The organism is Spirosoma lacussanchae (assembly GCF_005870035.1).
In the GTDB taxonomy this organism is placed as follows: domain Bacteria; phylum Bacteroidota; class Bacteroidia; order Cytophagales; family Spirosomataceae; genus Spirosoma; species Spirosoma lacussanchae.
Window position 1 is genome coordinate 130604 of the sequence record NZ_SWJG01000004.1, and the last position, 57671, is coordinate 188274.

General features: G+C 55.4%; 48 protein-coding genes (1 of these 48 cut by a window edge). 27 read left to right on the plus strand and 21 right to left on the minus strand.

The window, feature by feature from the left end; all coding sequences use genetic code 11:
- Both FBR45_RS26645 and FBR45_RS16410 read left to right on the plus strand, forming a co-directional pair.
- A partial coding sequence (locus FBR45_RS26645; RefSeq protein ID WP_246082272.1) for an FAD-dependent oxidoreductase occupies positions 1-1991 on the plus strand: 1991 nt, incomplete at its 5' end.
- Between the two features lie 109 nt (positions 1992-2100).
- On the plus strand, positions 2101-3561 hold the full coding sequence (locus tag FBR45_RS16410; protein WP_138504248.1) for a rubredoxin: 1461 nt from the start codon (positions 2101-2103) through the stop codon (positions 3559-3561).
- An 11-nt stretch (positions 3562-3572) separates the two neighbouring features.
- Here the strand turns inward: FBR45_RS16410 and FBR45_RS16415 are convergent, their stop codons facing one another.
- The 9 genes from FBR45_RS16415 to miaE form a co-directional block, all read right to left on the minus strand.
- Positions 3573-4100, minus strand: coding sequence for a CopD family protein (locus FBR45_RS16415; protein ID WP_138504250.1), 528 nt, complete (start codon positions 4098-4100; stop codon positions 3573-3575).
- A gap of 127 nt (positions 4101-4227) precedes the next feature.
- The gene (locus FBR45_RS16420) at positions 4228-4461 is read right to left on the minus strand and encodes a hypothetical protein (RefSeq protein WP_138504252.1); all 234 of its coding nucleotides are present in this window, start codon (positions 4459-4461) and stop codon (positions 4228-4230) included.
- A 56-nt stretch (positions 4462-4517) separates the two neighbouring features.
- Positions 4518-5894: a sensor histidine kinase gene (locus FBR45_RS16425; RefSeq protein ID WP_138504254.1), complete on the minus strand. Its 1377-nt coding sequence runs from the start codon at positions 5892-5894 to the stop codon at positions 4518-4520.
- On the minus strand, positions 5891-6568 hold the full coding sequence (locus tag FBR45_RS16430) for a response regulator (protein ID WP_138504256.1): 678 nt from the start codon (positions 6566-6568) through the stop codon (positions 5891-5893). The genes FBR45_RS16425 and FBR45_RS16430 overlap by 4 nt, the downstream gene beginning before the upstream one ends.
- A gap of 282 nt (positions 6569-6850) precedes the next feature.
- Complete coding sequence (locus FBR45_RS16435; protein ID WP_246082273.1) at positions 6851-10225, minus strand: FG-GAP-like repeat-containing protein; 3375 nt, start codon at positions 10223-10225, stop codon at positions 6851-6853.
- Between the two features lie 97 nt (positions 10226-10322).
- The gene (locus tag FBR45_RS16440; protein WP_138504260.1) at positions 10323-11858 is read right to left on the minus strand and encodes a RagB/SusD family nutrient uptake outer membrane protein; all 1536 of its coding nucleotides are present in this window, start codon (positions 11856-11858) and stop codon (positions 10323-10325) included.
- A 38-nt stretch (positions 11859-11896) separates the two neighbouring features.
- Positions 11897-15028, minus strand: a complete 3132-nt coding sequence (locus tag FBR45_RS16445) for a SusC/RagA family TonB-linked outer membrane protein (protein WP_138504262.1) — start codon at positions 15026-15028, stop codon at positions 11897-11899.
- Positions 15029-15611: 583 nt separating this feature from the next.
- Positions 15612-18611: a PD-(D/E)XK nuclease family protein gene (locus FBR45_RS16450; protein ID WP_138504264.1), complete on the minus strand. Its 3000-nt coding sequence runs from the start codon at positions 18609-18611 to the stop codon at positions 15612-15614.
- Positions 18612-18767: 156 nt separating this feature from the next.
- Positions 18768-19364 (minus strand): tRNA-(ms[2]io[6]A)-hydroxylase, encoded by a 597-nt coding sequence (miaE, locus tag FBR45_RS16455; protein WP_138504266.1) that lies wholly within the window; start codon positions 19362-19364, stop codon positions 18768-18770.
- A 155-nt stretch (positions 19365-19519) separates the two neighbouring features.
- Between miaE and msrA the strand changes: the two genes are divergently transcribed.
- The 5 genes from msrA (at position 19520) to FBR45_RS16480 (ending at position 24071) form a co-directional block, all read left to right on the plus strand.
- Positions 19520-20203, plus strand: coding sequence for a peptide-methionine (S)-S-oxide reductase MsrA (gene msrA / locus FBR45_RS16460; RefSeq protein WP_138504268.1), 684 nt, complete (start codon positions 19520-19522; stop codon positions 20201-20203).
- 222 nt (positions 20204-20425) lie between these two features.
- Entirely contained in the window at positions 20426-21139 is a 714-nt protein-coding gene (locus tag FBR45_RS16465; protein WP_138504270.1) for a hypothetical protein, read from the plus strand.
- Positions 21140-21245: 106 nt separating this feature from the next.
- Positions 21246-22277, plus strand: coding sequence for a hypothetical protein (locus tag FBR45_RS16470; protein WP_138504273.1), 1032 nt, complete (start codon positions 21246-21248; stop codon positions 22275-22277).
- Between the two features lie 119 nt (positions 22278-22396).
- Positions 22397-23452, plus strand: a complete 1056-nt coding sequence (locus FBR45_RS16475; RefSeq protein ID WP_138504276.1) for an acetate and sugar kinases/Hsc70/actin family protein — start codon at positions 22397-22399, stop codon at positions 23450-23452.
- A 115-nt stretch (positions 23453-23567) separates the two neighbouring features.
- Positions 23568-24071: a hypothetical protein gene (locus FBR45_RS16480; RefSeq protein ID WP_138504278.1), complete on the plus strand. Its 504-nt coding sequence runs from the start codon at positions 23568-23570 to the stop codon at positions 24069-24071.
- 2 nt (positions 24072-24073) lie between these two features.
- Here FBR45_RS16480 and FBR45_RS16485 read toward each other — a convergent pair whose 3' ends face one another.
- Positions 24074-24445, minus strand: a complete 372-nt coding sequence (locus FBR45_RS16485; RefSeq protein ID WP_138504280.1) for a glyoxalase — start codon at positions 24443-24445, stop codon at positions 24074-24076.
- Between the two features lie 108 nt (positions 24446-24553).
- On the opposite strand from FBR45_RS16485, the gene FBR45_RS16490 reads away from it, so the two are divergent.
- From FBR45_RS16490 to FBR45_RS16505, 4 genes are all read left to right on the plus strand, one after another.
- Entirely contained in the window at positions 24554-25258 is a 705-nt protein-coding gene (locus FBR45_RS16490) for a hypothetical protein (protein WP_138504282.1), read from the plus strand.
- Positions 25245-26888: a S8 family serine peptidase gene (locus FBR45_RS16495; protein WP_246082274.1), complete on the plus strand. Its 1644-nt coding sequence runs from the start codon at positions 25245-25247 to the stop codon at positions 26886-26888. Before FBR45_RS16490 ends, FBR45_RS16495 begins: the two co-directional genes overlap by 14 nt.
- Positions 26889-26891: 3 nt before the next feature.
- Positions 26892-27407, plus strand: a complete 516-nt coding sequence (locus FBR45_RS16500) for an O-acetyl-ADP-ribose deacetylase (protein ID WP_138504286.1) — start codon at positions 26892-26894, stop codon at positions 27405-27407.
- Between the two features lie 69 nt (positions 27408-27476).
- Positions 27477-28196, plus strand: a complete 720-nt coding sequence (locus FBR45_RS16505; RefSeq protein WP_138504288.1) for a head GIN domain-containing protein — start codon at positions 27477-27479, stop codon at positions 28194-28196.
- Here the strand turns inward: FBR45_RS16505 and FBR45_RS16510 are convergent, their stop codons facing one another.
- Together FBR45_RS16510 and FBR45_RS16515 are read right to left on the minus strand one after the other, a co-directional pair.
- On the minus strand, positions 28197-28961 hold the full coding sequence (locus FBR45_RS16510; RefSeq protein ID WP_138504290.1) for a methyltransferase domain-containing protein: 765 nt from the start codon (positions 28959-28961) through the stop codon (positions 28197-28199).
- 73 nt (positions 28962-29034) lie between these two features.
- The gene (locus FBR45_RS16515) at positions 29035-29502 is read right to left on the minus strand and encodes a redoxin domain-containing protein (protein ID WP_138504292.1); all 468 of its coding nucleotides are present in this window, start codon (positions 29500-29502) and stop codon (positions 29035-29037) included.
- A gap of 190 nt (positions 29503-29692) precedes the next feature.
- Between FBR45_RS16515 and FBR45_RS16520 the strand changes: the two genes are divergently transcribed.
- Complete coding sequence (locus tag FBR45_RS16520; protein ID WP_138504294.1) at positions 29693-30628, plus strand: ROK family protein; 936 nt, start codon at positions 29693-29695, stop codon at positions 30626-30628.
- A 78-nt stretch (positions 30629-30706) separates the two neighbouring features.
- Here the strand turns inward: FBR45_RS16520 and FBR45_RS16525 are convergent, their stop codons facing one another.
- Positions 30707-33367, minus strand: a complete 2661-nt coding sequence (locus FBR45_RS16525) for a TonB-dependent receptor domain-containing protein (protein WP_394344388.1) — start codon at positions 33365-33367, stop codon at positions 30707-30709.
- 163 nt (positions 33368-33530) lie between these two features.
- Positions 33531-34271 carry an SOS response-associated peptidase gene (locus FBR45_RS16530; protein ID WP_138504296.1) on the minus strand — a complete coding sequence of 247 codons (741 nt, stop codon included), beginning with the start codon at positions 34269-34271 and terminating at the stop codon, positions 33531-33533.
- A gap of 152 nt (positions 34272-34423) precedes the next feature.
- On the opposite strand from FBR45_RS16530, the gene FBR45_RS16535 reads away from it, so the two are divergent.
- Positions 34424-35035: a pyridoxamine 5'-phosphate oxidase family protein gene (locus tag FBR45_RS16535; protein WP_138504298.1), complete on the plus strand. Its 612-nt coding sequence runs from the start codon at positions 34424-34426 to the stop codon at positions 35033-35035.
- On the opposite strand, the gene FBR45_RS16540 is transcribed toward FBR45_RS16535, so the two are convergent.
- Positions 35032-35748 (minus strand): hypothetical protein, encoded by a 717-nt coding sequence (locus FBR45_RS16540; protein WP_138504300.1) that lies wholly within the window; start codon positions 35746-35748, stop codon positions 35032-35034. The genes FBR45_RS16535 and FBR45_RS16540 overlap by 4 nt on opposite strands.
- 92 nt (positions 35749-35840) lie before the next feature.
- Here FBR45_RS16540 and FBR45_RS16545 point away from each other — a divergent pair, with 92 nt between their 5' ends.
- From FBR45_RS16545 to FBR45_RS16565, 5 genes are all read left to right on the plus strand, one after another.
- On the plus strand, positions 35841-36353 hold the full coding sequence (locus FBR45_RS16545) for a DUF4385 domain-containing protein (protein WP_138504769.1): 513 nt from the start codon (positions 35841-35843) through the stop codon (positions 36351-36353).
- Between the two features lie 94 nt (positions 36354-36447).
- Positions 36448-37335 (plus strand): bifunctional 5,10-methylenetetrahydrofolate dehydrogenase/5,10-methenyltetrahydrofolate cyclohydrolase, encoded by an 888-nt coding sequence (locus tag FBR45_RS16550; RefSeq protein WP_138504302.1) that lies wholly within the window; start codon positions 36448-36450, stop codon positions 37333-37335.
- Positions 37336-37364: 29 nt separating this feature from the next.
- A complete protein-coding gene (locus FBR45_RS16555) occupies positions 37365-37817 on the plus strand; it encodes a RusA family crossover junction endodeoxyribonuclease (RefSeq protein WP_171044911.1) in 453 nt (150 codons plus the stop codon).
- Positions 37807-38448 (plus strand): pPIWI-associating nuclease domain-containing protein, encoded by a 642-nt coding sequence (locus tag FBR45_RS16560; protein ID WP_138504306.1) that lies wholly within the window; start codon positions 37807-37809, stop codon positions 38446-38448. The genes FBR45_RS16555 and FBR45_RS16560 overlap by 11 nt, the downstream gene beginning before the upstream one ends.
- A 107-nt stretch (positions 38449-38555) precedes the next feature.
- The gene (locus tag FBR45_RS16565; RefSeq protein ID WP_138504308.1) at positions 38556-41510 is read left to right on the plus strand and encodes a glycosyltransferase family 117 protein; all 2955 of its coding nucleotides are present in this window, start codon (positions 38556-38558) and stop codon (positions 41508-41510) included.
- Positions 41511-41686: 176 nt separating this feature from the next.
- On the opposite strand, the gene FBR45_RS16570 is transcribed toward FBR45_RS16565, so the two are convergent.
- The 4 genes from FBR45_RS16570 to FBR45_RS16585 form a co-directional block, all read right to left on the minus strand.
- Positions 41687-42214, minus strand: a complete 528-nt coding sequence (locus FBR45_RS16570; protein WP_138504310.1) for a hypothetical protein — start codon at positions 42212-42214, stop codon at positions 41687-41689.
- A gap of 109 nt (positions 42215-42323) precedes the next feature.
- Positions 42324-43922, minus strand: coding sequence for a Na+/H+ antiporter (locus FBR45_RS16575; protein ID WP_138504312.1), 1599 nt, complete (start codon positions 43920-43922; stop codon positions 42324-42326).
- A 145-nt stretch (positions 43923-44067) separates the two neighbouring features.
- On the minus strand, positions 44068-45234 hold the full coding sequence (gene dnaJ / locus FBR45_RS16580) for a molecular chaperone DnaJ (RefSeq protein WP_138504314.1): 1167 nt from the start codon (positions 45232-45234) through the stop codon (positions 44068-44070).
- Between the two features lie 85 nt (positions 45235-45319).
- Positions 45320-45949: a nucleotide exchange factor GrpE gene (locus FBR45_RS16585; RefSeq protein ID WP_138504316.1), complete on the minus strand. Its 630-nt coding sequence runs from the start codon at positions 45947-45949 to the stop codon at positions 45320-45322.
- Between the two features lie 187 nt (positions 45950-46136).
- Between FBR45_RS16585 and queG the strand changes: the two genes are divergently transcribed.
- On the plus strand, positions 46137-47078 hold the full coding sequence (queG, locus tag FBR45_RS16590) for a tRNA epoxyqueuosine(34) reductase QueG (RefSeq protein WP_138504318.1): 942 nt from the start codon (positions 46137-46139) through the stop codon (positions 47076-47078).
- Positions 47079-47208: 130 nt separating this feature from the next.
- On the plus strand, positions 47209-47847 hold the full coding sequence (locus FBR45_RS16595) for a TetR/AcrR family transcriptional regulator (protein WP_138504320.1): 639 nt from the start codon (positions 47209-47211) through the stop codon (positions 47845-47847).
- Here FBR45_RS16595 and kynU read toward each other — a convergent pair.
- A complete protein-coding gene (gene kynU, locus FBR45_RS16600; protein WP_138504322.1) occupies positions 47800-49131 on the minus strand; it encodes a kynureninase in 1332 nt (443 codons plus the stop codon). The genes FBR45_RS16595 and kynU overlap by 48 nt on opposite strands.
- A gap of 429 nt (positions 49132-49560) precedes the next feature.
- Positions 49561-50436, minus strand: coding sequence for an AraC family transcriptional regulator (locus tag FBR45_RS16605; RefSeq protein ID WP_138504325.1), 876 nt, complete (start codon positions 50434-50436; stop codon positions 49561-49563).
- Between the two features lie 190 nt (positions 50437-50626).
- Here FBR45_RS16605 and FBR45_RS16610 point away from each other — a divergent pair, with 190 nt between their 5' ends.
- The 7 genes from FBR45_RS16610 to FBR45_RS16640 form a co-directional block, all read left to right on the plus strand.
- Positions 50627-51346 carry a (Fe-S)-binding protein gene (locus FBR45_RS16610; RefSeq protein WP_138504327.1) on the plus strand — a complete coding sequence of 240 codons (720 nt, stop codon included), beginning with the start codon at positions 50627-50629 and terminating at the stop codon, positions 51344-51346.
- Between the two features lie 29 nt (positions 51347-51375).
- Positions 51376-52764 carry a lactate utilization protein B gene (locus FBR45_RS16615; protein WP_138504329.1) on the plus strand — a complete coding sequence of 463 codons (1389 nt, stop codon included), beginning with the start codon at positions 51376-51378 and terminating at the stop codon, positions 52762-52764.
- Positions 52761-53357, plus strand: coding sequence for a LutC/YkgG family protein (locus tag FBR45_RS16620; RefSeq protein ID WP_138504331.1), 597 nt, complete (start codon positions 52761-52763; stop codon positions 53355-53357). Before FBR45_RS16615 ends, FBR45_RS16620 begins: the two co-directional genes overlap by 4 nt.
- Positions 53354-55006: a UxaA family hydrolase gene (locus FBR45_RS16625; protein ID WP_138504333.1), complete on the plus strand. Its 1653-nt coding sequence runs from the start codon at positions 53354-53356 to the stop codon at positions 55004-55006. The genes FBR45_RS16620 and FBR45_RS16625 overlap by 4 nt, the downstream gene beginning before the upstream one ends.
- A gap of 17 nt (positions 55007-55023) precedes the next feature.
- Positions 55024-56367, plus strand: coding sequence for an alpha-L-fucosidase (locus tag FBR45_RS16630; RefSeq protein ID WP_138504335.1), 1344 nt, complete (start codon positions 55024-55026; stop codon positions 56365-56367).
- A 109-nt stretch (positions 56368-56476) separates the two neighbouring features.
- Complete coding sequence (locus FBR45_RS16635) at positions 56477-57346, plus strand: fumarylacetoacetate hydrolase family protein (protein ID WP_138504771.1); 870 nt, start codon at positions 56477-56479, stop codon at positions 57344-57346.
- A 79-nt stretch (positions 57347-57425) separates the two neighbouring features.
- Positions 57426-57671, plus strand: partial view of an L-fucose dehydrogenase gene (locus FBR45_RS16640; protein ID WP_138504337.1) — the beginning only. It continues 534 nt past the right edge of the window; only the first 246 of its 780 coding nucleotides appear in the window; the start codon lies at positions 57426-57428; its stop codon lies beyond the right edge, outside the window.

Sequence of the window (57671 nt, forward strand, 5' to 3'; positions counted from 1 at the left end):
CCCGGGGCCCTCCCCCCCCGGCGCGGGGGGGGCCCCCGGCGGGGGCCCGCCCCCCCCCCCCCCCCCCACGGCTCTTCACCGACCACCGGTTCTATACGCCCAACCAGCGAGCCCGGCTCCACGCGGTTCCCGACGAGAACACCTCAGAGCCGACCGATGATACGTTCCCCCTCGTGCTGACGACTGGTCGCGTCCGGGATCAGTGGCATACGATGACCAAAACCGGCCGGGTAGCCAAGTTGAATCAGCACAGTCCGCAACCGTTCGTGCAGATTCACCCCGCCGATGCCCAGGCCCGCTCCATCCAGGACGGGCAGCTGGTCGACATACGGAGCCGGCGCGGGGTGGTGCGGGTGAAGGCACAGCTAACCGAAGACGTACGGCCAGGCCTTTGTTTCCTGCCCATGCACTGGGGCCGACTAGCGCAGGCCCAATCGGAGAAGGCAACCCTGAACCGGGCCAATAACCTAACCAGCTCGCTCGTTGATCCGCGTTCCAAAGAACCCGACTTCAAGTTTTCGGCAGTAGAAGTAGTGCCCTATCGAAAGCCAGCCGAAAAAATCATACTGATTGGTGCCGGATCGGCCGGTCTGGGATTCATCAACACCTACCGGTCGCTAGCCGCCACCGCCCAGGACGAAATCCACGTGTTCTCCAAAGAGATTCATCCGTTCTACAACCGGGTTCTCCTCCCCGACTACATCAGCGGGGCGCAGTCGTGGGCGCAACTCGTCAAACTCCGCGAAGATCAGTTTAGGGAGGCCAGCATCGTCGTTCACAAAGGCGTCGGCATTGCCCACATTGACCGAAAGGCGCGGGTCGTCGTAGATACGAAAGGCGTTGAACACGACTACGATAAAATCCTGCTCGGCACGGGTAGTCGCGCCTTTATGCCTAAGGGGGTACCGCGCATACCCGGCATCTTTAACATGCGGTCGCGCCTGGATGCCGACTCGCTCATGCCCTTTCTGAAGCCGGCCGTCGCCAGTCCTTCCGGGCCACATGAACCTCGTACAGTCATTGTAGGGGGTGGGTTACTGGGGCTCGAACTGGCCGCATCGCTGCGTCAGATTGGGGTTAGAGTCACGGTTATTCAGCGGGCCGGTCGCTTCATGGAACGCCAGCTCGACCCACTGGCGAGCGAACTCCTCTATCTGGAGCTACTGGACCGGGGCATCGAGGTATACTTCAACGAAGAGGTTCAGACGTTCATGGGCACTGAACGGGTTGAGGGTATTCAGCTCAATTCGGGTCGGCAGATACGTTGTCAGGCCGTTGTGATTGCAATCGGTACCGTACCCAACACTGAACTGGCCCAGGCTGCGGGGCTAACCTGCAACCGGGGCGTGGTGGTGAACGATTACATGCAAACGTCAGACCCCCACATATTCGCGGCTGGTGAAGTGGCGCAGTGGCGGGGGCAGATGTGGGGCATAACCCTGGCCGCCGAGCAACAGGCCGACTGTGCCGCCCGGTTCATAGCTGGCGACGTATCGACCCCGTATCCTGGCAGTTTATCGGTTAGTATTCTGAAGATGGAAGGCCTTCATCTGTGCAGCATGGGGATCACGGAGATACCGGCCCCGCCCGGCTCGCCGGAGTACGGGAGCTACGAAGAAATCGTATTCATCGACAAGTCGAAACGGTACTATAAAAAATGCATCGTCCACGGCGACAAGCTGGTCGGTGCTATTCTGGTCGGCGACAAAAACGAATTTCAGGAGTTTCGCGATCTGATTGCCAACGGCACCGAACTGTCCGAGAAACGACTACAGCTCCTGCGGACCAGCAAAAAAGTTGACCCCGTTGCGGGTAAACTGGTGTGTTCGTGCAATACCGTTGGTCGGGGCAACCTGGAAACAGCCATTCGGGCGGGCTGCACCGATTTTCAGCAGCTTTGCCAAGCCACGGGTGCCGGTACCGGCTGCGGTTCCTGCCGCCCCGAAATTCGGAGTATTCTCGTTTCCATGAGCGAGTTGGTAAATGGGTGATTGAGTGATTTGTCAAGCCCTCTACCCACCTCGCCCGCCACGGTGGCGACGGGGACCACGGCGACGCGTACTCATTCATCGCTCATCGTTAAAAAATAAAAATTCTCTTATGCGTGATTATTATACGCTTACGGTCAATATGCCCGGTGGTATTGTATCGGTGGGAACGCTGCAGACCGTATTGTCGCTGGCGTACGAAGCGCGGGTTCGTCAGGTGCGCTTCGGAGCGCGGCAGCAGCTGCTGATGACGGTTCACTACGAGGACATGCGCTGGCTGGAAAAAGACTTAAAACAACATGGAATTCGCTACGAAACGACCAGTCGGTTTCCAAATATCATCAGTTCCTACTGTGGCGAGGATGTTTTCAAAACAGGAGCCTGGCTGCGGGAGAGCGAGTACCATACCGTGCTCGACCAGTTCGACTACCAGCCCCGCCTGAAGGTAAACCTGTCGGATGCTAATCAGAGCTTTACGCCTTTTTTCACCGGTAACCTGAATTTTATAACCTCGCCGGAACCGCATTTCTGGTATATATACGTTCGACCCAAACAAACGAATAGACTGTTCCGCTGGCCCGATCTGATCTATACCAATGACATTGGGCGACTGGCCAAAGCCATTGAGGAAGCCATGCTGGATCAGGAGCATCAGGGCGAGGAGGCCCTCTACAGCGCCGTTACCGATGGCCGGTCGTTCATTACCCAGCCCGCTACGCAGGCTGTTGACTTACCCGAGTTTTCGCTGCCGTATTACGAAGGATTTAACCGATACGGACACCGGTCCTGGCTCGGCCTGTACCGGCGCGACGAACAGTTTTCGGTGGCCTTTCTGCTCGATATCTGTACGCTTTGCCTGACTACCCGCATCGGTGAACTCTGCATAACGCCTTGGAAATCCGTCATCATAAAGGGTATTGAAGAGAAGGACCGGGCCAAATGGTCGCGGGTGCTGGGCAAACACAACATCAACGTTCGCCACGCAGCCAATGAACTGGCCTGGCAAACGGAAGACCATACGGACGACGGTACCCGGCTCAAACATTTCCTGATCCGCTATTTTGAGAAGTACGACACCCGTACGTTCGGGTTGTGTTTCGGGGTGCAGACCCGACCCAAATCCGAAGTGTTCGGCTCAATTCTGGTGCGCAAACGTCCGCTGCTTCAACTCGGGCAACTGGCGTTGCTGAGCGTCTACGACCTATATTATACGGAAAATTTCAACCCCAACAGCCGAACCTATCACCGCTTCGAAAAAGGCCTGCTCAAGATTCACCTGCCCGCTCAGATTGACCGGCTGTGCCGCACCTACAGCTCCCGCCGGCTGCGCGAAACCAGCGAAGTTCAATCCGTCAGATCCGATGAATCATCGGTCCAGATACCATCGGTTTCGCTAAGCCATCAGTGCCCCCACTGCTTCACCCTGTATGACGAGCTGTATGGCGATGTGCTCAGCGGTATACCGGCCGGTGTTTCTTTCGGTAACCTGCCCGATGGCTACACCTGTCCGACCTGTGACGCCCCCAAAACCGATTTTGTAGCAATAGCCTTACCGGACCCGGCGGTGCTGTGATGGCGGCTGGATCATGCTTTTCGAATCCGCCGGTATAGTCGGATCGCCAGCAGCAGCACGGTCAGCAGCACAAACAGACCCAGCATGCCCCAGAGCATGTTCAGCGCATCTTTCAGAATGACGAGAAATACAATGGCGAATAAGAACAGAGTGGCAACTTCATTCCAGATCCGAAGCTGGTTGGACGTATAGCGCAACTCTCCGCGCTGCTGCTGCCGGAATAAGACGTGGCATGAGCCGTGGTAGAGGTATAAGCCCAGCACCATACCCAGCTTGTATATCAGCCAGTCGGGAGTAGCGCCGTATTGATACCAGGTGTTGAGGCCCAGCGCCAGAGTAACCACCGCCGATGGCCAGGTGATGCCATACCACAGCCGACGCTGCATCAGTCGCAGCTGGTCCTGCAAAACGCGCCGGCCCGGTTCGGCCAGCGACTCGGCCTCGGTGACGTAGATGAACAGACGCGGTATATAAAATAGGCCCGCAAACCAGGTCACGACGAAAATTATGTGGAGGGATTTGCTGTACAGAAATGCCATAAATCAGCTCGGTCGAGCACGGGTGCAGGACGAATATACGGCAACTCAACGAACCGATATAAAAGATCCTGCCGGTTGTTCTAGCACCGACAGGATTCATATCACCTAAAACAACTATGAAAAGTAACTAGTCCAGCAACGCCGGTATGTCAACGAGCCACACGATCAGCAAAGCCAGCAAAAACAAACCAATCATCAGTATTAACAGCCAGTCGGGCCGTCGGCTTTTCAGCGGGGCCGGCGCGGGCGGGTTAACGGGCGGTTGTTGCCGCGGCTGATGATCATCGAAGCGAATCGGATCAGCGTCTGCCTTTCCGGTTGGCCTGTTTGATGGGCGGGCTTTTTCGGTGAGTCGTAACATACCCCAAAATTCACCCCTACTTCTTAAAATGGGCTAAGTTGTACCTTAGAATTTCATTAGAGATCCGGCTGGCGGGGCAGCTCGATCCGAAACACAGTGGGTTCACCATCGGCTGACCGCACAAACAGCCGCCCCAGATGAAGGCGAACGATCTGTTCAACCAGAGGCAGACCGATCCCGTAACCACGCACATCGGCGGTGGGGTTAGCCCGGTAAAAAGGCTGAAATATATACGGCAGGTCATTGGCCGGGATGGGCTGCCCCTGGTTGCTCACGCTTACGCAGACCCAGTCTCCTTCGAACTCGACCCGGAGCGCAGCCTGGCCATCGGAGGCAAACTTACAGGCGTTTTCGGTGAGATTAATCAGCGCCGTTCGGATCAGGGTCGTACTGCCAGCCACGGTCAGCCGATCAAAATCATCGGGTAGTTCGCCCAGATCGACCGTCACCCTGTACGCCGGATTCAGGCTGTTGACGTGATCCCGCACGTCCCAGACTACTTCGTCGAGCCGCATCGTATCGGTCAGCAGGCGGGCCGGATCGGCGTCGTTCACCTGCGACAGTTTCAGCAGTTCCAGGGTCAGCGCCGACAGGTGCCCAACGTCTTCAAGCACTGAGCGGATGGTGCGCTGATAGGCCTCGGGTTCGCGCCGGTTCAGCAGGCTGACTTCCAGCTGCGAACTGATCTGGGTAAGCGGGTTCTTCAGCTCGTGCGACACGTTGGCCACAAACATGCGCTGCAGACGAAACGATTCCTCGATCCGGTCGAGCAGCCGGTTGATGGTGGCCGAAAGCCGACTGATTTCGTCGTCTTCCCGGCTGATCCGGAGCCGCTCGTGCATGGTTCTCGGAAAGATATCGCTCAGTTGTTCCTCGATCTGCTGCATCGGCTCGAGCGCATCACCCGCATACAACCGGCCAGCAAAGGCAACAATGCCCACTATCGCCAGAAAAAGCCCGCCAAAGGTCCAGAGCATCGTGCGCAGAAACCGGTCGCCGTACACGTTTCGGGCCGAAGCCAGCACCACAAAATCGCCGTCCGGTACCTGATACCGGATACCCGACACATAATATCGCTGCCAGCGAAAATCCCGTTTACCCTGTTTGCGGATAGCCTGTAATTCGCGCGCCGGCATACCCAGCCGCAGGTCGTCGTTGGTCATAAAGACCGGCACATCCCGCAGGTTGTAGACGGTAATTTTCTGGTCGGGCAGCTGATCTTTGCGCAACTGGCTCACCCGCCGGAGCAACCGGGGCTCCATCTTCTGCCGCAGGAGCAACTCGCCGTACGTACTCGCCTTTCGATCGAGCCGGTGGTAGAAATCGGACGAGATATAATACCAGCAAAACCCGTAAATACTCGCAAACGTTAGCGCCAGGATGGCCGAAACCAATCCCGTAAAGCGTAGCGTCAGGCGTGTACGAATGGTCATTCTTCTTTCAGGACGTAACCCATTCCGAACTGGGTATGAATGAGTTTGGTGGGAAAGTCGCGGTCAATTTTTTTACGCAGGTAGTTGATATACACCTCAACCACGTTCGTACCCGTATCGAAATTGATGTCCCACACCCGTTCGGCAATATCGGGTTTGGACAGAACCCGGCCCTGGTTCCGCATCAGGTATTCCAGAAGGGCAAATTCGCGGGCGGTCAGGTCGATCAGCCGCCCGTCGCGGCTAACGGTCTTGGCGTCGAGATTCATTTCGATACCGGCGTAGCGGAGTGTCTGGGCCGTCATGGTTACCAGGGTGCTGCGTTTGGTCAGCGACCGCACCCGGGCCAGCAGCTCGGCAAACTGAAAGGGTTTGGTCAAGTACTGGTCGGCCCCAGCGTCAAATCCTTTTATCTTGTCTTCTGTCTCTCCCAAGGCCGTCAGGAGTAAAACTGGTGTGGTTACTCCCTGCCGGCGCAGTTCGTTAACCAATTCGAAGCCATTCAGACCGGGCAGAATTACGTCGGTAATAATCAGAGCATAGGCTGTTTTCATTGCCAGCCGTTTGGCAATAAGCCCGTCATACGCGACATCTACCTCAAACTGACTTTCTTCCAGGCCCTGCTGGATTGCCTGCAGAGTTTTGGGTTCGTCTTCGACCACCAGAATTTTCATACCGTTGCTGTTTAGTAGTACCAACCGGAACCTGCAATTTGTTGTTCAGGGAGCACGAAAACTATATCTATCCGAATTGTTGTATTTAATCTTACTATTTGCCAATTTTGGTTCATCGGATGTTCAGACAGACTCCCATACTCATTGCTTTTTTCAATTCAGGTTGTATTCAAACCAAAAAGGCTGGCCGCGCTACGACCAGCTTTTTTTATGTAACCAGTAGACGACAAAGGCATTATGCTCAATAACCGGTAGATATCGAGTTGGTAAGACAGCCGGAATTCAGCGGGGCCGACGCCAGGTGTGCATAACGAGCGGGCCGTTACTCAGCGTCGTCACCAGCCGGTCTGGCTTACGGAGCCAGTATGTCCGGCGCGCATCGCCCGTTACGCTGAAGCCAGTTTCGCCAGCCTCCATCGCCCCAAACTGTCCCTGGCCATTCCCGTTCAACAATACCCCCCGCGACGCATCCTGCCGTCCCATGTTAGCTTCGTTCGTATAGCAGTTACCGGTAGCCAACGCATCCAGATGGCCGTCCCGGTTGAAATCGGCAATTACAAAGCCAAAGATAGGTGACTGCTGCGCCAGACTGGGTAGCGGGTGCAGCGTAAATCGCCCGCCCCCTTTGTTTTCGGCATAGCAGCTTCGTAGCTCGGTGGCCTGCCCCTGAAAAGCATCCTGCAGTTCCTGGTTTGAAAAAAGGTCACTGAACTGAGCGTCGGCATAGTCGGCATAGCGCAGAAACTTGCGCCGAAACTGGATGACCTGCTGGTTCAGGGCGTCGCGAGGCAGGGCCGGATATCGGATTCCGTTAATGAAATACCCCATGATAGGATCGAAGAGACCATCCTGGTTGAAGTCTTTACCATAGATCAGGATCGGTTCGTTTTTCGACGCCCGGTACAGGGTGTTCAGCCCTTCGTTGCCCAGCATCAGATCCAGATCTCCATCCTTGTCAAAATCGCCACTGGCCAGGCAGTTCCACCAACCGGCAGGACTATCTGGGGTTTCCGACGGTGTCGTGGTTTTTCTGGAGAATCGGCCCTTCCGATTCTCCAGCACCGTCAGGGGCATCCACTCGCCGACCAGTACTAGATCCTCGTCACGGTCGTTGTCGACATCCATCGGCAGCGCATCACAGACCATTCCCAGGTTGGTTAGATCGGGGGCTAGCTGAGGGGTTACGTCAGTGAACCGCAGCGGCCCACCCGCTTGCCGGTCGTTGCGAAGCAGGTAGCCAGAAGCTGGCAAGGGGTATTTGCCGGGCACTTGCCGCCCCGCAATCAGCACATCCTGGTCGCCGTCCTGATCAAAGTCAACGGCCCGTACGGTCTGGCTGCTGACAGCCAACGACGGTAGCGCAGCTACTGCTTCGAAGCGACCGGCCCCATCATTTCGATACAGTATGGGTTTGAACGCTTCCGCTACCGACAGCGGGCGTTCGTTGCCCCCCCCGACAACCAGTAAGTCATTATCGCGATCGTTATCGGCGTCGAACAGAAGCACAGCCCCCACTTCCATGGGCGTATTGGGCATCCAGTCGACTCGCCTGAACCGACCATCCGCCTGCCCGAAAAGTAGGCATCCCGCACTGCCCCGGTACGACGCCCCAACGGCTATGTCATCGTACGTGTCGCCATTGAGATCGCCCACCGCTATTGCCGCACCCGTCCGCGAGAGCATTTTGTGCAGGGCCGGGTAGGTTTTGAAATCAACGAAGTCTGACTCCTGATGAACAAAGTCGGTGCCAGCAGGTAGCCGTTCGAACAGCGGAGCAACCGATGGCTGTACTCGTTCGGGCCGTACTTGGGCATCGGCTGCCCGAAACACCAGTTGCTGGTTAGCCCGTACCTGGTACCGCATCTCGGTCAGCCCACCCGGCCATACGACCCGTATCGAATCTGCCTGGGATGCCGTACCCAACCCGATCACCAGCCCCCTACCGACCGACGATAGATACCCACGCACCGGAAACTGCTCTAGCACCTGCTGCACCGGCTTTTTGCCCCCTGCCCAGACCGTTACGGTTGCGCCGATACCGGCCCGATTGGCAGGAGTGCCCTCGAATGAGAGCGACAAATACCCGTTTTTCAGCCGCTGACGGCTATTGTTGCGAAAAAGTGACGCTTCCTGGTCAATGTTATTCACGATCAGGTCAAGGTCGCCGTCGCTATCGAGGTCAGCATAGGCGGCTCCGTTCGCGTACGACAGTTCATCAAGCCCCCAGCCGACCGATACGTCTTCGAACGACAGGTTGCTTCGATTGCGATACGCGTAATTGCGCAGCCGGATTTCGGGGATTTTCTGAAGCAGCTTATTCCGTTGTTCCTGGCGGGCCTGGTCGGTTCCGAAACTGCCAAACTCTTCCGTAAAGCTGATAAAGTCGCGGTCGGTAACGTTTTTCCGATAGCCGTTCGTCACAAATACATCCTTGTAGCCGTCCAGGTCGAGGTCGGCCAGCAGGGTTGTCCAGCTCCAGTCAGTCTGGGCCAGACCGGCCAGCAAACCCAGTTCGCCGAAGGTGGGGACGCCATTGGCCTGTCCCCGGTTTACCTGGAGAGTATTGCGCATGTACTGAAGCTGGTAACCATACTGGGGTGACAGACTCAGCTCTTTCTTGTCATAATCGGGCGCGCCCAGCATCATCTTCTGCCGTACATTGTCGCGGGGCAGCATATCCAGCTGCATCAGATCGATGCGCCCGTCGTTGTTGATATCGGCCGCGTCGATGCCCATTCCGTACAGGCTGGTATGTGCCATTGAGGCCCGGATGCTGTTTTGAAACGTTTCCTGACTGTCAGGTCTGGCCCCCTTGTTGAGGTACAGAATATCACTGCTGATGAAGTCGTTGGAGCAATACAGATCGGGGTAACCGTCCTGATTCAGGTCCGATACCACCACGCCCAGGCCAAGCCCTTCGTACCGGATGCCAGCAGCCGTCGACACGTCGCGGAAGACCGGGTGCCCGGCTGGTCCGACGCCTTCGTTACGGTACAGCCGACCCGTAGACGGATAAGTGCCGTTGTTGATGGCCGGGCGCAGGTAGTTCGGGTTCTGCAGATCAGGGGCCGTGTTGAGCAGAAACCCATCGAGGTCACCATCGAGATCATAATCGAAAAAAGCAGCCTGGGTCGTGTACCCTGCAAAGTCGAGGCCGTAGGCAGCCGCTTCTTCGCGGAAAGTGGGTGAAGCTGTTTTCTGGTTGACAAACAGCAGGTTGCGGGTCTCGCGCAGAACCGGATGCGCAGCTACGCTCAAGTACAGATCGTCCCAGCCATCCTGGTTAATATCGACGACCGACACGCCCGTACACCAGCGCCGGGTCCTGAGCCCGGCCGCATCGGTAGCGTCGGCGAAGCGAAAATCAGACGACCCGGCCAGTGTCTGGTTGATGTACAACCGGCAGGATTCCTGATTACCGGTAAAAAACAGATCGGGCTTGCCGTCGTGGTTGAAGTCACCCACCCCTACTCCTCCTCCGTTGTAAAAATTGGTAAACGTGAAGGCATTCAGCGAATCGGTCGGCGTCAGGGTGTTGGCAAAGTCGATGCCCGACTCGCTGGCTTCGATTTTATCGAACAGGGGCTCCGGTTTGGGCTGGCACCCGACGAAACCGCCAGCCATCAGGATACTAAAAAGAACGAGCGTTTTCGGCATGAATAAACTATCCAGCAAGGTTACTAACATAAACTCCCTTCCCAAATCAGATCGGGAAGGGAGTCTACTCGGGTTAAGGGCCAACGATCAGACGGGCTTAGTAGCCGGGGTTCTGGTCTTTCTGATCGAGAGCCGGGCTGTTATCGAGTTCAACCTGTGGAATCGGCAGCAACTCGTGCTTGTTGGCAATGAAATACGACAGCGGCTCCGACTTCTGCTTTTTGTTCTTCCGCCAGCGAATAATATCGAAGTTGCGAACCTGTTCGGCCGCCAGCTCAACCATCCGCTCGTGAACAACAGCATCAAACACCTGGCTCTGGTTGGCACAGGGGTAGTTTTTGGTCGGGTACGGGGGCATGCTGACCGACTTCCGGGCCCGAACCTGGTTCATCAGACTGATGGCAGCCGCCTGGTTACCGGTTTCATTTTCGCATTCGGCCAGCATCAGCAGCACGTCGGCATAGCGCATGATCCGCATGTTGATACCGCTCTGGGCATAGCCGTTATCGATCTTGTACAGGACTGAATATTTACGCCAGCTGACCTTTAGCGTTTTGCCGTCAACAACCGATGCATTTCCCTGCACCCGGTCAGGGGTCAGTACACTGGCGCCGTTGTTGAACTTATCGCCTTCAACCCAGTAGGAGAAGGTATAGCGCGGATCATTTTTGGCATCGCCAGCTGACACCCGTTCGTAGGCGTTCAGGATTTTGTTGGACGGGATAAGGTTACGCCAGCCAATGGCCGAGTATTCCTGCGTCCGTACAGTTTCTTCCTGTACGGCCGATCCGTCGCTGTCGCCACCCCAGTTGTAGGCTCCGCCCGAAGGCGCGTAGACAACTTCGAAGATCGACTCTGCGTTGAACTCTCCCTCTTCGTTGGTCAGATCCGTGTATTCATCGACCAGCTTATACAGGCCCGAGTTGACCACTTTCTGCAGTTCAGCCTTGGCGTTGGTGTAATCACCCAGCTGCAGGTAGGTACGGGCCAGCAGCGTCTGGGCTGCGGCTTTGGTGGCCCGGCCCAGGTTCTTTGCATCGTAGGTAGTCGGCAAACCAGCCTCTGCGGCCTTCAGGTCGGCAATGACAAAATCATACACCTCTTTTTGCGACGAACGGCCCAGGGCACCAGCGACCGACTTGGCAAATTCTTTGTACAGCGGCACTCCGCCGTACAGGGTAGCCAGTTCATAATACGCCCAGGCCCGCAGGAACCGGGCCTCACCCAGGAGCCGGTCGCGTACGGCGGGAGTAACGCTCGTCAGCGATCCGCCTTTTTCTATGACAACATTAGCCCGGTGAATGGTCCGGTACCAGCCCCGCCACACACTACCCGACACCGAGTTACCTGTGTCGTGTACGCCAATGAGCAGCTGGTTACGGGGTGTTTCGAGCTGACCGCCCCCTGATGCCATTTCGTCGCCCCGCAGATCGTGGGTAAAAAACCACTCCCGCGAAACCAGACTGTTAGATTGAACCAGCGCGTAGATCGAGTTGACACCGGCCGTCAGCTCGTCCGCATTGTTAAAATACGTATCAAAGGTTACGCCGTTCGGGTTCACCTTGTTCAGTTCGTCGTCGCTACAGCTGATGCCAATGCCGAGCAGGGCAGCGCAGAGTATTGTCTTTTTCATGATGACTCTTCGGATCAAAAATGCAGGTGAATGGTTCATTAAAAGGCCAGGTTGATACCAACCATAACGGTACGGGCTTGCGGGTACTGAGCATAGTCGATACCGTTGTTGAGCAGGTTGTAGTTCCTCGACGACACCTCCGGATCGTAGCCCGTGTACTTCGTGAATGTCAGCAGGTTCTGGCTCGATACATACACGCGGGTTTTGCTCAGCACATTGCCGGTCAGCTTGCCAATAACGGCGGCAGGAATGGTGTAGCCGATGCTCAGGTTTTTCAGGCGCAGATACGACCCGTCTTCAATGAAGCGATCCGATGTGCGTGAGTTCTGGTTCGGGTCGCCACTGATTGAGCGCGGCACGTCGGTGTTGGTATTCTGGGGTGTCCAGGCATTGAGTACATCGGTCGTGGCGTTAAACAGCCGGAGTTGCCCCTGCCCGATAACCTTGGTCCCGTTGTAGATCTTGTTTCCCTGAACGCCCTGGAAGAACACCGTAAAATCGAAGTTTTTGTAGTTACCCGACCAGTTCAGGCCGTAGCTGAACTTGGGAATGAAGCTGCCCAGATACCGGCGGTCGTTGGCATCGATCTTGCCGTTACCGTCCAGATCGCGGAACCGGATATCACCAGCGGCCGTCTTGTCATTCTGATAGAAACTTTTGTTGTCGCCATCGATGCCGTTGTACCGGTCAACCTCTTCCTTGCTCTGGAAAATACCATCGACCACCCAGCCATAGAACGACTGAATCGGCTGCCCTACTTCCGTACGGGTAATGTCGAACCCACCGAAGTCAGCGTTCGAGCCGGAGTTGATGTTGGCGTTCGGTGTTGCCAGGCTTAGCACGTTATTCCGCGTTACATCGAAGGTACCGGTCAGGTTCCAGTTGAAATTTCGGCTGGAGTAGTTATAGCCCGCCGTCAGTTCAAAACCCCGGTTGCGCATGCTGCCGACGTTGGCCAGCGGGTTCACGGAATAGCCCTGCGATTCGGGTAGCGGCACGCGCAGCAACAGTCCGTCAGTTTGCCGGCTGTAAACCTCGGCGCTCAGGCTGATTTTATTATTGAACAGGGATGCGTCTACGCCAATGTTGCTCATGGTAGTGACCTCCCAGCTCAGATCACTGTTGCCCAACTGGTTAAAGTAGGAGCCCAGCTGAGTCTGGTTCCCGAACGGATAGATCGTGTTGTTAGCCTGGACGAGCGGCTGCCAGTCGTAGTCACCAATGGCGTTATAGCCAGTCTGGCCGTAGCTTCCGCGCAGTTTCAGTTCGGAGATAGCCGGAATATTCTTCATGAATTTTTCTTCACTCAACCGCCAGCCTGCCGATACCGCCGGGAACGTACCCCACTTGCGCCCCGGTGCAAACTTCGACGACCCATCGCGACGAATCGAGGCTCCGATCAGGTACTTGCTGGCAAACTCATAATTGAGACGGCCTACGTACGAGATCAGCAGATTTTCGGACAGGCTGCTGTTACCGTTCGGGTTCGACACGCCCTGAATAACCTGAATGTTATTGTCGGGCCGCTGACCGCTGGCGCTGATGGACCGCGACTGGCTGCGCTGCCGCTCAGCCACGCCCGTCAGGTTGATAAAATGCTTCCCATAGGTTTTCTCGAAGGTGAGCTGGTTGGTCATCACCGACGAGAAATACTCGTTGCGGTTTTCGTTGACGTTTGCAATAACCCGGCTCCGGTTACCATCGTTATAGATCGGCAGAAACCCGTTAAAGCGCGCATTGGCATAGTCGGCTCCGAAGGTGAACCGGTACCGCAGGAAATCGGTGAACTTAACGTCGGCGAAGATCGAGCCAAGCAGTTTAAAGCCCCGGTCGGTCTGGAACTGCTGCTCCTGCTCGGCCACGCGCAGCGGGTTCTCGGGGTCGGTAGCGTCGAGTCCCTGCGCCGTGGTGCTGAATCCGCCAATTTTTGTTGGGTCCCGCACGGGCCAGTACGGGGTCATCCGCATGATGTTCATCAGCAGGCTACGGCCACCCCCATCACGCTCGAGCCGCCGGAAATCGGTAGACGCCAGCATTGTTTGGCCAATGGTCAGGAATTTGTTGACCTTGTGATCGGAGTTGATCCGGAAGCTCTGCCGGTTGTAATTGGTAAACGGCAGAATACCGTCCTGGCCGAAATAGCCCAGCGAGGTATAAAAACGAGACGTAGCATTACCGCCCGACAGAGAAATCTGATGGTCCTGAATAGGAGCTGCCCGGAACATGACGTCCTGCCAGTCGGTCTCGGTCTGCGCAAAGGTGGTAGACGCGCCGTCATAAATCGGAACGTTCAGGTTCGAGAAACGGCCTGGTACCGGCTGTCCGGCGGCTGTCAGCAGGGCGGTGCCGTACTTGATGTACTCCTGGCTGTTGAGCAGGTCCAGCTTGCGCCAGGCCGACTGCGAGCCGTAGTACGAATCGACGTTGATAGTCAGTTTGCCGTTGGCAGCGCCCTTTTTGGTCGTAATCAGAATAACCCCGTTAGCCGCCCGCGATCCGTAAATAGCGGCCGCGCTGGCATCTTTCAAGACCTCCAGCGACTCGATGTCTTTAGGGTCAATGTTGTTCAGACCACCCGAAGGAATCCCATCGATCACATAAAGCGGATTAGGATTCAGACTGATAGAGCCAACCCCGCGGATTCGGACTACCGGTTCGCTACCCGGGCTACTGTTGTTGGTAACCGAAACACCCGGCACCCGGCCCTGCAACGCCTGTACCGGGCTGATTACCGGAAGGGCGCGGAGGTCTTTGGGCGTCACCGACGATACGGCTCCCGTGAGCGATGATTTTTTCTGGGTACCGTAGCCGACTACAATCACCTCGTTCAGCGCCAGCGGATCAACCGCCATTTTGATATCGATCACGGAGCGGTTGCCCACGACGACCTCCTGACGGGTATAGCCAATGAAACTGAACACCAGTGTGGCCTGCCGACCGACGGACAGGCTGTACTTTCCGCTTTTGTCGGTGGTAGCCCCGCGCGAGGTACCCTTCTCGACAACGTTTACCCCCGGTAGAGGGTCACCCGATTCGGTAGTCACCGTACCGGTCAGCTGTTGGGCAAAGGCTGAACCTGCCAATACTACAAGCCCGATTAGTAGTGTGGTACGGAATGCTCTCAGCAATCCACAACCACCGCCTACGGTTGAAGTAACGTGTTGTTGCATAAATAGGGATTAGGTTTTAGTAAAAGCACATTGGTAAGCAAAAAGCACTATAAAAAGATCAAAAAATCCGCGACATACTTAAGTCTTAATCCGTAATTTTTCCTTGTAGAATTAGCCATTATGTTGCTTGTGCAGTGCGCGCATACCAGGCTATATGTTTCGACTTTCCCGCGCTTTCATTATACTAACGCTGTGATATTTTATATTTTATACCGATTGCATCAAGCTGTTGCAAAGAAAACAGAATTACCATAAAGTTGAATAAGTCAATCGACTATTTGTATTGTTTTATTTTAAATAAAATTTTAAGCTTTTATAGACATATAATTATAATTTATTTAATAATTACTGTACATGTACTATTCTTATTATGTCAGCTGTATAAACATACCCATCCTCGTCAGCAAATACTCAAGTAAAAAATTAGAATTTATGAACAAATTAAGCGCATCTCATTTTTATATTATCTTGAGTATTTATACTCTAAACAATTACAGAACCAGATGATCTGCAGCGGACTTCAGGCAGTAAAAAAGGGAGTCTACCAAATGGTGACTCCCTGAAGAATGATAGCCTGACAAGCTTACCGGCCGCAGATGCCTTTGTAATCGCAGTACTGACAGGTTTCGAGCTGATCGGTTTTGCGGAAGGGTTCGCTGGGGTCAAACATGCGCTGGATCAGCTGGCGTAGTAAATTCTCCGAATCCTGAATGTACTGTTCAGGATCGTCGTTCTCATCGAACCGCACTGGGTTTGATTTAAACCCGCCCTGCACATCCCGAAACGAATAAAATCCGGCTTCAACCGTCATCCCCTGGGCAGGAAACACGTCGGCAATGTCTTTGTTACGGGGCAGTCCGCCGTAGTCACGGATGTTTTTGAGGGTTAGATACCGATACATCCACAGCTGCCGCATTTTATCGGCCGATCCATCGTTGAGGAGCTTGTCGGCCAGATCTTTCGGGGTTTTGTCGGGCAGATCAACTTTGCCCGTTTTATAATCGACAATCCGGATTTGCCCGCCGTACTGCTCGATCCGGTCGATCTTGCCGGCAATCCGAACGTGTAGCTGCCGCCCGTTCAGGGGCACGTCGATGTAGGTATCGAGGGTCTGTTCCGAACCGATGACAGTAAGCCCAGTCAACTCACTTTGCTGCCGCTGAAAATCGAGCATCAGCTTTTTGGCCAGGTCGTAGAGCAACAGATTAATACCCGATTCCATCACCCGCCCCTTCATGGTACGGGCAAACTCTTCTTCGAGCAACTGTACGATCAAGAGTTCGTCGATGGGTTTGTTGAGCAGTCGGTACTCCTTGTCGAGCCGCTCCAGAACCAGGTGCATCCAGTTTCCGAAGTCTGTAACGCCCATTTTTTCTTCTATATCCTCTTCCTCGCTGATCTTCACAAGCCGGCTGAAATAGAACCGCATGGAGCAGCTTACAAATTGGTTCAGGTACGACGGGTACAGCCCTCGGGTCGTTAGCAATGTAATCAGATCGGCCCGGATCGAATCGGTTTTAGGCACCTGGAGGTCGGTCAGGCCGGGTAGCTTATCGGCTCCAACGGGACCAAACCGCACCGATGGTTTGGTAAGCCGGATGCGTCCCTTAGAACGCGGCACCAGTTCGTGTTCAATCTGCCGTACAAACCGGCTGGGCTCCCCTTTGCTGTTCCCGTAGGCATCCGTCGAGGTTGTATGAATCAGGACAATTTCGCTAGCCCGCTGGAGCAGTCGGTAGAAGTGATAGGCCATAACGGCTTCCTGCTCCCGATAGGTAGGCAGCTGCAGCTCCTGGGCAATGTCGAACGGAATCAGCGAGTTCAGCCGGCGCGACTGTGGCAGTACGCCCTCGTTGACCGACAGCACGATAACCCGATCGAAATCAAGGGCGCGCGTTTCCAGCATCCCCATAATCTGCAGCGAGCTACGGCCTTCGCTGGTGAACGGAATGCTGGTTTGTCGAATCAGCTCATACAAAAACTGACGGAAGCTTTTTAGCGTGATGGTCGTTCGCCCGTCGGATCGCTGCCGGTCGAGGGTGGTTTCGAGCTGTTGCAGCAGCGTATAGAACAGATAGAGGTATTCGATTTCGATAGCGTCCTGACTAACCCGATACACATCGCGCAGCAGATCGATCAGCTCGTAAAAAGTCTGAATGGCGCGAGCGGGGTTGTCGCTGGGCCAGCGACTAAACAGCACCCGAACCAGCGGATCGTTCAGTCCCAGCTCGTGAAGTTCTTTTTCGGTCAGGTAAACGCGCTGGTCTTTTACGATGGTTCTGGCAATCCACTGAAAGAGCGGCTCGGGGGGCTCAACCAAGCCTTTATCATCCGTTCCGCCGGGCCACTCCAGCTGCTGAATCCGTTCGTACTGCTTAACAAAGGGGTGGTTGAGTACCTTGACCACGTGGCGGTGGTGAAACTTCGGGATCCGCAAATCGCGCCCGTCGCGGGTGCGGAACTCATGAACAGTCCGCTGCATCTCAAACAGGGTATCAACCAGGGTAAACAGCAGCGACGACCGTAGCGACAGACCCATGGTCACGTTGAGGTCGGTAACCCCTTCGTCGAGGGCATACAGCAGCGGCACCAGCAGGGTTTCGTCGGCCAGCACGATTGCCGTCCGCGGGTTCGTTGATCGACTCCGCTCATCGCCGATATGCCTGTTGGCATTATCGCTCCAGTCCCGATACAGTTTGCCGGCTACTTTGGCCTGCATGCTGGCATTGGGAACCCCAATAACACGGATGTTCTTATCGGTACCGAGCAGGTTGTTCGAGTCGTTGCGCAGGTCGGCGTGGTTTTGCCGGGAGAAAAACCATCCATTGTCGCGGTACCGGCGCAAAAACTCCCCGGCCTCCTGCCGCCGGTCGTCTATATAATACAGGTCGGCATCCCAGATCAGTTCGGCTTTGTGGGCGTCAACCAACACCCGAATCATCTGCTCTTCGGCCCGGCTGAGAGCGTTAAACCCAACAAAGTAGAGTTGCTCGTAGGCCAGATTATCACGGACCAATGGCTCGATCTGTTCGGCCAGCAGCCGGTAGGCCATACCCCGGTAAGCCAGCCCCTGCTCATTGAGCCGCTGGTGGAGGGCATGGTAGGCAGCCTGCAGGTTCTCGAAAAGTTTAAAATACCGGGCGGTACCGGGCGTTTCGACCAGGGGCTGGGCCGACGAGGGCATGTCGACCTGCCAGCGCTCGAGGGCTTTGGCAGCCGTCAGGTAGCTGAACAGCTCGTGGGGGTTAACCAGGTACTGATCCATCCGGTCAAAATCCGTCAGGAGCACATTGGCCCAGCCGATAAACTGCTCGAACTCCACCAGCGGGTCTATGTCTTTGAAGACTTCATAGAGTTCGAACACCAGACTGACCGAGTCGATCAGCTGCACTCCGGCGGCCTGGGTGATAAAATCGTCGACGGCGAGGGCGTGCGGAGCCAGGAATGGACGGTCCGACAAAGCGGCCAGCTCATCCAGAAATACCGAAACAGCCCGTCGGGTAGGCAATATGACCCACACATCGCGGAGACTTGGACCGTGGGTGTCAAAAATGCGTCGAGCCGTTTGTTGAAGAAACGTCATTCAGTATTTGTCGGATAAACAGTCGGTGAGTGAATCAGTAAAGATAACGCCCCCACCCCCGACATCGGGCCTATGACCCGTATAAATTCGGTATCCCCGCCCCGGCATCAGTATTGATCCGGCGCCCTGTACGAGCTAACCGACTGAACAGGAGTCTCAATGCATACGATCGCCCCGTACAGTCATGTTCGCCATGATATCAGCTTCCACGGCCAGAAACTCTTTCCAGCGTTCGCGGACCCGGTCGGCAGGCAGGTAGGTTTCGGCCAGTTCGATAAAATTGCGGTAGTGGCCTGCTTCGGAGATCATCAGCTCACGGTAGAACTTCCGCAGGCTCTCGTCGGCAATATGCTCGGAAAGGAGTTTGAAGCGTTCGCAGCTGCGGGCTTCGATCAGGGCGTTGATGAGCAGATTGTCCATCAGCTGTTCGTTCTGATCACCCGTCGACCGACGCAGTCGGCTGCGGAGCTGGTTTACATACTCGTCTTTGCGCTGGCGCCCCAGCGGAATATTTCGCTTCCGGAGTTCTTTCAGCACCCGCTGAAAATGCCCCCATTCTTCGGCTACAACGGGGGTCAGCACCTCTACCAGTTCTTCCTTATCGGAATAACTGACGATAAGGGAAATACAGGATGAAGCTGCTTTCTGTTCGCAGTAAGCGTGATCGATCAGGATATCGCCGATATTCATGCCGGCGATGTTTACCCAGCGGGGGTCAGTAGGTAGTTCGAGACCAAGCGTTGTTAAGCTCATAATCAACCGGCCAGTTCAGACTGTGACCATTCAGAAAAAACAAAGGTAACAGGTCCGGGCCGACTATTCACCAGTCAGTCGACGTCTCCTTTCGGCGCCATATGGTTCAATCACTTCCCCTGCAACCTGTGGCTGCGGATTGGTGTTAGTCAGGTATGACAACAACCCGTGCTTTTCTGGCCACTGCTTTCCTGTTGGTAGCGGGCCTGCTGATGGAAAGCTGCCAGCAGCAGCAGCAGACATCGACCAATAACTTACCCAAAGATACCAGCCCGGCCAAATTACCTGAGCTGCAACCCGGCGAAGCCGTAGCCACGTTTGCAGCCGGTTGCTTCTGGTGTACCGAAGCCCAGTTTGAATCGCTGCGCGGGGTACGCGAGGTTGTTTCGGGCTATGCCGGTGGCGAGCTGGAGAACCCTACCTACGAACAGGTCGGCACCGACCAGACCGGCCATGCTGAATCGATTCAGGTGTATTACGACCCGCGCGTCATTCCGTTCGATACGCTGGTCAAGGCTTTCTTCATCGGCCACGACGCCACCTCGCTGAACCGGCAGGGGCCCGACGTGGGTACGCAGTACCGGTCCATTGCCTTTTACCGCACCCCCGCCGAGAAAGCCAGTATCGAAACCGCCATCCGTCGCGAGAACGAATCGGGTCGATACAGCCGCCCTATCGTGACGCAGGTCGTACCGTTCCGGGCTTTTTACCCGGCCGAAGTCTATCACCAGGGCTACTACTACACCCACCCCGACGAGCTTTATGTCAGCTCGGTGTCCACGCCTAAAGTAGAGAAGTTCCGCGAACGCATGTCCAGCTGGCTGAAGAAAAACAACTAACCACCCCGATTGAGGGCGATCCGGAACAGAGGCTGGTTTACCAGACAACCCCCACCTGTCCCGGACCGCCCCGGGCCGGGTACTCTGCCCCTGTTCAGGCTGTACATCATCAAGCCCTGCGGCCATTTCCACAGCCCCGGAACCGTTCGGCTTAAACGTATATTGCGCGATTGACGGGAACCTTGTAACATTGCTCAGTCTTTCAACCAACGACTGACGCCCATGCCCGAACCAGACCAATCGATTGGCCGCAAAATCCTGAGTTTCTTCGTCAAAGAGGAGGAACCCGCGCCCGGAACAGCTGCCGGAACAGCCCCGGCCAGTACGACCGCCCAACCCCGGCCAGCCGCGCCGGCTCAACCTGTGCCCGCATCGCCAGTTGACCCGGTGCCGACCCCGGCCGTGCCCCCCGGTACGGTCGACCCCAAGTTTGCGCAGCATTTTGCGGATGTGCTGGCCCAGAACAACCCACCCGGACCGGATTATTTCGAGTTTCGGGAGACCCTGCGTAGCCTGAACAATCTGGGCCTGACCGAGGAGAAACAGTACCAGGCAGCCTGGGCCAGCTTCAAGGCGCTGAGCGGCAAGGCCGATGTGAGCCTACTGACCAATACGGCCAGCCAGTACATAGCGGCCCTCAATAAGGATCGCGATGGTTTCAGCAAAAGCGTGGAGGCTGCCCTGGCCGAACGGGTTGGGGGGCTGCAGAACGAACAGAAGCGCCTGCAGTCCGAAAGCGAAGCACTGGCCAAACAGCTGTTGGAGATTCAGAAACAGATCGATGCCAACACCCAGCGGCTAAACGCCATCGGGGGCGAAATAACGGAGCAGAGTACGAAGATCACCCAGAACCGGGGCAGCTACGACGCCACGTTTGCTCACTTTACGGATCAGATCAGGGCGGATATCGACAAGATTAAAAGCTATTTGAACTAGGGAGACGGTTTGCGGTTCTCCGGGCACCACTGGTGGCCAACCACTGGGTCGTGCCCGCAGCCATCCGGAACCAAATCGATTACACTGTCAAACGGAAACAAGACACATGGCAACTCCTGATTTTTCACAACTGGGCGGCAAGACGGACGTAGAGAAACGTTCGTTCTGGAGTCGTCCCGAAGGTATACTGGGCATGATCGTGCTGGCCGGGGTGGCTGGCCTTGGCCTGGTTTACTTCAACCGGATCATTGAGTTTCTGATCCGGGCCACCTCAAACGTACTCGAACTGGCGCTGCTGCTGGGCGTGCTGGGTGTAGTGATCTTTCTGATTACCAGCCGCGATGTCCGCACGGCCGTTTTCTTCCTGTTCAAATCGCTCATGCGCAGTATAACCGGCACCGTTATCCAGCTGAATCCGATCGCTATTATGAAGATATATATCGACGATCTGCGTAAAAAGCGGCAGGAGATGCAGGGGCAGATCGATACGCTGGCTGGCCAGCTGGTCAAGCTGAACAAACGCATCAGCCAGAACAACGAAACCATCAAGCAGAAATTCGCGGAGGCTAACAAAGCCAACGGCATGACCGACCGACCCGGTATGCGCGAGCAGGCACAGCTGGCCACCATTGAGGGAGCGGGCTTGCAGGAAATGAACGAGAAACTGCTGCCCCTCCAGCGGAATATCACGATGGTACTGGCCTTTATGGAAAAGGTCAACCAAAGCGCCGACTATATTATCAAGGAAACCGAGATTAAGGTCCGGCTCAAGGAGACCGAGTACCAGATTGTCAAGGAAAGCTCAAACGCGCTCAAAACCGCGGTCAGTATCTTCAAAGGCGATCCGGACAAGAAGTTTTATTTCGACCAGTCGATGGAATACATTCAGGACGACATGAGCCAGAAACTGGGCGAGATGAAGCGGGCCATGGACCTTTCTATGGACTTCATCAATGGCGTCGATATTCAAAACGGTATTCTGTCTGACAAGGGCCAGGCACTGCTCGAGGCTTACAATAAAGGCGAATTCAGGATGGTTCAGTTAGATACGCCCGGTGCCCCTAACCCCATCACCGCGCCCCAGCCCGGCCAGATCAACCCACCCAAAGACGCCGGCTACCGCAACCTGCTGGATTAATCAAGTAGTGATTGGGTGAATGAGTGCGTGAGTGATTGTTGCAGCTACCTGGTCAATCACTCATTCACTCATCCACTCAGTAAAAACCAATAAACAAATCACCTTTTACGATATACCCTATGCAACGTTTAACCGTGGCCGGTCGGCTGCTCATCACGGCCCTGATCCTGGCCGCTATCTTCTTCGGGTTCCGTTATTTTGGCGGAAACGATGCGCTTCGGAAACTGGCTCCCAAGCAGGAGTCTGAATCTGCCACCATGCCCCGTGCCGACGAGGAGTCGACAGCCTCGACCGACGAGTCGGTGGCGTCGGACAATGGATCGGGTTCGTCGAGTTCATCGACCGAAACGACGGCCAGCAACAGTACGCGTCAACCGTTCACCTTTACGCCCCCGGCTCCGCAGAATGGTAAGCTGAAAGGGGTTGTTGAGCTGGGCGCCAGCGGCTTCAACTCGTTCATTGTGCGGATTGATGACCAGAAAAACTGGAAACTCGAAAAAGCCGAATTTGGCAACAGCCTAGTCATGGAGAACATGGCGACCTACGTCGATGTGCGCGGGGGCCTGAAAAGCTACATCGGCAAAATGCTCGATTTCGGCGTAGGTGGTCGCGACATTCAGTTCGTTGTCAGTTCGGGCGCGGTTAAGGCCGAAGGAACCCAGAAAATTATCCGGGCGCTCAAATCGCTGAATTACGTGGTCAATACCGTAAGTCCCGAGCAGGAAGGCTCCCTGGCCCTGCGGGCGGTATTACCCGCCGACTTTTACGACAATGCGTTTGTTGTCGACATTGGCTCGGGGAATACCAAACTATCCTGGAAAGAGGGCGGACAAACCAAAGCGATCGAAACCTACGGCTCTAAATATTTCCAGAATGGCACGAGCGACGATGCGGTCTACAATGAGGTGAAGGCCAAGGCCAAACAGATCCCGGCCGATCACCGTAAAACATGCTTCATCATCGGTGGCGTGCCGTTTGAGCTGGCCAAAGAGGTACGAAACGGCAAAGAGCGCTATACGGTGCTGAATGCTCCCTCGGCCTACAAGGTTGAGAACGCCAAGTCGAAAGCAGGGGTCAACATCTACCGGGCCATTGCCGATGCTACCGGCGCCGAGCAGTTTGTCTTCGACTGGGATGCCAACTTTACCATTGGCTACCTGCTGACACTGAAGTAAGAAAAAAAGACCATACAGGGGGAGTTGTAGGAAGCGAGAGGAGAGACCTGCGGTGGCGTATGTTTCCGGCTCCTGTTCCACAACTCCCCTTTAGTTTATCCCCTACCCCCACCTTATGACACTACGCGCCTTATTTGACCTCCTCTCCGGACAACCCACCCTACTTTTTCTGCTCCTGTCGGCCGTACCTACAGGAGCATTTTTAGTTAACCTCTGGTCGGGCCACACGGCCGAATCGATCTGGCAATGGCGTTATGTATACGCAGCGCTGGTCTATCTGGCGTGCCTGCCGGGCATGTTTGCACTGACCCTGAATATCTATCTGTTTCTGTTTGAACGGCAAAGTATCTGGGACATGAACCTCGCCGTTCAACTGCTGCCCATCCTGACCATGGTAGCCACGCTGATGATGATCCGGCGAAAGATACCGTTCAGCTACATACCCGGATTCGGCAAACTATCTGGCTTCCTGACGCTCATTGCCGCTATTATGGGCATCCTCTGGTTCGTTGACCGGACCCGCATCTACGCGGTTACTTACATCCCGTTCGTCTACATACTGGTCGGATTCATTGGCCTGTTACTCCTGATCCGCTTCGCCTGGAGTCGTTTGTTCTAAAGCTACTCGTTCACGTGGCTCTGTAGCCGCTGAATCAGCAGGGCCAGCATCCGGCGGGTGATTTCAGGTTCTTCAGCCGTAAACGTGCTCCATTCTTCGGGCGTAAAATGTCCCAGCACCATACCGACTAGGGTGAGCCGCAGTTGGGTATCTTCCCGAACGGCCCGTTCGAGCTGGGTCAGCTTATCGGGCTTCGACAAGCGGTCGAACCGGACTTTTCGTTTGGGCCAATGATGGATCCAGCAGGTCCGTAAGCTGTTATCCAGCATCTTGAGTATGGGCCGAAGGGTCTGATTCTGAAATTGCTCGGCGATACTGACAGCCCCTGGCTCAGTATCGATAATGGGTCGCGACGGGGTAGTTCGTTCGGTCATGTTATTTGATCCATATTGTCTCTCTGTAGACACGCTGTTGAGCGATAGGGTTACCCGGCTGGCTCCCGGTCGTCCGATTTTCACATCTCTGCCCGTTAATTACGTTTTATGCCGGTACGCTTTACTCCTGCTCTTTACTGGATAACCTGCCTGGCTGGTTGGTTGATAGTCGGTTGCCAGCCGCCATCTGGTGCCCCGTTTTCGGTTGGATACGACTATTTTCCGCTGCAAACGGGCCAGTATCGAATTTATGACGTAACCGAGCATCGCTACGCTCTAACCAGCGCGCCTATTTCCCGAACGTATCAGCTGCGGGAGGTGACAGGCCTTGCCTATACGGACGCAGCCGGACAAGTGGCTTACCAGCTGCACCGATACCGGCGAGACAACGAAACTGCCCCCTGGCAACCTGATTCGATCTGGAGTGCCAGACTGGTCAACAACGAAGGCATACGCACCGAAAATGGACGCGATTTTATCAAGCTTGTGTTTCCACCCGGCGACCTGCTCACCTGGAACGGCAACCGCCGAAACGGCTCGGAACCAGATGAGTTGACGCTACGCAATAGTGGGCAGCCCCACCGCGTTCAGGATAAACAGTTCGGCGAAACCGTAACCGTACTGGCCCGGACTGACTCGACCCTTATATCGAAGAAAAAACGGATCGAGGTGTATGCCCGTCAGGTAGGCCTCGTCTACGCCGAACAGACCCGGATCTATTTCTGCACTTCATCGCCCGACTGTATCGGAAAAAATCAGATTGATTATGGCATTCAACAAGTCTACTCCATTCGTTCTTTTGGTATTGACTAAGGCTGGCTGGCTGATTACCCTGCTTGTTCTGGTATCGTTCTCCGTTTCCGGCCAGACAAATCGCAAATACCTGGTGTTGCTACGCGACAAAGCCAACTCGCCCTACAGCCTTGACCGGCCCGGGCAGTTTCTTTCCCAGCGCGCAATCCAGCGTCGGCAGAAACAGAACATTGCCGTGTTGGAGCGGGATCTGCCCGTAACGCCCGCCTACGTCACCCAGATTCAGCAGACGGGTGCCCGAGTCTGGTATACGTCCCGCTGGTTCAACGCCGTACTCGTCGAAACCAACGAAACCACCCTGGCCACGATCCAGCGACTTCCGTTCGTGGCCGGGGTGGAGTTCAATAAATCACTGGCCAACGCCCGCCTGGGCGAAACCGGGCGGGTAACCAGCCTGGCCCAGGCCGAAAGTGCGGGAAAGTTTGGCGCCGTTGAACCGCTAAACTATGGTAACTCCCTGAATCAGGTAACCCAGATCGGAGCCGACAAAATGCACCAGGCAGGGTACCGGGGCGAAGGCATGTTGATTGGGGTGCTGGACTCGGGTTTCCTGCGGGCTAACCAGCTCAGTTTCCTCAAACCCCTCTTCGACGAAAAACGGATTCTGGCTACCTATGATTTTGTTCGGAAGGAGACCAGCGTCTACGAAGATGATTCCCACGGTCTGTCGTGTTTGTCGGCCATTGCCGCTACGGCCGATAACCAGCTGTATGGTACGGCTTTTAAAGCCCAGTTCATTCTGTTACGTACCGAAGACGCCGGCAGCGAGCAGCGTATTGAAGAAGCCAACTGGCTGTTTGGCGCCGAATACGCCGACAGCGCCGGCGTCGACGTAATCAGTTCGTCGCTGGGCTATACGACCTTCGACAATCCTGCTTCGGACTATACCTACCGGGACATGAACGGCAAAACGGCGCTCTCGAGCCGGGCCGCTCAGATCGCGGCCGAAACGGGCATGGTAGTCGTGGTAGCGGCTGGAAACGAAGGGTCGGGCAGCTGGCGGTATCTGTCGGCTCCTTCCGATGCGGACGCCGTGCTGGCTATAGGCGCCGTGACGCAAACCGGCCAGCGAGCCGCTATCAGTTCGTTTGGCCCCTCGGCCGATGGACGGGTAAAGCCGGACCTCGCAGCCCGCGGGCAGGGAACGGTGGTTGGCAGCCCCGGGGGGCAGATCGTCTTGGGGGACGGCACCTCGTTTGCTACGCCCCTGGTAGCCGGGCTGGCTGCCGGCTTCTGGCAGGCCAACCCCCGCCTGACAGCCGCCCAGGTTACCGATGCCCTGCGTCGGTCGGGAAGCCAGTACACTTCGCCCGACGATCAGGTGGGTTATGGTATACCCAATTTTGAGCGGGCCATGGAAGTAGCCCGGACGTACAGCCAGTTCCTGATCTACCCCAATCCCTTCAGCGATAGTCAGCCCCTGGCCGTGCAGTGGAGTGACATCCAGGCCAACACCCCGGTCGACGCTACCCTGACCGATCTGACCGGACGCGTAGTCTGGAGCAATCGGTATACACCGGCTGGCTTAGCGTCCTTTGTATTACCTCCCCTTAACCTATCGGCAGGCTTATACGTTATGACTTTGGTGGCCGGTGATCAGAAACGGTCCATTAAAGTCATAAAACAATAATGTATGGCACAGCTAGAGGTCGTTCGGGGCGATATAACCAGGCAGGTCGTTGACGCTATCGTCAACGCGGCCAATACGAGTCTGCTGGGGGGCGGTGGTGTAGACGGCGCCATCCACCGGGCGGCAGGGCCTGAACTGGTCATGGCGTGCCGGCGGCTGAATGGCTGTGCAACGGGCGATGCAAAAATTACCAGCGGCTTCCGGCTACCCGCCAAACACATCATCCACGCTGTTGGGCCTGTATGGCGGGGCGGTCGACATGGCGAATCGGACTTACTGGCCAGCTGTTACCAACGTTCGCTCGAGCTGGCAACGGATCACGGCCTGACCAGTGTTGCCTTTCCCAACATCAGCACGGGTATTTACGGATATCCCAAAGCCGAAGCCGCCCGTGTAGCCATCAATACAGTTCAACCGTTTTTGCAGGGGCAGACCTCGGTCGGGCGGGTTATCTTTGTCTGCTTCGATACCGATAACTACGAACTGTATACTGACCTGTTGACGCACGAACTGGGTTAATTTATTTTTTGATAGCGCGTAGGGGTATGAACGTGTTGGCTGGTCTACTCAGAAACATTCAAACCGTTTATGCAACTGCTTATCAAATCTGGCATTTTCTGCCTGGCACTTCTTTCATTCACAGCCTGCCATTTTAATAAAGTAAACCCGGAGGCAGGCAACCTCACGACAACCACGCGGCCCGTTTCCGGCTTTTCCGGCCTGCGGATCGACAATGGCATCCAGACAACCATTGTGAAGGGAGCGACGGAGAGCGTTACGATTGAAGCCCGCGAAGGGTACCAATCGTATTTTAAGACCGAGGTTGTCAACGGTGTGCTGCGTATCTACATCGACAATCGGCTGAACACCCGTGACCTGACCGAGCGCCGGGCCGTCGTGACCATGAAAACCCTGACGAGCCTGAACACCTCGGGCGGTGCGCGCGTTACGAGCAACGACAATTTCGCTCCGGGGAGTTTGTCGGTAAAAGTCAGTGGCGGTGGCTACGTAGGTCTTCCTGTTACAACGGATATCCTGACCATCAGCGGCAGTGGCGGTTCAGAAATTGAGCTGTCGGGTACGGCGCGTACGGTAACGATCGACGATCTGAGCGGTGGTAGTACCGCCAAACTCGCCAACCTGCCGGCCAGCGCCTGCACGGTCGACGCGTCGGGGGGTAGCGTGGCCGAAGTTAATGTCAGTCAGGAGCTGACCGTTCGGGCGTCGGGCGGGAGCCGGGTTCGATACCGGGGTACGCCCCGCATTTCGCAGAACCTGTCGGGGGGCTCGTCGGTCAGTCAGCTGTAGTCAGACGTCCGTGTTGCGCTCAGCCAGTATCCAGACAGCTTCGTCGCCCAGGGCATAGGTTTCGCCATCGGTAGTGCCGTAGCAGGCCACTACAGTGAGTCCCGCCTGAGCAAAAAGCTGACTCAGGTGCCCCAGGGTGTAGACATAATGCCGGGCGACCCGCGTCTCCGTTTCCCCGTCATGTACATACGTCAGGTGCGAGTCGATCCGACTTTCAAGGGGGTCGTACTCGTTTTCGACCAGAAACAGAATGGGATGATCCGGGTCGCCCACAGGTTGCCAGTTACGGGCCTGATAGTCGGGCAGTACAGATTCGGCAATCATTTCGGTATGAGCCAGAAATCGGCCACCCGGCTTCAGCAAGCCAGCAATCTGACGCAGAAACGCCAGCATGTCGGCCTGGGGGAAAAAACTAAAGCTGTTCCCCAGACAATAGCCGGCGTCAAAAGGGCCTTCGAGGGTTGAGCCCACGGCCAGAAAATCGCCCTGAACCGGGTTGAGGCTTAGTTTTTCGGTGTGAGCGGTCTGCTCCAGCTCATCGATGTACTCCTCCGAAATATCGACCCCGGTTAGCCGGGCCCCCATGCGCGCCAGCGGCAGCGCATGTCGACCGTAGCCGCAGAACACATCTAGCACCCGATCGCCGGGGCCGAACTCGAGGGTCTCGACCAGCAGCTCCAGCTCCAGATGGGTTTGCTCATCGGTCTGTGCCGCCTTCCACGCAAGCTGCGGCAAACCCGAAAAAAAAGTATGATACCAGGCCATTTTGGTAGTGATGAGTTAGGAGTGATGAGCGATGTATGTTGAAAGTGATTCATCGCTCATCACTCCTAACTCATCACTTTAAGGTTGAAAGCGTTTCCTGAATGGCCTGGAAGCTGGGGACTTCCCCGGCATTGTCGAGGACTTCGGCGTACTGAATGATTCCCTGTTTATCTACCACGAAGGCAGCGCGTTTGCTTACGCCTTTCAGGTTCATCACGAAGGTGTCGTAGTAGGCGCCGTACGCCTGTGACACCTCTTTGTTGAAATCGGACAAAAGATCGAACGGCAGGTTTTGCTCTTCTCTGAATCGGGCCAGCGTAAAGGGCGAGTCGACCGAAATACCCACCACGTCGGCATTCAGCCCCGCATACGTGCTGATATTGTCGCGGACCTCGCAAAGTTCGGCTGTGCAGACGCTGGTAAACGCCATCGGGAAAAACAGGATGATCAGGTTTTTATTCTCAAAACCAGCCAGTGATACTTCTTTTTTGTCGCTGCTGAAGAGCGTAAATGCGGGAGCTTTTTGTCCGGGGGAGAGCATTTTGTCAGGTAGTGCAGTTGGTTAAGTGTATAACAAACCCAGCCAAAATTGTTCATTTTTCGGCGCGGAATCAAAAGCAAGTCTGAAAATTGGGTAATTTTCAGAGTTCATCGGCCCCTGTGTTTGCATAGGCAGGCTGACCGAAACAAGCTGTATTCAATAAAACCTCTGCACGTAAACTATTCCCTGAATGCAAACCTACTGGGGTATTGACCTGGGCGGCACCAAGATAGAAGGTGTTATTCTGCAAGTCGAACGAGGTACCGCACCAACGCCCGACGCTGTCATCATCCGCAAACGCATTGATACCGAAGCCCATAATGGGTACGACCATATTCTGAACCAAGTTGTCAGGCTCATCGATTTGCTGAAAGCCGAAACTGGTCTCACCCCCGAACGCATCGGCTTTGCCACCCCCGGTACCTTCGACCCGGCCCGGCAGACCATGAAAAACTGCAACACCACCTCCCTGAACGGCAAACCCATGAAGCAGGACCTGGCCCGCCTGCTGGGGGTTCCGATCGAGCTGGCCAACGATGCAAACTGTTTTGCCCTGGCCGAAGCCACCCTCGGCATCGTGCCCGATGTCGTACCCGATTTCCAGACCGTTTTTGGCGTCATCATGGGAACGGGGGTTGGCGGAGGAGTCGTGGTTCGCGGCCGCGACGGCGCTCCGTTTGTCCTGAACGGCTTACAGGGCATCGGTGGCGAATGGGGTCATAACATTCTCGAAGAGAACGGTCATCCGTGCTACTGCGGCAAACGCGGCTGCACCGAACAGGTGATCTCGGGCCCGGCTCTCCAGCGCTATTATCAGCAGCTGAGTAACGAGCAGCGAACCATGAAAGAGATTATGGAGCGCTATCACGCGGGCAATGATCTGGCTGCCAGCCAGACCGTGAACCGAATGCTGGAATACTTCGGCCGGGCTGTTTCCACCCTTATCAATGTACTCGACCCCGACGCGATTGTGCTGGGCGGGGGCGTTGGGAACGTTGATTTACTGTATACCGAGGGCGTTGAGCGCGCCAAGAAGTATGTGTTTAACTCAGGCGAGATCCGGACGGCGTTTCTCAAACCCAAGCTCGGCGACAGCGCCGGTGTATTCGGTGCGGCTATGCTGTAAGCCCAGGCTACCAAGTACAATGGGCCGGCAACGAACATCATTTCGTTACCGGCCCATTGTCTTACCAGACCACTATGTTTAACGGGGTCGGCGACCGCCACCGCCGGCCGGCGCACCACCGGCGGGTTGCTGCGGCTGTCCCCCACCGTTGTCGCCCCCTTCGCCCGATTTGATATCGTCGTTCTCGACCGACCGGCCCCGCCGACGCTGGGGCGCATCGAACGAAAGTTTGCCAAACTTGTAGCTGAAGTTAGCCCGTACACCCGCGTTGTACAAACTCGTGAGGGTGTTCTGGGTGAAAATCGGCGACGACGACTCCGACCGTACCTGGAAGGGGTGGTTGAAGAAGTTCTCGCCCGCAATACCGAAGCTACCGCGCTTGTCTTTAAAGTCTTTCTTCACGCCCAGGCTATAGAAAGCAAACCCGCCCCGGTATCCCTGCAGCTGAATTTCGCGGCCCCTAATAAAGCCGAAGCCCTGAAGACCCCAGCCATTTTTGATGTTCAGGCTGGTGAAGAACCGCCCGGTTACTACCCAGCCCGAGTTCGTGGCCCGGTAGATCGACGTGGTGCTGTTGTTGGTCAGGTAGGCATAGAACGCATCGAAGCCCCCGCCGATCTGCCATTTTGAAAAGAGGGTAGCGTTGCCGAAAACGTTAACACCGTACGACTCTTCGCGGCCAATGTTGAAGTACGTAGTCCGGATCGGGCGTGCCTGGGTGGGATTCACCACATCGCCGGATGTGACCGTATCGCGCACGCTGGTGATCGAATTGTTGGTACGCCGGTAAAACAGCGACGCGTTTACGTACACGTTTTTGATGTAGGCGCTGCTGCTAAACTCGAAGTTATCGGTCAGTTCCGGGGCCAGTCGCGGGTTACCCACTGTAATATTGGTTGGGTTCGAGTTGTTGGTGTTTGGGTTCAGGAACTGGATACCCGGCCGTTGCAATCGACGGTTATACGCCAGCTTTATGGTTTTGCCCCCCTTCAACGCTTTGGAGATGTTGAGGCTCGGCACCAGGTTGTTATAACTCGGGATACCCAGATCCTCGCCGGCAGCGGCTCCCTGCTCGCCGGGCTGAGCCTGGCTGAAGAAAGCGTTGATCTCGGTATGTTCGAACCGGGTACCGGCTTTAATCGTATACTTGTTCTTGGTAGTAATCGTGTACGAGACGTAGCCAGCCGCGATGCTCTGGTCGTAATTCAGCGTATTGGACGGCCGCGTCAGGTCTTCCTGAAACGGCCCGTTCCCGATGGCGAAGTTGTAGCCAAAGTTGCTTTGTACCTGCCGATAAATTCCCTTACCGCCAAACTCAAGTTGCTGGTTTTTGGCAAGGGGCGTCTGATAGTCGGCCTGTATGGTGGTCTCCTGGTTGTAACTATCGTTCAGGTTCTGCTGACGGGACGCCAGTGTGGTGAAATCAGCCGAGCTGAGGATGTCAGCTACGAAGTTGTTATTGCGGTTGTTGCGGCTGAACTGGGCCGATACGCTCAGCTCCTGTTGCGGTTTATAGGTCTTGGTGTAGTCGATGTTGGCATCGACCGTCCCCGACAGATCTTCTGTTTTTACATTTCTGAGGTTATACGTCGGAAAGAACGCGCGGCTGGTTTTGGTCAGAAAATTATCCTGGTACTGCACGTTATTACGCGCACCATAACGCAGGCTGGCCGTGATGGCGCTGTTCTTGGAAATGTCATAATCCCAGCCGAGAGTATACTGCCCGAAAATACCGTTGCTGCGGGTATCGGCGGTCTGTTCGGTAGTGGTCGTCTGACCGGCTCCGCCGAATACCTGCTGGGTGTTGGCAAATCGCCCCCGCACGTTGTAGTTGGCCCGCCCAAAACCGCTCAGCGAGAAGCCCATCTTGCCGGTACGCAGATTACCGTTCAGGCCCAGGTTACTTCCCCGGTTTCCTACGCCCGAATCGAGATTGAGCGTGAAACCCTGCAGGTTGTTTTTCTTGGTGATGATGTTGATGATACCGGCCGATCCTTCCGCGTCATATTTGGCCGAAGGGCTGGTAATGACCTCTACGGTCTTGATCATGTCGGCCGGAATCTGCTTGAGGGCGTCGGCTACGCTGCTGGCCACGATGGTGCTGGGCTTGTTGTTGATCAGCACCCGTACGTTACTACTCCCCCGCAGGCTTACGTTCCCGTCGAGGTCGACCGAGAGCAGCGGTACTTTCCGCATGACGTCGGTCGCATCGCCCCCTTTGGCCGTCACGTCTTTTTCGGCGTTGTACACCAGCCGGTCTACTTTTTCCTCGACCAGCGCAGCCTGGCCCACTACTTCAACCTCCTTCAGTGTACGAACATCGGGAGATAGCTTAACAGTACCCAGGTTCACGTCGCCCCGGCGATCGAGCTTGACACTCGACACAATTTTGTTCTGGTACCCAACGAACGAGATCAGCAGCCGGAAATCGCCCTGCGGTAGTTTGTTGAGGGTGAACCGCCCCTGGTCATCAGCAACGGTGCCATCGATGGGTTTGCCGGTTTGTACGCTAACGAGCGCAATACTGGCAAATTCAACGGGTTTACTGGTCGTTGAGTCAACAATCACACCCGTCAGTTTAGCATTGCCGCGAGGTGTATCGTCGGTCGACGTACCCGGAATCGCGCCGGCAGGTCGTTGTGAGCCTCCGCCCGGCATACCCGGAAATTGGGCCACGGCTATACCCGGTGAGGTAAACGCTGCCATGCCGATCAGAACGGAGAGTAAAGAGTTTTTCATAAATTGAAGGATACGAAAATAGTTACTTACTGGAAGTAACAACTGAGAAGGGTTTTGTTCCCGAAATAAGACAACTTAGTTGACCGAATTTCGTGCCTAGCCCTCCGTACCCTCCGATTTACTACATAAGCGGCCCTCAGCGGGGACAAACGGGACGAACTACCTAAGAAAAAAGCTCAGGGTAGTGTGCCAATTCCGGGTAACTGGCCGGTTTCATCACCTCCGGCACATCGCTGGAGTCGGTTCGGGACGTGATCCGTTTGCTGATGCTATGACTATGCATCCCGGAGGCCGGATAGGCGTCGGCCAGCAGGGCCAGCACTTCCCGGCTGCTCAGGTCTTCGTACAGCCAGGTCTGCTCGGCTTCGGGCGTCAGCACACAGGGCATTCGCTTTTTGGTGTTGTGAATAGCCGCCAGCAGTGGGTTGGCATCGGTGGTCAGCAGGGTATAAGTCGTGTGGAGTTCGCCCGTTTCGGGATCGGGCCACTCGTCCCACAGACCCGCAATCGATGCCACTGGCTGATCGGTGGTGATATAAAACGGAAACTTCCGGCTTCCCATCGTATGCCATTCGTAGAAGCCAGTGACCGGAATCAGGCAGCGCTGTCCTTTCTGAGCTGCGGTTCGGTACGATGGTTTTTCGTATATGGTTTCAGAGCGGGCGTTCAGCGTTCGGGTTCGGATCTCAGCGGCATCGCCTGACGATTTAGTCCAGCGCGGCACCAGGCCCCACTGGACTAGTTGAAGCTTTCCGGGTTCCTGTCGGGTAATGATGGGCCAATCCGGGAACTGATAACCGCTGGCGTGGTAGATGGGCAGGTTTGTATCGGCAGATGCCAGCGTGGCTCCGTATCGCTCTTCGAGTTCGGGTGCCGAAACAGCCAGCGATTTATGATAACACATAGTTACAACAGACAGTTAAGCGGTTTGAGACAGTTGACGGGGTACTCAGGGCTGATATTCGCAGGACTCCCGGACCACCTGATGGTCTATACTAAACAACCCACGTCGGCTGCGGTTCATTGCAAACAGATACTAAATCCACTGAACGGACTTTGACACCCGCCCCATCTCTGGCCGAACTGGAGGCCGACTGCTGGCAGCAACTTGCCACGGCTCTCGCGCAAAAACAAAACCGTACTGAAAGCCATGGTTTTCAGACGATGACTGTAGCTACCTGCACCCACCTGGGCGCCGATGCCCGAACGGTGGTACTCCGCCAGGTAGACACCGACCGCAAATATGTCTGGTTTCATACCGACGCCCGCGCTGAAAAAGTTATTCAGCTCGAAGCGTTCCCGAATGCCGTCCTGCTGCTCTGGGACCCGGCCCAGCAGATACAGCTCCGGCTTACCATCGAACCCCGGCTCCACACCGACGATCATGTTGCCGATGACCATTGGCAAAAGCTGTGGGTAGGCGGCCGCAAGCAGTATCTATCGGCCCATACCCCCGGCTCGGTTCAACCAGCCCCCTACCCCGGTTTTCCGCCCGAGCTGGGCGAGAACCTGCCAAGCCCCGAAGAAAGCGAAGCCGGCCGGACTAACTTTGCCGTTATCGAGTGTCGGGTGCTGGCGGTCGATTATCTGCGGCTAAGCCGGGCGGGTCAGACCCGGGCGCGGTTCGAGTACGAGCCGAACGAACGGTTCAGCTGGTTAGCGCCTTAGCCTTTCCGGCGGTTTCGCCCTTTTCGCCAGCCGCCTATATCTTGGTAGATACGGTCCAGAAAAATAGCCGGGCTGATCGAGTAGAACAACCCATTAAGCGTTGATTCGCTGAGCGGCACGGGTTCGTGCAGGGTGTAGCGGTAACCGGCCATGAAGTTGACGCCAAACCAGCGAAGTGGTTTTATCCCGAATACAACGGGTAGTTTAACCGAAGCCGACAGCCCGACACTCAGTGGCACTGCTACCGTTCGCCGATGAACGGGTTGCTGAGTATCGCGGTTCAGCATGTCGTAGCGGGCAGACCCCAGCCCTACTTCTACCAGCGTACTCAACTCCCAGAAACGGCGCCGGAAAAAGTAGGGCTCTATATAGACCGTAGCGTACTGCAGCCGTCGGCGGCTGACGTCGAATTCGTCCCAGGGTTCGTTGATCGACTGGTTCGTAAAATAATAGCCCACACCCACCTTTATATTGACGGGCAGCAACAAACCCACGCGGGCACCCCACACATTCACAGGATTACGCAGCAGGGGCTGATCGGCGTTTTTAAGGTAGAAAAACCGTTGGTCCGTTTCTACGATCAGCTTCGGCTTGTCGGGTCGTTCGTTCTGGCCGGGTCGCAGCGTATCGGCCGTGTCAGTTTGCGCCCAAAGACTGGCTACCGGTACCCCTACCGACAAGAAAAACAAATACAGGCAAAACCGGGCCATCATCATCAGCGCGCGAAAGTGGCGTCATATACGTATAACCAATAAACTGCGAAACCCGCAGCCGTGTTATGGCTATACGTCTTACACAACCCGATATGGCCAAGTCTAAACCCGACCCAACCCGCGCCTTCAACTACGACCTCGACTATCGAACGCTGAACCTGCGCGAACAGCCCGAACTCTACCGGGTAGGTAAAGGCGAGATGGGCGTCCTGCTCGTTCAACCTTATAAATCGGAAATACTGCCACATTGGCGGTTCAAAACCCCCGAGATAGCCCGCGAATCGTCGGAGAAGATCTATCAGCTCTTTCTAGACTACAAAGCCCAGGGTGATTTTGTGGGGATGGACATGGCCCGAAAATTCCTACAGATGGGCTACACCCGTTCCCGCCGGTACGCTAACCACCGCTCCGGCCAGAAATACGACGGCCCCGTTCCCGACGATCAGAAAGGTCGATCGGGGGCCCACGGCAGGCCGCAGTTACCCCGTGAAGAGGACCCTATCAAGGCCGAATCGGCGCGTATTTTTTATGCAGTTTACCTCCGGGCCCGCGAAGACGAGACGTACAAACGACTGAAAAAGGAGTGGCAGCAGACCTATGGATAATTCTCCGCGTATCTTTGTGAGTCTTCACGCGCACTGATCCGGCAGGAGTCTGCGGTCAGAGATAGCGGGTGACATTCAATTATTCACAGAGACAATGCAGCTATTAGACGGTAAATTTCTTTCGGCTCAGATCAAACAGGAAATTGCGGCAGAGGTTGCCCAGATACGCCAGCAAGGGGGTAAAATTCCGCACCTGGTAGCGATACTGGTCGGTAACAAAGGTTCCAGCGAGACGTATGTGGCCTCAAAAATGAAAAACTGCGAAGAGGTCGGCATGCACTCAACCCTAATCCGGTTTGAGCCCACCGTTACCGAAGCCGAACTGCTCGACGCCGTACAGCAGGTAAACGACAACCCCGATATGGACGGGCTGATCGTACAGCTTCCCCTCCCCGATCACATCAATCCCGACCGCGTTATGGAAACCATCAACCCGGCCAAGGATGTAGACGGCTTTCACCCCATTAACATCGGACGCATGGCCAAAGGCCTGCCAGCCTACGTATCCGCCACGCCCCAGGGGGTACTTGAGATGCTCAAACGTTACAACATTGAAACCGCCGGTAAGCACTGCGTGGTCGTAGGCCGGAGCCAGATTGTGGGTTTGCCGATGTCGATCCTCATGCAGCGGAACACCTATCCCGGCAACTGCACCGTAACGCTTACCCATAGCCGTACCCAAAACCTGGCCGAGATCTGTCAGTCGGCCGATATCCTGGTAGCGGCTCTGGGCCGGCCGGAGTTCATTACGGCTGACATGGTGAAAGAAGGGGCCGTCGTGATCGACGTGGGTCTGGAACGCGTGCCCGATGCCAGCAAGAAAAGCGGCTTTGTTCTCAAAGGCGACGTCAAATTCGACGAGGTAGCTCCCAAATCCAGTTTCATTACCCCCGTTCCGGGCGGAGTTGGCCTGATGACGATCTGCTCGCTGATGCAGAATACGCTCAAAGCCGCCCGCCGGGAGGTTTATGAAAAACCATAATGTAGGCAGTCACGTCAAACTTACTGTGTGTGTTTTGTTTTATCGTTAAAGCTAAACCCAAATCCTATAATAGCTGGGGAAGTAGCAGCATCATAAAGAAAAACAGCTATAAGCAGTTGATTGAGGATGCATTTAGGCTTGCTTATCCTAGTCACGTCCTATTAGACGTTGATTTATACCGGTTAGTTTATCACTTCTTTCAAACGGATATTGGGATTGATGCAGATAACCTGAGTAAGCCTATCTGGGACTGTCTGCGAGGTATTCTTTTTGATGACGATAAACGCGTCAAAATGCGCATAGCCGGGAGCCTTAATGTAGGCGGTAGCGACTTAACCGTAATAAACTCTTCCGGTTTGTCTGGTGAGATCACTGCGTCACTACTCGATGCTTTAGACACTGAGGAACACATACTTTATGTTGAGTGTGGTACATTCACTGCTGATATGATTCAGCTTAATTTAGAGCGAGATGGAAATTAGGCCGCAGTATTTGCAACAGTATTTGCACAACATAGCTGTTGATCAATTGAGTGCCGACTACCTGGCTAAGGGCTATGAGGTAGCCAAAGAAGAGAAGGTTGGCCCCTTTCGCGCTGATCTCGTAGCAAAAAAGGGCGATGAAGTTATAATAGTGGAGGTTAAAGCGGGCAAAATGACACCGCAAAAGCGGCAACAGGTTGCCGCCATAGGTGATTATGTAAAAGAACACAAAAACTACAAGTTCCTGGTAGTAGTAGCAAACCCACCCAAAGCCAAAAAGATCGACATACCCAATCTAGATCAGCTACTCGTCAACTACTTGCGATCCAATTACCAGGAGGACTTATGCAGACAATTTCATGCTGATGTTCAGATTACATCCGTAAACAACTTAATACTGGACAAAGTAACGGTATCTGAACGGGGAAATATACACGTGGAGGGAAACGGTATTCTTGATATTGAACTGAGGTATGGAGCTTTTTTTGAATTGCCAACCCAGGACAGTGTTGCTATTGGCGATTTCTTCCCGTTTAGCTTTACCGCAATCCTTACCTACAGTGAGGATAAACAGTTGACTGTTTCGTCCATGCTCAAACTTGATGTTGACACCTCCGAACGTCTAGGATGATCTCTGGCTTAACAAACTTTAACAGCCCGCGCTGACCCGGCCGGGCTGCTTTTTTACGTATTTTTGACCACTTTTTACTTAAAAACAGTTCCGTAAATTTTACCTGTATGCAGTCATTCAAACGCCTGAACACCCTCACGGGCTGGTTGCTGTTCGCCGTAGCGCTGTTTACCTACGCGAGCACCGTCGAACGTACGGCCAGTTTCTGGGACTGCGGTGAGTTCATTGCGTGTTCCTTTAAACTTCAGGTGCCCCACCCACCCGGCGCGCCCTTCTTCCTGCTGCTGGGCCGGATTTTCTCCATGCTGTCGTTTGGGGATGTGCTGAGCGTAGCCTACTGGGTGAATATGGCGTCGGTACTGGCCAGTGCCTTTACCATTGCCTTTCTGTTCTGGACCATTACCATGCTGGCGCAGAAACTGCTGGGCAAACAGGAGAGCGATTATACCACCGCCGACACCCTGCTGGCAATCGGTACGGGCGCCGTTGGAGCCCTGGCCTATACCTTCTCGGATACTTTCTGGTTCTCGGCGGTCGAAGCCGAAGTCTACGGCATGTCGTCGTTCTTCACGGCTATTGTGGTCTGGGCCGCCTTCAAGTGGGAGCGCATCGACGACGAATCGGCTGCCAACCGCTGGCTGATCTTCATCGCCTACCTGACGGGTCTGTCGATCGGGGTTCACTTGCTGAACCTGGTCACCCTGCCTGCGCTGGCCCTGATCTATTACTTCAAAAAATATCCGAAACCGACCTTCTGGGGCGGAGCCGCTGCCTTCGGTGTCGGTCTGGTTATCCTGGGCATTATCAACTCGGGTATTATTCCGGGTCTGCCCGGTATGGCTTTCTTCGTAGAGCGCTTCTTCGTGAACACGCTGGGGCTGCCGTTCAACTCAGGCATGATTTTCTTCGTGATCATCTTTCTGGGCGCGGTGGCGTACGGCATTATCTGGTCGGCCCGTCGTAGTCGGCCGGTGCTGAACACCTCGCTGCTGGCCCTGGCTTTCGTGCTGATCGGCTATGCTTCGTACATCCAGGTGCTGGTTCGGGCCGACTTCAACCCGCCCATCAATGAAAACAACCCCGACGATGCGCTGAACTTCCTGTCGTACCTGCGTCGGGAGCAGTATGGCAGCCGGTCGCTGCTGTACGGGCCCGTTTTCACCGCCCGGCCCATCGACCAGAAACGGGGCGCGCCGATGTGGAAGAAAGAAGGCAACAAGTACGTCATCTTCGATTACCAGCCGGAATATATCTACCAGCCCGGCGACGAGATGCTGTTCCCGCGCGTGTACAGCAGCCAGCAGAACCACCCCCAGCTGTACCGGCAGATGCTCGGCCTCGCCGAAGGGCAGAAACCGACCATGGGCGATAACCTCGAGTATATGTTCAGCTACCAGCTCGGGCACATGTGGTGGCGCTATCTGATGTGGAATTTCGCCGGTCGCGAATCCGATGAAGAAGGGGCAGGTTACCTGCTGCCCTGGTCGTCGGACGAAGGGGTACCGGATCTGCTGAAGACTAATAAAGCCCGTGATAATTTCTACATGCTGCCCTTTATTCTGGGGTTGTTCGGGATTGTATTCCAGTATTTCCGGCGTCGGCGCGACTTCCTGATCGTGGGTCTGCTGTTTCTGTTCACCGGTATCGCCCTGCAGATATTCCTGAACTCGCCCCCGTCCGAGCCGCGTGAACGGGACTACATCTACGTAGGGTCGTTCTATTTCTTCGCCATCTGGCTGGGCCTGGGTGTGATGGCTCTGGCCGAAGGATTACGGAATACGCTCAGGGCCGACGTGACCCGCAACGGGCTGATTGTCGGGCTGAGCCTGCTGGTTCCTGTCATGATGGGCGCCAAGAGCTGGGACAACCACAACCGCGACAACCGCTACCAGTCGGTCGATTTTGCTAAGAACCTGCTGAACTCCTGCGCGCCCAATGCCGTCCTGTTTACGGGTGGCGATAACGACACCTTCCCGCTTTGGTACGTACAGGAAGTTGAAGGGTTCCGGCGCGACGTTCGGGTGTGTAACCTGAGCCTGCTCGGTACGGAATGGTACATTCAGCAGATGAAGCGGAAAACCTATGAGTCAGAAGCGCTGCCCATCTCGCTGGAATACGATAACTTCAATAAGGGTAAAAACGACATTGTCCCCTTCTACGAGGTGCCGGGCGTTAAGGGTGGTATTGACCTCAAGCAGTACATCAGCCTGATAAAAAATAACAGTCCGGCGGTACAGGTGCCGCTTACGAACGGCGACATGACCAGTGTGCTGCCCTCGTCGGTACTCTTCCTTCCCATCGACAAGGCCGCTATCGATAAAGCGAATTTTGTACCGGCACCCCTGAAGCCATTCATGAAAGATACGCTGCAGTGGACCATCGGAAAAAAGGATTTGTACAAGCCCGACTTGATCATGCTCGATATGATCGCTACCAACAACTGGCAGCGGCCTATCTACTTCTCGAGCACGCTGGCCAGCGACAACTACCTGAATCTGAAAAACTACATGCAGCTGGAAGGCTACGCGTATCGGCTGATGCCGGTAGCCGTGCCAGGTGCTTCGGACGGCTATGTCAACTCCGACATCATGTACACCAACATGACGAAGAAAACGTTCTGGCGCCAGTTCGACAACCCGGACGTTTATTATGACGAAACGTACAAGGGACCGCCGGTTATTTCGGCCCGGATTGCCTTTTTCCGGCTGGCCGACCAGCTCATCCGCGAGGGCAACGAAGCCAGAGCGCGGGAGGTTCTGAATTACTCGCTGAAGGTCATTCCGGACAAGAGCATTCCGTACGACCAGATTTCGTCGAACTACGTACGGTTCCTGTTTGCCGTGGGTGATGCTAAAAAAGCGCTGGAAATTGCCGACGTGATGGCAACCCGCGCCGACCAGAACCTGACCTACGATAAATCGGGACGCGGCCGGTTCGGTAGCCCCGATGCCGATCTGTACATTCTGCAAACGATTGTCGAAGCCTGCAAGGAAGCCAAACAGTCGGCCGCGGCTTCCAAGTACGAAGCCATCTTCCAGAAGCATATCAACGCCTTTGGCTGATCAACAACCAGCCCGTGAATCAAAAAGAGGACCCCGACGAGGTCCTCTTTTTGGTTTAACCAGGATCAGGTTCGTATCGGCTGGGCAGTTTTTGATCAGCGGAGCAAGCCCGCGAACCAGCAGTGGGCGCCCCCCCCGTTCAGGTATGCAGGGTACGAGGGCTTGCGCGTTTCGGTTTAAACGAAAGACGACAGTTGGTTCAGTCGGTTATGAACCAGGTAGCTGTTGAACCGATCCCGAGCCAGATGGGTACGATGCAGGTCAATCATGCGCTGGTAATTACGAATAAACAGTTCGCGCCTTGAACTGGTCAGGGGGCTATTCTGCATCTGCCTGAGCCAATGAGAAAATTGGTTGATCATCCGCTCGTGCATGCTGATGCTAGCCTCGTACTGGCAAATACGTTTCTGCAGCAGCATCAGCATATCTTTATGATGAACAGCATCTACATCCGCTGCCGGAGCTAGTATGGTCTGCCATTCCTGCTGAAGATCCTGCATCGCTTCCAGGAATGGGCTCCCGTCGAACGCATCCAGCGGCAGATCGATACGCTTGTTATCTTCTACCATATAAGCCATCAGCAACGTATCGCCCCTGGCTACCAGACTACTCAAAAAATCGAATGATGCCTCCATACTGGTGAGCTGGCAACAGAACTCACGCACATCTGCCTGTTTGTCGAAGGCCGTTAAAAAAAGAACCATACCCGATACATTAACTCACACCCCGTGCACTTACAGAAGCAACGGTTTTGACTGCGATTTGATTTTATTTCCGTGCTAGTTTAGCTAACCAACTAGTAGGTAGGCTTGTTTAGTGGATCGGATGATCCAGCTTTTCCTCTTCCAGATCGATGTGGGCCTCTTCTTTACGGATCACCTCATCGTCGAACTCATTGCGGGTCCGGAGCCGGATCAGCTCGTTACGCTTCGTCGTGATAATATCAGACAGGATTCGATTGTATTCATCGAAATCCCCGGTATCACAATCGAGCGAACTTAAATGCTGCCGGGTTAGCCGGGTGTCGTTTTCCAGGCGCTGTTTCAGGTTAGCCACCAACTCGTTGGTCAGCACCTCACGGCCATAGGTATCATTCAGTTTCCGGAGGGCTACGGCCAGCAGTTTCAGACGAACCGTCGATTCCTGCTCTTCTTCGGGTGGTCGATTGTCGGGGTCTCTGAACTTCACCCAGCGAATAACGAGGGGCAGGGTCATTCCCTGAAAGATAAGGGTAATCAGAATGACGACAAAGGTGATGAATAAAATCAGATTCCGGTGCGGAAATGGGGCGCCGGAAGGCAACGTGAGCGGAATAGACAGGGCAGCCGCCAGCGACACGACACCCCGCATACCTGCCCAGCCAACAATAACCGGTCCGCGCCAGCCGGGGTTACGATCCGCTACCGGAATGAATCGCCCAACCATCTGGGTAAAAACAGCACTTCCCAGCGCCGAGCCTAGCCGAACCAGAATCAGCAGAGAGGTGATAACGAGGCTGTAAACCACCGCTTCCGTTCGCGAATAATTGCCGAGACCGGTTACGATAAGCGGCAGCTCCAGGCCGATCAGGATGAATACCAGCCCATTCAGGGCAAAGACAACGGTAGACCACATGCCCGTTCCCTGAATCCGGGCGCTATGGTTCAGCATTTTGTGGCTCCGATTGGACAAAAACAGCCCGCCGGTCACGACCGCCATCACGCCGGAATAATGAAACTCTTCGGCCGTCAGGTACATGATATAAGGCGTGATGAAGGTCAGCAGAATACTGACCCGCGTCGTGATGGGCAGCCACCGGTGGATGGCGTAAAAAACGCAGCCGACCAGCAGGCCAACCGCAATACCCATCAGTGTTACGAGGACGAAGTCGGTGGCGGCCTGCTGCCACACAAACGTACCCGACAAAACGGCCGACATCGCAAACCGGAATATAATTAGACTCGACGCATCATTGATCAGGCTTTCTCCCTCCAGAATGCTGATCAGGCGCTTCGGCACGTTGATGCCGCGCAGTACCGAAGTTGCCGCCACGGCGTCTGGTGGTGAAATGATTCCACCCAGCAGAAAACCCAGCGCCAGCGTAAACCCGGGAATCAGGGCGCTGGAGACATAGGCTACCGCCAGGGCCGTAACAATGACCAGTCCGAAGGCAAAGGTGATGATGATCCGTCGCCAGCGCCAGAACTCCTTCCAGGAGGTGAACCAGGCGGCTTCATACAGTAAGGGCGGCAAGAAGATCAGAAAGATCAGATCCGGATCAACCGCAATCTGGGGCATACCCGGTATGAGGCTGATGACCAGACCGCTGATTACCAAAAAAATAGGCGACGGCACCCGTAATCGTTGTCCTACTACCACGAACAGGGAAACAGCCAGTAAGAGGGATACGCAGAGCAGTACAGTTTGGTGCATAGAGGGCGGGATAAGTCCAGTAACTACTGCTAAAATACATATTGGCAGCGCAAAAAAAGCCCCGACGTTTGAGTTCAGGGCTTCTTTTGCTGCACTAACCGGCAGACTGTATCGCGGATGAAGCCCGAAACGGACTCACCGGCGTTTATCCGTGAAAGAAATCCTTCATTTTATCGAAGAATCCTTTTTCGTTCTTGTTGGGCTTGGGCTGGAAGTTGGGTGAGTTACGCAGCCGCTCCAGCAGGCCACGCTCTTCGGCCGACAGCACCTTGGGAGTCCACACATTTACATGCACGAGCTGATCGCCCCGTCCGTATCCGTTAAGCTCTTTAATTCCTTTGCCTTTCAGCCGCAGAATTTTACCGCTCTGGGTACCGGGTTCGAGGGTAATGCGTGCTTTACCATCAATGGTGGGCACTTCAACGCTGGTACCGATAGCCGCATCGACGAAGTTGACATACAGATCGAACACGACATTACTACCGTCGCGCTTTAAGTCGGCATCCTCTTCTTCTTCTACGACGATCAGCAGGTCGCCGGCCACACCGCCACGGGGCGGAACGTTACCTTTACCCCCCACCGACAGCTGAATGCCTTCGGCCACACCGGCCGGAATCTTGATGGGGATAACATCTTCCTGCAATACCCGACCCTCACCAAAGCAAACGTCGCACCGGTCGGTTACAATTTTCCCCTCGCCGTTACAGGTCGGACAAGTGCTTGTCGAGACCATCTGCCCCAGCATGGTATTGACTACCTTACGGGTCTGGCCCGAGCCATTACAGGTGGTACAGGTCTGAACAGCCGTACCGTTTTTCGAGCCATTGCCTCCGCAGGTCGTACAGGTAACGTGTCGTTTTACCTTGATTTTCTTCTCAACGCCGTTGGCTACCTCCTGGAGGTTCAGCTTCAGTTTGATCCGCAGGTCAGACCCGCGCCGGACGCGTTGCCGCTGTCCACCGCCGTTGGCGCCCCGGAAAAAACTGCCAAAAGGCGAATCGTCGCCGAACACATCGCCAAACTGGCTAAATATGTCCTCCATCGACGGTCCACCCGGTCCGTAGCCACCGCCACTGGCCGCCCCCCCCAGACCAGCATGACCAAACTGATCGTAGCGGGCTTTTTTCTGAGGGTCGTTCAGGACATCGTAAGCCTCGGCGGCTTCTTTAAATTTTTCTTCGGCGGTCGGATCATCCGGATTTTTGTCTGGGTGATATTTAATGGCCATCTTCCGATAAGCCTTTTTGAGATCCTCGGCCGAGACGTTCTTGTCAACGCCCAGTATTTCGTAATAGTCGCGCTTCGTTGCCATGTCTATCAAAGAGTGAATGAGAGAAAGAGCGAAAGAGTGGCGGGCACAACAGGGGTCGCTCTTTCAGTCTTTCGCTCTTCCACCATTAGCTTCCTACAATTACTTTAGCAAACCGGATAACCTTATCGTTCAGATAGTACCCTTTTTCCACCTCATCGATCACTTTCCCTTTCAGGTCATCGCTGGGGGCGGGAAACTGGGTTATCGATTCGTGCAGATCGGCGTTGAACGGCTCTCCTTTGGCCACCATGGGCTTCAGACCTTTGCCTTCCAGCGTCTTGAACAGCTTGGTATAGATCAGCGAAACGCCTTCTTTCAGAGCCGCCACGTCTTCCGTTTTTTCCATCGACAGCATGGCCCGCTCAAAATCATCTACGACCGGAATCAGGCTTTGCAGCAGGCCTTCGTTGGCCTGGCCAATCAGCTCCAGTTTTTCCTTAGCCGTACGCCGACGGAAGTTTTCGAAATCAGCATACAGCCGCAGGTATTTGTCCTTCAGTTCTGCAACCTCCCGGAAAGCCGCATCGGTGGCCGACCCGGTCGGTTCGGCGGTTTCGGCCTCAACGGAAGCCACTGCTTCGACAGCGGGTTCGTCGGCTGGCTCACCGCCATTAATCGTTACGGCTTCCTCTTCAGTGGGCGTCTCAGTTGTCAGGTTGTCAGGCTGTGTGGTATCGGTAGACGATTGTTCGTCCAATATGTCTTTATTTTCCATTGATGAGCTTCGTGTTCGCTTCCAGAAATTCATGTGCAAAGATGGGCAAAAGACCGGCCAATCTGGTTATTTCTGACAACTTGGCACATAGTATTCCGTCAGCTTTTCGTGAATTCGGTCATAAAAACCGGATTTTTTACGCGTTGCCTGCTGTTCACCACCTGTACAGTTTTATTTACCTCCTGCCATGCACGCGCCAGCCAGTTATTATTCGACCCGTCTGAAAGCCAGAGCCATTGAACTGGGGTTCGACGTGTGCGGTATTGCCCGGGCCGATTTTCTGGACGAGGAAGCACCCCGGCTCGAAACTTGGCTAAAAAACGGGATGCACGGCCAGATGAACTACATGGCCAACCATTTCGACAAACGACTCGACCCGCGACTGCTCGTTGAGGGAGCCAAGTCAGTGGTTACGGTGCTGCTCAACTATTACCCCAACCAGCCACTGCCCGAAGCCGAAGACGACTACAAGCTGTCGAAATATGCCTACGGGGAAGATTATCACTTCGTCATTAAAGACAAACTGAAAGACTTGATGGCCTTTATCCACGAAGAAATTGGCGAGGTGGGCGGGCGCGCCTTTGTCGATTCGGCCCCGGTCATGGACAAAGCCTGGGCCAAACGGTCTGGTGTGGGCTGGGTGGGTAAACACAGCAACCTGATTAATCGGCAGATGGGATCGTTTTTCTTCATCGGCGAGTTGATTCTCGATCTGGAACTCGAACCCGACGGCCCTATTACCGATTACTGCGGCACCTGTACCCGCTGCCTGGATGCCTGTCCAACGGAAGCGATCGTGAGCCCCTACGTCGTTGACGGCAGCAAGTGCATCTCTTACTTCACCATCGAGCTGAAAGAAGCCATTCCGGACGAGGTGCAGGGCAAGTTCGACAACTGGATCTTTGGCTGTGATATCTGCCAGAACGTATGTCCCTGGAACCGCTTTGCCCGACCACATCAGACCCCCGCTTTCGACCCCCACCCCGATCTGACGGAATTCAGCCGGGCCGACTGGGAAGAAATTACGGAAGAGGTCTTTCGGGAGGTGTTCCGGCGGTCGGCCGTCAAACGAACCAAACTCGACGGACTGAAACGCAATGTTGCGTTCGCTAAAAAATCGGCTTACTAACCAGTTTGCCAGTTTTAACCTGCCTGTCAATTTGTTAGCCGTTGGCTCAAAAGCAGCGTATTTTGATTTGTTGGTATGATACGGACAGGTTACATTGCTGCGTTCTATCTACACGACTAACTGTCAGATTATGCAACGCAGCCGTCTGGAAACGGAGAACCGACTTATTGAAGCTGTTGGCCAACTCGTTAAGGAAAGTGGCTTCGATCATCTTGGTATCAATCGGGTTGCGAGCCAGGCGGGCGTCAACAAAATACTTATCTATCGATATTTTGGTGGCCTGGGCGGGTTACTCAGTGCGTATTTTGAGCAAACGCGCCCCGTCTCATCGGTGCCTCCCATAGATATAAACCAGTTGAAGAACGCTTCGCTGGAGGTCTTTTTTACTACCTGTTACAACTATCTGATTGAGGAGTTCAGGCTGCTGCGTCATGATATCGAAGCGCAGGAGCTACTGAAAGCCAAGCTACTGAGCAACGACGGTATCGTTCATGCCATTACCGCCGAGAAAGAGAGACGGCTGGTAAAGATGGTCGATGATTTATCAGCCATCGTTCATAGTAGCCATGCCCGCCCTTTTGCAGCCATTCTGGTCAGTTCTCTGACTCTGCTGCTCTTTACCGGTCAGCAAAAACGGCAGATTATGGGCATAGATCCTAGCACTGACGAAGGCTGGGCCGAAATAGAACAGGCCCTGAAAAACATTTTCCAGGGCATCTATTTATTCACCAAGGAACGCCTGGCGGCCAGTGCTGAAAAATCCGCGTAGCGCTTCACCTACCCGCCAAACATCCTCAAATGTATTATATAGCGGCACTGGGGCCAGCCGGATGCAGTCAGGTTCGCGCCAGTCGCCAATGATGCCCTGTTCGGTAAGGTATTTGAAGAGGACTTTCCCATTTCGACGGACGAGCAGCGAAAGCTGGCACCCCCGCTGGTTAGGGTCGTCGGGCGTCAAAATCTGTATATCATCAAAGGGGGCCAGTATGTATTCCAGAAAGCCCGTTAACAGTTCGCTTTTCTGGCGGAGCGCGGTCATGCCGGCTTCGGCAGTGATGGCCAGCGCGGTCCGGTGTAGCGCCAGCGCCATAATGTTAGGCGTACTCAGCTGCCATCCATCGGCACCCGCGGCAGGCAGAAAGCCGGGGGTCATCTCAAACCGCCGGTCTTCCCGGTAGCCCCACCAACCCGCCAGTCGGGGCAGCGCACCACCTGCCCGGTTCTGGTCGTGGTGCTTTTCATGGATAAAGATGCCCGACACCGCACCCGGTCCGCCGTTCAGGTATTTGTACGAGCACCAGGTGGCGAAATCGACACCCCAGTCGTGCAACCGCAGCGGCACGTTCCCGATAGCGTGGGCCAGATCCAGACCGATGGGTACACCGTGTCGGTGAGCGGTTTCGGCCAGCGCTGCCATGTTGTAGACCTGCCCCGTGTAGTAGTTCAGCCCGCTCATCCAGACCAGGGCCAGCTCGTCGGCATGTTCGGCAATGGCGGCCTGTATGTCGGTGGTATGGATCAGCCCATCGTCGGGCCGCGGAGCTACTTCTACCAGCGCGTTGGCCGTTGTCAGCCCGTGATGCTGCAGGTGAGTCTCCAACGCATATTGATCAGACGGAAAGTCGCCTTTGATCGTCAGAATTTTGTATTTCGGCTTGCCGGATGCGGAGTTGCCGTGCTGGCTGGGCCGGTAAAACGAGGCCAGCAGCAGATGCAGGTTGACGGTCAGCGCGTTCATCGGGCAAACTTCGGCGGGGTTGGCCCCTACCACCTGAGCCAGCGCTGACTTGCAGGTGTTGTGATACCCAAGCCAGTTTTGTTCGGCGCCTTCGGGTCTATCGAACCAGCCCTCCACCCCCAACTGCTGCCAGGTCGTCAACTCCTGATCCAGGGCGGCACGGGCCGACTTTGGTTGCAGGCCCAGCGAATTGCCGCACAGGTAAATCAGATCGGTTGCGTTTCGCTGCGGGATATAAAACCGATTTCGAAAGGATCGTAGCGAATCGTCGGCGTCGAGCTGACGCGCAAAATCCAGCGTGTTTTCGTATGTCATACCTGCAAAACTATGGATTCGGCCAGTTGTCTGCCCACAGGCTTTCATTTAACCCGCAAAATGCATCCGGCCCAAAGGGTTTTATCGCTGAGGCAACGTAACGTTTATAAAGGACCGTTCAATAAGCCTGCATAACCATAAAAATAGTATCCTAGTTAGTTTACAGTAAATTTCTACTAATGTTATGAATCTCTCAACTTACTTGCCCGCCGGATGGCAGCGAGTTCAGCAGATACAATCCGTTCCAGACCGGGTCGAGTCTAATCGGCATATACATCATCGTACCCGAGGCTCAGCAGGCGCCAGCGGCTACTCAGCTACGCAATGCCTTTAAATGATCCATCACCCACAGACGTAACGTACGCAGGGTCCGGTTCAGCAATGAGCCGGGCTTTTGTTTTTAGGGTGGGTTACACCTATGTGTAGCTTTTACCGAACTGGCTTCCTGAATGACTTCTGATACTGGAGGGGGCTTTTGCCCGTAATTTGCCTGAAGTACTTGTTGAAACCCGAAAACTGGTTGAACCCGCTTTCGTAACACACCTGCGCCACACTGAGCTTCCCTTCAATCAGCAGCTTACAGGCGTGACTGACCCGCAGTTCGAGCAGAAACTGCGAATATGGCTTACGGCTACGCGACTTGAAATACCGACAGAATGAGTTCGGACTCATGTTTGCCACCGTGGCTATTTCTTCCAGCGAAATTTTTCGGGTGAAGTGGGTCAGCGAGTAAGCGTATATCTGGTTTAGCCGGTCGGTATCGGCTTCATCGAAATAGCTGGGGTAATCTTTAGCCGACAGATATTCCAGTTCGTCTGACTGGGCCACCAGCGAGAGGATTTGAATAAGAGATACAATTCGGGCTGTTCCGTGCTCAGCCAGCATCTGCGCCAGCAGCGGTTTAACGGCAGAACGGGTGTTGCCGAGGAGCCGTACACCCTGCCGGGCTTTCTCCAGGAAACGGATGATGTACCGATTTTCGGGCAGTTGCAAAAACGTATCGCCCCAGAAGTTATCCCGAAAATGGACCACGGTAGCTTTGGCGAACAGGCCCTCCCGGTTCTCAAAATACTCTTTGTCGCAGCGCCAGTAGTGAGGCAGGTTAGCACCGATCAGCAGCACATCTCCCGACTGAAAATTCTGAATGCTATCGCCAACGAACTGGGTGCCGCTGCCCTGCTCAATGTGCAGCAGTTCTATTTCGGGGTGGTAATGCCAGCGGTTGTAGAAGTGAAGAACGACATCCTGCCGCACACTAAACGAACATTCAGACGAAACAGGAACCAGAAGTAACTGCGGCTTCATACCTATCAATTAGCGTCAATAAATTTAAACGGCTCATAAAGTTGCTAACATATTGGTAAAACAAGTTAATCCTATAAAACTACCCCTTTGAATTATACTATTGATTTGCAACATAATCATACAATCTGTATTCGTCTGGTTTCCAGAAATTTCTGGCGCCAGCCGAATCCTGAAACGACTCAGATGCATGATGCGCGTTGCTTTATTTGTTCCCTGCTATGTTGATCAGTTCTATCCGGCTGTTGCCATCGCGACCCTCGGGCTGCTCGAACAGCTGGGTTGCCAGGTGGTTGTACCGCGTAATCAGACCTGCTGCGGTCAGCCCATGGCCAACTCCGGCTTTGCCCGGGCGGCCGCCAGCTGCGACCAGAACTTCAGGCAGAATTTTGGCGAATTTGACCATATTGTCTGTCCATCGGGCTCGTGTGTTCTGCACGTCCGGGAACACAACCCGCTTCTGACTGGCCAGATCTGGGAGTTGTGCGAATTTCTGACCGATGTCCTGCAGGTACGGGCCTTGCCCCACCGGTCGGCCCGGCCCCTGCGGATCGGCATTCATCAGAGTTGTCATGGGCAGCGTGGTCTCCGTCTGTCGTCTATGTCGGAACGCAACGAACCCTATTTCTCGAAGATGGAAACCCTGCTGAGACTCGTCGACGGCATCAACATCACGACCCCCGCCCGCCCGGACGAATGCTGTGGTTTCGGCGGCACCTTCTGCGTAACCCAGGAAGCCCTTTCGGTAAAAATGGGGAAAGACCGCCTGGCCCAGCACCAGGCCAACCAGGTCGATTACATCGTGGGGGGCGACATGTCCTGCCTGATGCACCTGGAAGGGATTCTCCGGCGGCAGCAATCACCCATACAGGTCCGGCATGTTGCTCAGCTGCTGGTTGATCATGCGTTGTAAACTAAGGCCTGCTACTATCCGTCTACGTTATGAGTCAGCGATTTGTATCTCACGCCCAAGCTGCCAGCCAGTTTCTAACCGACGAAGCCCGTACGGACTGGCACGATGAAACGTTATGGTTTGTCCGCCAGAAACGCGACAAAGCGGCCCACGCCCTCCCCGAATGGGAGGCCCTGCGCGAACTGGCATCGGGCATCAAAGATCATGCACTGTCGGAGCTGAGTACGTACCTGACCCAGTTTGAGCAGAACGCCCTGGCGAACGGCATTCAGGTACACTGGGCGGCCACGGCTGCGGAACACAACCAGATCGTACTGCACATTATCCGACAACAGACTGGCCCCGCCCCCCCCCGGGTGGTGAAGAGCAAGTCAATGCTTACCGAAGAGTGTCACCTGAACGAGTTTCTGACCAAACAGGGGGTCGAGGTGGTCGACACTGACCTGGGCGAACGCATTGTGCAGCTCCGCCAGGAACCACCCAGCCACATTGTCTTACCGGCCATACATTTGAAAAAAGCCGACGTCAGTGCCACCTTCCAGCAGCACCTGGGTACCGAAGCCGGCAACGAAGATCCGCAGTACCTGACCGAAGCCGCCCGTCACCACCTCCGCGAAAAGTTTGTATCGGCGTCCATCGCCATCACGGGGGTCAATTTTGCCATTGCCGAAACGGGTGGGTTTGTGGTTTGCACCAACGAAGGCAATGCCGACCTGGGGGTGCATCTGGCCGACGTCCATATCGCCTGCCTCGGTATCGAAAAAGTAATTCCCCGGCAGGAGCATCTGGGCGTGTTTCTGCGGTTGCTGGCCCGCTCGGCAACCGGCCAGCCGATCACCACCTACTCGAGCCATTTCGTCAGACCCCGGGCCGGGCAGGTCATACATGTTATCCTGGTTGATAACGGCCGGAGCACCCAGCTGGGCCGGCCCGAGTTTCGGAACTCGCTCAAATGCATCCGCTGCGGGGCCTGCTTTAACACCTGCCCGGTTTACCGCCGGAGTGGCGGTCATAGCTACCACAACGCCGTGGCCGGGCCGATCGGCTCTATCCTGGCTCCCAACCTCGACATGCGTAGAAACGCCGATCTGCCTTTTGCCAGTACACTTTGCGGCAGTTGCACCAACGTATGCCCTGTTAAAATTAATATTCACGAACAGCTCTGGCACTGGCGGCAGACACTGACAGCCGAAGGCCTGGCGCCCCCGGCTAAAACAGTAGCTATGAAAGGGATGGCCTGGGTGCTAGGCCATCCTACGGTATACCGGCTGTCGGGCCGTATCGGGCGGTGGGTGATGCAACACGTTCCGGTCCTGGTCAATAACCGGCTGAACCCATGGTATAAAGGGCGCGACATGCCCAGCCCGCCCGCCCAAAGTTTTGGAGAGTGGTACGATAAAAACCGATCGCGCGTATGAACAGCCGACAAGCTATCCTGACCGCGGTAGCCCGCAACCAGCCTGTCACCCGCCCAATGCCTACCCTGCCCGAGCCGTCGACAGAACGGGCTTCGGCTGACGGGTTTGCCCAGCGGGTCGAAGCTATTGGCGGAACAATCGTTCCGATCAGCGCCCTGACCGACATAGTCAGCTATCTACAAACCCGTTTTCCGCCCCCGGCCCGACTGGTCAGCACCCTGCCCGATCTGCCCCTGGGTGAACGCCTGTCCGACACGGTGGTACCCGGCCACATCCTCGAAACGGTTGACCTGGCCCTGCTCATGGGGGCTTTCGGAGTAGTAGAGAATGGCGCCATCTGGCTCGATAGCCGACAGTTACCCCATCGGGCTCTACCTTTCATCTGCCAGCATCTGGCGGTGGTCGTATCATCGCAGGCGCTGGTATCCACCCTGCACGATGCCTATCGTCAGTTAAGCCCCAACACCTTCGATTACGGGGTATTCATAGCCGGGCCTTCCAAAACCGCCGACATCGAGCAGTCGCTGGTAATCGGAGCCCATGGACCGCGCAGCCTGACTGTTTTCCTGTTGACAACCGACCCATCCCGATGACGATCCAGACCTCCCGTTCTTACCTCCGTATTCACCCGACCGATAATGTCGTGGTGGCCCTGCAGGATATTCCCAAAGGCGACTACATTACCGGCAATGGGCTATCCGTACAGGTAACGCAGTCGGTAGCCGCCAAACATAAGGTAGCCCTCGAAGCCCTGGCCACCGGCGATTCGGTACGGATGTACGGCGTACTGGTTGGTAAGGCCACCCAGCCTATTGCCGCTGGCGACATCATCACCACCTTCAACCTCAGGCACGAGGCCGAACCGTATGGTCTCAACAAGCGCAGGCCGTACCACTGGCAGGCGCCTGATGTGTCAGCCTGGGAGACGCTGACCTTTGCGGGCTACCACCGCAGCGATGGAAGCGTAGGCACCCGAAATTACTGGTTGGTGGTGCCGCTGGTCTTCTGCGAAAACCGGAACGTGGAGATGATGAAAGCCGCGTTTGAGCGGGAACTCGGCTATGCCCAGCCAGATATCTACATCGATCAGGTGCGCCGGCTGGTAAAGGTCTATCAGACGGGTCAGACTGGACCGGCTCCGACCGCAGCTATACCGGAAGCGGCCCAACCGCGCTTGTTTCCGAATATCGACGGCATTCAGTTTCTGACCCACGAGCAGGGATGCGGGGGCACCAACGCCGACGCCGACAGCCTCTGTCAGCTGCTGGCGGGCTGTATCGTCAACCCCAATGTAGCGGGCGTTACCGTGCTGAGCCTGGGGTGCCAGAAATCCCAGATCGATCAGTTGCGGGCCGAAATCAGGAAGCGACAGCCCGGGTTCGACCGGCCCCTGCTCTACTTCGATCAGCAGACCTACGGCACCGAATCGGCCATGCTTACCGATGCCATCCGCGAAACGTTCAACGGGCTGGTAACTGCCAACGCCCAGACCCGCCAGCCCGCCCCGCTCAGCCGGTTAAGCGTAGGCCTCAAGTGTGGCGGATCGGACGGCTTCTCGGGCATTTCGGCGAATCCGGCCCTCGGGCATCTCTCCGATCTGCTGGTCACCCTGGGCGGCACCACCCTCCTGGCCGAATTTCCGGAACTCTGCGGGGTTGAACAGGAGCTGATTGACCGTTGCACGAATCCATCCGATGCCGGTCGGTTTGTCGGCCTCATGCAGCAGTACGCGGCTCAGGCCGCAGCCGTGGGGGCAGGCTTCGACATGAACCCGTCCGTCGGCAATATCAAGGACGGCCTTATCACCGACGCTATCAAGTCGGCCGGGGCCGCGCGTAAAGGTGGGTACGCTCCCATTGCAGGGGTGCTCGACTATACTGATCTGCCCACCCGGCCGGGGCTTCATCTACTCTGTACACCCGGCAACGATGTACTCGCCACCACGGGCATGGCTGCTTCGGGCGCTACGCTGATTCTGTTTACAACCGGACTCGGCACCCCTACCGGCAACCCGATTGCGCCGACGGTTAAAATATCGACCAATACCCGCCTGGCCGACCGTATGCCCGATATCATTGACTTCGACGCCGGTCTGGTCATATCCGGGCACGAAACTATAGAGCAAACGGGCGAAAGGCTGCTGCGCTGGCTCATCGATCTAGCGTCGGGGCGTATACGAACCAAAGCGGAAGACCTTGGCCAGCACGATTTTATTCCCTGGCAGCGGGGAGTGAACCTGTAGTAAACTATTCCTGTCGTATGAAACGAACCCTTTTTCTCTTCTTTTTCTGGTTAGCGACTTCGCCCCTGCAGGCGCAGCAGTCGGCCAATAAACCCGAGCGTGAACAGTGGTACATGGACCTGGGCTTCGGCATGTTTATCCACTGGAGCCTGGACTCGCAGGTGGGTGCCGTGATCAGCCACTCCATGGCTGGAGCCTCACCCGATTACCTGAAGCGATTCACAACCGAGCTGCCAGCCACCTTCAACCCCAAGCAGTTCGATCCCGACGAGTGGGCTACCCTGGCCCGGCTGGCTGGTATGAAATACGTTGTCTTTACGGCCAAGCACCACTCTGGTTTCTGCATGTGGCCAACACAGACAACGCCGTTTAACATCAGCAATACCCCCTGCAAACGGGACCTGACCCGCGACATTCTGGACGCCTTTCGCCGGCAAAATATTGCCATTGGCCTGTACTTCTCGCCCGAAGACTTCAACTACCTCTACCAGAATAACCTGCCGATTGGCCGGCTCCAGCACCCGATGCATTACCCGGAGAAAAATCCGGGCCTGATGGCGCACGACAAAGCCCAGCTCAGGGAGTTACTGACCAACTACGGCAAGATTGACCTGTTATTCTTCGATGGGCCTGCCGAGGGACTGAAGCAATACGCCTGGCAACTCCAGCCCGATCTGGTCGTGACGCGCGGGCAGATGGAAACCCCAGAACAGACCATCCCTGACAAACCCCTGCCCGGCCCCTGGGAGTCCTGTTTCACGATGGGAACCGACTGGCAGTATAAACCCACCAACGACCCCCATAAGTCGGGCACCGACATCATCAACATGCTGATCGAAACCCGGGCCAAAGGGGGTAACCTGCTACTTAACGTAGGCCCTAAACCCAACGGTACCATTCAGATCGAGCAGGAAGCACTCCTGCGGGAAGTAGCCCTCTGGCACCTGGTTAATCAGGAGAGCGTGCACCAGGTCCGCCCCTGGGAAATCATCCGCGAAGGAAACGTCTGGTTCGTCAAAGCCAGACAGGGAAATACGGTCTATGCCTTTTGCCAGGGCGGCACCGACTGGAGTTACGGCACCCGCAAAGAATTTGTGCTGAAAACCCTGGAAGGCAATGCCCAGACCAAAGTGAGTATTCTGGGTTACGGCAGCCAGCTGGTCGAGTACCGCGAAGGATTTGACGCCCAGCTCTACAGCACGCCCAGCCCGATTGGGTTAGTCATCAGCGCCGTGAATGGTCATCGGCTCTATACCAATAATAAATGGCCAAACCCGGTGGTGCTGAAGATCGAAAATGTTCGGTTCAAAGCTCCCGAAGTCACGAAGCAGAAACGCAGCAAGATAGACGGGGCCAACTGATGGGTGGCCAGATACGTACCCCATCCATGTTTTGATAATGCCGATTTTCGAACCGGCTGCGCTTACCCGCTCTACAGGGCGGTTTTACTACACTCAATACCTGACAGGCATGAAGTTGATTCGATTTGGGGAACCCGGCCTCGAAAAACCGGGGGTTATTCTGGCTGATCAATGGCTCGATGTGTCGGCCATTGTCACTGACTACAATGAAGATTTTTTTGCCGACAATGGGCTCGAACGACTACGGAACCAACTCAACAATCCTGGTCTGTCGGCGGGTAGTCTGCCCGTCGTCGATCCTTCGGTCCGGCTGGGTCCGCCTGTTGCGCGGCCGTCGAAGCTGGTTTGTATTGGCCTCAACTACGAAGACCACGCCCGCGAAACGGGAGCGCCCATCCCCGCCGAACCCGTGCTGTTCATGAAAGCGACCACCGCATACTGTGGCCCCTTCGACGATATCATCATCCCGAAGAACTCGACTAAAACCGACTGGGAGGTAGAACTGGCCGTTGTCATTGGTCGGAAAGCCAGCTACGTAGACGAAGCCAGTGCCCTACAGTACGTGGCCGGTTATTGCCTGCACAACGACGTGTCGGAACGCGAGTTTCAGCTGGAGCGGGGCGGCACCTGGGACAAAGGAAAAGGATGCGATACGTTTGCCCCGATAGGCCCTTTTCTGGCTACCCCCGATGAGGTTGCCGATGTCAACGACCTCCGGCTCTGGCTCACTGTAAACGGCGAACCCATGCAATCCGGCCATACCAGCAGTCTGATTTTCAAGATACCCACGCTCATCGCTTATGTCAGCCAGTTTATGACCCTGTTACCCGGCGACATTATCTCGACCGGCACCCCGCCCGGGGTAGGGCTGGGCATGAAGCCACCCGTTTACCTGCAGCCGGGCGATGTAGTAGAACTGGGCATCGACGGCCTCGGCACGTCGCGACAACGTGTCAGAGCGTATGCCCCACCACAGTAACCAAGTTCCATCATAGGTTAAGTTGTCAGTAAAGCCCTGCTCGCCTGGGTGTGGGCTTTCTTTTAAACTCATTCGTTCCATGCATTTAAAACTTTCATCAAAAGTCATTCTGGTTACGGGCGGTGCCAAAGGCATTGGCGAAGGCATCAGCCGGGTGCTGGCTGCAGAAGGGGCTATTCCGGTTATTATTGGTCGCAACGCTGCCGATAACCAGCGGACCGTTGACGCTATCGAGGCCACGGGCGGTCATGCCCTGGCCATTACGGCCGAGCTGACTCAGCCCGACGCCTGTGCGCAGGCCGTTGAGCAGGCCGTTGCCGCCTTC

What these genes read in the sequence shown, in the direction of transcription:
- FBR45_RS16470 (WP_138504273.1), top strand. Translation starts at nt 21,246, where the DNA reads ATGGCAACTCCTGATTTTTCACAACTGGGCGGCAAGACGGACGTAGAG.
- FBR45_RS16565 (WP_138504308.1), top strand. Translation starts at nt 38,556, where the DNA reads ATGCAGTCATTCAAACGCCTGAACACCCTCACGGGCTGGTTGCTGTTC.
- FBR45_RS16430 (WP_138504256.1), bottom strand. Translation starts at nt 6,568, where the DNA reads ATGAAAATTCTGGTGGTCGAAGACGAACCCAAAACTCTGCAGGCAATC.
- FBR45_RS16595 (WP_138504320.1), top strand. Translation starts at nt 47,209, where the DNA reads ATGCAACGCAGCCGTCTGGAAACGGAGAACCGACTTATTGAAGCTGTT.
- FBR45_RS16435 (WP_246082273.1), bottom strand. Translation starts at nt 10,225, where the DNA reads ATGCCGAAAACGCTCGTTCTTTTTAGTATCCTGATGGCTGGCGGTTTC.
- FBR45_RS16505 (WP_138504288.1), top strand. Translation starts at nt 27,477, where the DNA reads ATGCAACTGCTTATCAAATCTGGCATTTTCTGCCTGGCACTTCTTTCA.
- kynU (WP_138504322.1), bottom strand. Translation starts at nt 49,131, where the DNA reads ATGACATACGAAAACACGCTGGATTTTGCGCGTCAGCTCGACGCCGAC.
- FBR45_RS16520 (WP_138504294.1), top strand. Translation starts at nt 29,693, where the DNA reads ATGCAAACCTACTGGGGTATTGACCTGGGCGGCACCAAGATAGAAGGT.
- FBR45_RS16420 (WP_138504252.1), bottom strand. Translation starts at nt 4,461, where the DNA reads ATGTTACGACTCACCGAAAAAGCCCGCCCATCAAACAGGCCAACCGGA.
- FBR45_RS16510 (WP_138504290.1), bottom strand. Translation starts at nt 28,961, where the DNA reads ATGGCCTGGTATCATACTTTTTTTTCGGGTTTGCCGCAGCTTGCGTGG.
- FBR45_RS16515 (WP_138504292.1), bottom strand. Translation starts at nt 29,502, where the DNA reads ATGCTCTCCCCCGGACAAAAAGCTCCCGCATTTACGCTCTTCAGCAGC.
- FBR45_RS16410 (WP_138504248.1), top strand. Translation starts at nt 2,101, where the DNA reads ATGCGTGATTATTATACGCTTACGGTCAATATGCCCGGTGGTATTGTA.
- FBR45_RS16490 (WP_138504282.1), top strand. Translation starts at nt 24,554, where the DNA reads ATGCCGGTACGCTTTACTCCTGCTCTTTACTGGATAACCTGCCTGGCT.
- FBR45_RS16635 (WP_138504771.1), top strand. Translation starts at nt 56,477, where the DNA reads ATGAAGTTGATTCGATTTGGGGAACCCGGCCTCGAAAAACCGGGGGTT.
- msrA (WP_138504268.1), top strand. Translation starts at nt 19,520, where the DNA reads ATGACAACAACCCGTGCTTTTCTGGCCACTGCTTTCCTGTTGGTAGCG.
- FBR45_RS16585 (WP_138504316.1), bottom strand. Translation starts at nt 45,949, where the DNA reads ATGGAAAATAAAGACATATTGGACGAACAATCGTCTACCGATACCACA.
- FBR45_RS16425 (WP_138504254.1), bottom strand. Translation starts at nt 5,894, where the DNA reads ATGACCATTCGTACACGCCTGACGCTACGCTTTACGGGATTGGTTTCG.
- FBR45_RS16550 (WP_138504302.1), top strand. Translation starts at nt 36,448, where the DNA reads ATGCAGCTATTAGACGGTAAATTTCTTTCGGCTCAGATCAAACAGGAA.
- FBR45_RS16570 (WP_138504310.1), bottom strand. Translation starts at nt 42,214, where the DNA reads ATGGTTCTTTTTTTAACGGCCTTCGACAAACAGGCAGATGTGCGTGAG.
- FBR45_RS16485 (WP_138504280.1), bottom strand. Translation starts at nt 24,445, where the DNA reads ATGACCGAACGAACTACCCCGTCGCGACCCATTATCGATACTGAGCCA.
- FBR45_RS16500 (WP_138504286.1), top strand. Translation starts at nt 26,892, where the DNA reads ATGGCACAGCTAGAGGTCGTTCGGGGCGATATAACCAGGCAGGTCGTT.
- FBR45_RS16525 (WP_394344388.1), bottom strand. Translation starts at nt 33,367, where the DNA reads ATGAAAAACTCTTTACTCTCCGTTCTGATCGGCATGGCAGCGTTTACC.
- miaE (WP_138504266.1), bottom strand. Translation starts at nt 19,364, where the DNA reads ATGAGCTTAACAACGCTTGGTCTCGAACTACCTACTGACCCCCGCTGG.
- FBR45_RS16440 (WP_138504260.1), bottom strand. Translation starts at nt 11,858, where the DNA reads ATGAAAAAGACAATACTCTGCGCTGCCCTGCTCGGCATTGGCATCAGC.
- queG (WP_138504318.1), top strand. Translation starts at nt 46,137, where the DNA reads ATGCACGCGCCAGCCAGTTATTATTCGACCCGTCTGAAAGCCAGAGCC.
- FBR45_RS16415 (WP_138504250.1), bottom strand. Translation starts at nt 4,100, where the DNA reads ATGGCATTTCTGTACAGCAAATCCCTCCACATAATTTTCGTCGTGACC.
- FBR45_RS16560 (WP_138504306.1), top strand. Translation starts at nt 37,807, where the DNA reads ATGGAAATTAGGCCGCAGTATTTGCAACAGTATTTGCACAACATAGCT.
- FBR45_RS16445 (WP_138504262.1), bottom strand. Translation starts at nt 15,028, where the DNA reads ATGCAACAACACGTTACTTCAACCGTAGGCGGTGGTTGTGGATTGCTG.
- FBR45_RS16610 (WP_138504327.1), top strand. Translation starts at nt 50,627, where the DNA reads ATGCGCGTTGCTTTATTTGTTCCCTGCTATGTTGATCAGTTCTATCCG.
- FBR45_RS16545 (WP_138504769.1), top strand. Translation starts at nt 35,841, where the DNA reads ATGGCCAAGTCTAAACCCGACCCAACCCGCGCCTTCAACTACGACCTC.
- FBR45_RS16630 (WP_138504335.1), top strand. Translation starts at nt 55,024, where the DNA reads ATGAAACGAACCCTTTTTCTCTTCTTTTTCTGGTTAGCGACTTCGCCC.
- FBR45_RS16620 (WP_138504331.1), top strand. Translation starts at nt 52,761, where the DNA reads ATGAACAGCCGACAAGCTATCCTGACCGCGGTAGCCCGCAACCAGCCT.
- dnaJ (WP_138504314.1), bottom strand. Translation starts at nt 45,234, where the DNA reads ATGGCAACGAAGCGCGACTATTACGAAATACTGGGCGTTGACAAGAAC.
- FBR45_RS16450 (WP_138504264.1), bottom strand. Translation starts at nt 18,611, where the DNA reads ATGACGTTTCTTCAACAAACGGCTCGACGCATTTTTGACACCCACGGT.
- FBR45_RS16540 (WP_138504300.1), bottom strand. Translation starts at nt 35,748, where the DNA reads ATGATGGCCCGGTTTTGCCTGTATTTGTTTTTCTTGTCGGTAGGGGTA.
- FBR45_RS16475 (WP_138504276.1), top strand. Translation starts at nt 22,397, where the DNA reads ATGCAACGTTTAACCGTGGCCGGTCGGCTGCTCATCACGGCCCTGATC.
- FBR45_RS16615 (WP_138504329.1), top strand. Translation starts at nt 51,376, where the DNA reads ATGAGTCAGCGATTTGTATCTCACGCCCAAGCTGCCAGCCAGTTTCTA.
- FBR45_RS16605 (WP_138504325.1), bottom strand. Translation starts at nt 50,436, where the DNA reads ATGAAGCCGCAGTTACTTCTGGTTCCTGTTTCGTCTGAATGTTCGTTT.
- FBR45_RS16480 (WP_138504278.1), top strand. Translation starts at nt 23,568, where the DNA reads ATGACACTACGCGCCTTATTTGACCTCCTCTCCGGACAACCCACCCTA.
- FBR45_RS16575 (WP_138504312.1), bottom strand. Translation starts at nt 43,922, where the DNA reads ATGCACCAAACTGTACTGCTCTGCGTATCCCTCTTACTGGCTGTTTCC.
- FBR45_RS16530 (WP_138504296.1), bottom strand. Translation starts at nt 34,271, where the DNA reads ATGTGTTATCATAAATCGCTGGCTGTTTCGGCACCCGAACTCGAAGAG.
- FBR45_RS16625 (WP_138504333.1), top strand. Translation starts at nt 53,354, where the DNA reads ATGACGATCCAGACCTCCCGTTCTTACCTCCGTATTCACCCGACCGAT.
- FBR45_RS16465 (WP_138504270.1), top strand. Translation starts at nt 20,426, where the DNA reads ATGCCCGAACCAGACCAATCGATTGGCCGCAAAATCCTGAGTTTCTTC.